At 56.5% G+C, this 50,568-nt stretch carries 47 protein-coding genes, 2 tRNA genes and 1 pseudogene (1 of these 50 running past the window's edge); 30 read left to right on the forward strand and 20 right to left on the reverse strand.

The annotated features are described in order from the left end of the window. The 10 genes from secD to J7412_RS08670 form a co-directional block, all read left to right on the forward strand. Positions 1-989: the 3' portion of a protein translocase subunit SecD gene (gene secD, locus J7412_RS08625; RefSeq protein WP_209078263.1), read on the forward strand. Its footprint begins 673 nt before the window's first position; 989 of the gene's 1,662 nt are visible here — the last part of the coding sequence; its start codon lies off the left edge, out of view; it ends in the stop codon at positions 987-989. A 3-nt stretch (positions 990-992) separates the two neighbouring features. Continuing rightward, on the forward strand, positions 993-1,961 hold the full coding sequence (secF, locus tag J7412_RS08630; RefSeq protein WP_209078264.1) for a protein translocase subunit SecF: 969 nt from the start codon (positions 993-995) through the stop codon (positions 1,959-1,961). Then, a complete protein-coding gene (locus J7412_RS08635) occupies positions 1,954-2,721 on the forward strand; it encodes a TSUP family transporter (RefSeq protein ID WP_209078265.1) in 768 nt (255 codons plus the stop codon). Before secF ends, J7412_RS08635 begins: the two co-directional genes overlap by 8 nt. A 12-nt stretch (positions 2,722-2,733) precedes the next feature. Continuing rightward, positions 2,734-3,087: an Mth938-like domain-containing protein gene (locus tag J7412_RS08640; protein ID WP_209078266.1), complete on the forward strand. Its 354-nt coding sequence runs from the start codon at positions 2,734-2,736 to the stop codon at positions 3,085-3,087. Positions 3,088-3,261: 174 nt separating this feature from the next. Then, positions 3,262-3,882, forward strand: a complete 621-nt coding sequence (gene ccmA, locus J7412_RS08645) for a heme ABC exporter ATP-binding protein CcmA (protein ID WP_209078267.1) — start codon at positions 3,262-3,264, stop codon at positions 3,880-3,882. Next, the gene (gene ccmB, locus J7412_RS08650; RefSeq protein WP_209078268.1) at positions 3,879-4,535 is read left to right on the forward strand and encodes a heme exporter protein CcmB; all 657 of its coding nucleotides are present in this window, start codon (positions 3,879-3,881) and stop codon (positions 4,533-4,535) included. Before ccmA ends, ccmB begins: the two co-directional genes overlap by 4 nt. A gap of 90 nt (positions 4,536-4,625) precedes the next feature. Then, positions 4,626-5,378 (forward strand): heme ABC transporter permease, encoded by a 753-nt coding sequence (locus J7412_RS08655; RefSeq protein WP_209078269.1) that lies wholly within the window; start codon positions 4,626-4,628, stop codon positions 5,376-5,378. Further along, positions 5,375-5,533 (forward strand): heme exporter protein CcmD, encoded by a 159-nt coding sequence (ccmD, locus tag J7412_RS08660; RefSeq protein WP_209060353.1) that lies wholly within the window; start codon positions 5,375-5,377, stop codon positions 5,531-5,533. The genes J7412_RS08655 and ccmD overlap by 4 nt, the downstream gene beginning before the upstream one ends. Before the next feature lie 13 nt (positions 5,534-5,546). Next, positions 5,547-6,059: a DsbE family thiol:disulfide interchange protein gene (locus tag J7412_RS08665; protein ID WP_209078350.1), complete on the forward strand. Its 513-nt coding sequence runs from the start codon at positions 5,547-5,549 to the stop codon at positions 6,057-6,059. A 142-nt stretch (positions 6,060-6,201) separates the two neighbouring features. Continuing rightward, positions 6,202-7,236 carry a hypothetical protein gene (locus tag J7412_RS08670; RefSeq protein ID WP_209078270.1) on the forward strand — a complete coding sequence of 345 codons (1,035 nt, stop codon included), beginning with the start codon at positions 6,202-6,204 and terminating at the stop codon, positions 7,234-7,236. Between the two features lie 42 nt (positions 7,237-7,278). Here J7412_RS08670 and acnA read toward each other — a convergent pair whose 3' ends face one another. Continuing rightward, positions 7,279-9,966, reverse strand: a complete 2,688-nt coding sequence (gene acnA / locus J7412_RS08675) for an aconitate hydratase AcnA (RefSeq protein ID WP_209078271.1) — start codon at positions 9,964-9,966, stop codon at positions 7,279-7,281. 254 nt (positions 9,967-10,220) lie between these two features. Between acnA and J7412_RS08680 the strand changes: the two genes are divergently transcribed. Further along, a complete protein-coding gene (locus J7412_RS08680; protein ID WP_348540483.1) occupies positions 10,221-10,838 on the forward strand; it encodes a DUF1223 domain-containing protein in 618 nt (205 codons plus the stop codon). A gap of 31 nt (positions 10,839-10,869) precedes the next feature. On the opposite strand, the gene J7412_RS08685 is transcribed toward J7412_RS08680, so the two are convergent. The 3 genes from J7412_RS08685 to purB all read right to left on the reverse strand — a co-directional run bounded on the left by J7412_RS08685 (position 10,870) and on the right by purB (position 14,121). Beyond that, positions 10,870-11,949 (reverse strand): FliG C-terminal domain-containing protein, encoded by a 1,080-nt coding sequence (locus J7412_RS08685; RefSeq protein ID WP_247743811.1) that lies wholly within the window; start codon positions 11,947-11,949, stop codon positions 10,870-10,872. Between the two features lie 180 nt (positions 11,950-12,129). Then, positions 12,130-12,669 (reverse strand): tetratricopeptide repeat protein, encoded by a 540-nt coding sequence (locus tag J7412_RS08690; protein WP_247738633.1) that lies wholly within the window; start codon positions 12,667-12,669, stop codon positions 12,130-12,132. 147 nt (positions 12,670-12,816) lie between these two features. Then, positions 12,817-14,121, reverse strand: coding sequence for an adenylosuccinate lyase (purB, locus tag J7412_RS08695; protein ID WP_209078274.1), 1,305 nt, complete (start codon positions 14,119-14,121; stop codon positions 12,817-12,819). Between the two features lie 148 nt (positions 14,122-14,269). On the opposite strand from purB, the gene J7412_RS08700 reads away from it, so the two are divergent. Further along, positions 14,270-14,827, forward strand: coding sequence for a hypothetical protein (locus J7412_RS08700; protein ID WP_209078275.1), 558 nt, complete (start codon positions 14,270-14,272; stop codon positions 14,825-14,827). 12 nt (positions 14,828-14,839) lie between these two features. Beyond that, a complete protein-coding gene (locus tag J7412_RS08705) occupies positions 14,840-15,151 on the forward strand; it encodes a hypothetical protein (protein ID WP_209060336.1) in 312 nt (103 codons plus the stop codon). On the opposite strand, the gene J7412_RS08710 is transcribed toward J7412_RS08705, so the two are convergent. After that, on the reverse strand, positions 15,148-16,383 hold the full coding sequence (locus tag J7412_RS08710; RefSeq protein WP_209078276.1) for an alpha/beta fold hydrolase: 1,236 nt from the start codon (positions 16,381-16,383) through the stop codon (positions 15,148-15,150). The genes J7412_RS08705 and J7412_RS08710 overlap by 4 nt on opposite strands. Positions 16,384-16,559: 176 nt before the next feature. On the opposite strand from J7412_RS08710, the gene J7412_RS08715 reads away from it, so the two are divergent. After that, positions 16,560-17,300, forward strand: a complete 741-nt coding sequence (locus J7412_RS08715; protein WP_209078277.1) for a DUF3445 domain-containing protein — start codon at positions 16,560-16,562, stop codon at positions 17,298-17,300. A 35-nt stretch (positions 17,301-17,335) separates the two neighbouring features. Here J7412_RS08715 and J7412_RS08720 read toward each other — a convergent pair whose 3' ends face one another. Together J7412_RS08720 and rocF are read right to left on the reverse strand one after the other, a co-directional pair. Continuing rightward, positions 17,336-18,382, reverse strand: coding sequence for an ornithine cyclodeaminase (locus J7412_RS08720; protein WP_209078278.1), 1,047 nt, complete (start codon positions 18,380-18,382; stop codon positions 17,336-17,338). Between the two features lie 49 nt (positions 18,383-18,431). Next, positions 18,432-19,358 carry an arginase gene (rocF, locus tag J7412_RS08725; protein ID WP_209078279.1) on the reverse strand — a complete coding sequence of 309 codons (927 nt, stop codon included), beginning with the start codon at positions 19,356-19,358 and terminating at the stop codon, positions 18,432-18,434. Between the two features lie 117 nt (positions 19,359-19,475). On the opposite strand from rocF, the gene J7412_RS08730 reads away from it, so the two are divergent. Continuing rightward, positions 19,476-19,901: an Lrp/AsnC family transcriptional regulator gene (locus J7412_RS08730; protein WP_209060320.1), complete on the forward strand. Its 426-nt coding sequence runs from the start codon at positions 19,476-19,478 to the stop codon at positions 19,899-19,901. Between the two features lie 18 nt (positions 19,902-19,919). Here J7412_RS08730 and J7412_RS08735 read toward each other — a convergent pair whose 3' ends face one another. Next, positions 19,920-20,381: a disulfide bond formation protein B gene (locus tag J7412_RS08735; protein ID WP_209078280.1), complete on the reverse strand. Its 462-nt coding sequence runs from the start codon at positions 20,379-20,381 to the stop codon at positions 19,920-19,922. A gap of 2 nt (positions 20,382-20,383) precedes the next feature. Next, positions 20,384-20,962: a YqaA family protein gene (locus J7412_RS08740; protein ID WP_209060316.1), complete on the reverse strand. Its 579-nt coding sequence runs from the start codon at positions 20,960-20,962 to the stop codon at positions 20,384-20,386. 181 nt (positions 20,963-21,143) lie between these two features. On the opposite strand from J7412_RS08740, the gene J7412_RS08745 reads away from it, so the two are divergent. Beyond that, positions 21,144-21,229 (forward strand) — tRNA-Leu (locus tag J7412_RS08745). A 185-nt stretch (positions 21,230-21,414) separates the two neighbouring features. Continuing rightward, positions 21,415-21,858, forward strand: coding sequence for a hypothetical protein (locus tag J7412_RS08750; protein ID WP_209078281.1), 444 nt, complete (start codon positions 21,415-21,417; stop codon positions 21,856-21,858). Positions 21,859-21,942: 84 nt separating this feature from the next. Here J7412_RS08750 and J7412_RS08755 read toward each other — a convergent pair whose 3' ends face one another. Further along, the gene (locus J7412_RS08755) at positions 21,943-22,488 is read right to left on the reverse strand and encodes a DUF882 domain-containing protein (RefSeq protein WP_209061982.1); all 546 of its coding nucleotides are present in this window, start codon (positions 22,486-22,488) and stop codon (positions 21,943-21,945) included. Positions 22,489-22,846: 358 nt separating this feature from the next. Here J7412_RS08755 and J7412_RS08760 point away from each other — a divergent pair, with 358 nt between their 5' ends. The 4 genes from J7412_RS08760 to J7412_RS08775 are packed head-to-tail and all read left to right on the forward strand — an operon-like array spanning position 22,847 to position 27,115. Beyond that, on the forward strand, positions 22,847-24,466 hold the full coding sequence (locus J7412_RS08760) for a L,D-transpeptidase family protein (RefSeq protein ID WP_209078282.1): 1,620 nt from the start codon (positions 22,847-22,849) through the stop codon (positions 24,464-24,466). Between the two features lie 32 nt (positions 24,467-24,498). After that, the gene (gene lpxD, locus J7412_RS08765; RefSeq protein ID WP_209078283.1) at positions 24,499-25,590 is read left to right on the forward strand and encodes a UDP-3-O-(3-hydroxymyristoyl)glucosamine N-acyltransferase; all 1,092 of its coding nucleotides are present in this window, start codon (positions 24,499-24,501) and stop codon (positions 25,588-25,590) included. 29 nt (positions 25,591-25,619) lie between these two features. Continuing rightward, on the forward strand, positions 25,620-25,871 hold the full coding sequence (locus J7412_RS08770) for a phosphopantetheine-binding protein (protein ID WP_209060308.1): 252 nt from the start codon (positions 25,620-25,622) through the stop codon (positions 25,869-25,871). A 35-nt stretch (positions 25,872-25,906) separates the two neighbouring features. After that, positions 25,907-27,115 (forward strand): beta-ketoacyl-[acyl-carrier-protein] synthase family protein, encoded by a 1,209-nt coding sequence (locus J7412_RS08775; protein WP_209078284.1) that lies wholly within the window; start codon positions 25,907-25,909, stop codon positions 27,113-27,115. Between the two features lie 93 nt (positions 27,116-27,208). Here the strand turns inward: J7412_RS08775 and J7412_RS08780 are convergent, their stop codons facing one another. Next, positions 27,209-27,805: an invasion associated locus B family protein gene (locus J7412_RS08780; RefSeq protein ID WP_209060304.1), complete on the reverse strand. Its 597-nt coding sequence runs from the start codon at positions 27,803-27,805 to the stop codon at positions 27,209-27,211. Between the two features lie 530 nt (positions 27,806-28,335). Here J7412_RS08780 and J7412_RS08785 point away from each other — a divergent pair. Then, complete coding sequence (locus tag J7412_RS08785) at positions 28,336-29,883, forward strand: helicase HerA-like domain-containing protein (protein ID WP_209078285.1); 1,548 nt, start codon at positions 28,336-28,338, stop codon at positions 29,881-29,883. Positions 29,884-29,955: 72 nt separating this feature from the next. Here the strand turns inward: J7412_RS08785 and J7412_RS08790 are convergent, their stop codons facing one another. From J7412_RS08790 to J7412_RS08810, 5 genes are all read right to left on the reverse strand, one after another. Next, complete coding sequence (locus J7412_RS08790) at positions 29,956-31,260, reverse strand: branched-chain amino acid ABC transporter permease (RefSeq protein WP_209078286.1); 1,305 nt, start codon at positions 31,258-31,260, stop codon at positions 29,956-29,958. Then, positions 31,257-32,267 carry a branched-chain amino acid ABC transporter permease gene (locus tag J7412_RS08795; protein WP_209078287.1) on the reverse strand — a complete coding sequence of 337 codons (1,011 nt, stop codon included), beginning with the start codon at positions 32,265-32,267 and terminating at the stop codon, positions 31,257-31,259. The genes J7412_RS08790 and J7412_RS08795 overlap by 4 nt, the downstream gene beginning before the upstream one ends. 5 nt (positions 32,268-32,272) lie before the next feature. Next, the gene (locus J7412_RS08800) at positions 32,273-33,100 is read right to left on the reverse strand and encodes an ABC transporter ATP-binding protein (RefSeq protein WP_209060296.1); all 828 of its coding nucleotides are present in this window, start codon (positions 33,098-33,100) and stop codon (positions 32,273-32,275) included. 95 nt (positions 33,101-33,195) lie between these two features. Continuing rightward, positions 33,196-33,978, reverse strand: coding sequence for an ABC transporter ATP-binding protein (locus tag J7412_RS08805; protein ID WP_209078288.1), 783 nt, complete (start codon positions 33,976-33,978; stop codon positions 33,196-33,198). Positions 33,979-34,074: 96 nt separating this feature from the next. Further along, positions 34,075-35,262, reverse strand: a complete 1,188-nt coding sequence (locus tag J7412_RS08810; RefSeq protein WP_209060293.1) for an ABC transporter substrate-binding protein — start codon at positions 35,260-35,262, stop codon at positions 34,075-34,077. Between the two features lie 158 nt (positions 35,263-35,420). Here J7412_RS08810 and J7412_RS08815 point away from each other — a divergent pair, with 158 nt between their 5' ends. After that, positions 35,421-36,527, forward strand: coding sequence for a PQQ-dependent sugar dehydrogenase (locus tag J7412_RS08815; RefSeq protein WP_247743812.1), 1,107 nt, complete (start codon positions 35,421-35,423; stop codon positions 36,525-36,527). Positions 36,528-36,562: 35 nt separating this feature from the next. On the opposite strand, the gene J7412_RS08820 is transcribed toward J7412_RS08815, so the two are convergent. Further along, a complete protein-coding gene (locus J7412_RS08820; RefSeq protein WP_209078289.1) occupies positions 36,563-37,564 on the reverse strand; it encodes a GlxA family transcriptional regulator in 1,002 nt (333 codons plus the stop codon). A gap of 162 nt (positions 37,565-37,726) precedes the next feature. On the opposite strand from J7412_RS08820, the gene J7412_RS08825 reads away from it, so the two are divergent. Next, positions 37,727-39,094 (forward strand): 3-deoxy-7-phosphoheptulonate synthase class II, encoded by a 1,368-nt coding sequence (locus tag J7412_RS08825; protein ID WP_209078290.1) that lies wholly within the window; start codon positions 37,727-37,729, stop codon positions 39,092-39,094. A gap of 158 nt (positions 39,095-39,252) precedes the next feature. Beyond that, a tRNA-Ser gene (locus J7412_RS08830) sits at positions 39,253-39,342 on the forward strand. Between the two features lie 364 nt (positions 39,343-39,706). Here J7412_RS08830 and J7412_RS08835 read toward each other — a convergent pair. The 3 genes from J7412_RS08835 to J7412_RS08845 are packed head-to-tail and all read right to left on the reverse strand — an operon-like array spanning position 39,707 to position 42,008. Then, positions 39,707-41,377 (reverse strand): recombinase family protein, encoded by a 1,671-nt coding sequence (locus J7412_RS08835; protein ID WP_209078291.1) that lies wholly within the window; start codon positions 41,375-41,377, stop codon positions 39,707-39,709. Next, on the reverse strand, positions 41,374-41,781 hold the full coding sequence (locus tag J7412_RS08840) for a DUF2924 domain-containing protein (protein WP_209078352.1): 408 nt from the start codon (positions 41,779-41,781) through the stop codon (positions 41,374-41,376). Before J7412_RS08840 ends, J7412_RS08835 begins: the two co-directional genes overlap by 4 nt. Next, positions 41,781-42,008: a DUF3489 domain-containing protein gene (locus J7412_RS08845; protein ID WP_209078292.1), complete on the reverse strand. Its 228-nt coding sequence runs from the start codon at positions 42,006-42,008 to the stop codon at positions 41,781-41,783. The genes J7412_RS08840 and J7412_RS08845 overlap by 1 nt, the downstream gene beginning before the upstream one ends. A gap of 397 nt (positions 42,009-42,405) precedes the next feature. Here J7412_RS08845 and J7412_RS08850 point away from each other — a divergent pair, with 397 nt between their 5' ends. From J7412_RS08850 to J7412_RS08870, 5 genes and pseudogenes are all read left to right on the forward strand, one after another. Beyond that, positions 42,406-42,756 (forward strand): ParB/Srx family N-terminal domain-containing protein, encoded by a 351-nt coding sequence (locus J7412_RS08850; RefSeq protein WP_209078293.1) that lies wholly within the window; start codon positions 42,406-42,408, stop codon positions 42,754-42,756. 12 nt (positions 42,757-42,768) lie between these two features. Beyond that, positions 42,769-43,800 carry a site-specific DNA-methyltransferase gene (locus tag J7412_RS08855; RefSeq protein ID WP_209078294.1) on the forward strand — a complete coding sequence of 344 codons (1,032 nt, stop codon included), beginning with the start codon at positions 42,769-42,771 and terminating at the stop codon, positions 43,798-43,800. Then, the gene (locus tag J7412_RS08860) at positions 43,787-45,589 is read left to right on the forward strand and encodes a DUF5681 domain-containing protein (RefSeq protein ID WP_209078295.1); all 1,803 of its coding nucleotides are present in this window, start codon (positions 43,787-43,789) and stop codon (positions 45,587-45,589) included. Before J7412_RS08855 ends, J7412_RS08860 begins: the two co-directional genes overlap by 14 nt. A gap of 374 nt (positions 45,590-45,963) precedes the next feature. Then, positions 45,964-46,354: pseudogene (locus tag J7412_RS21830) on the forward strand (transposase); the annotation flags it as partial. 812 nt (positions 46,355-47,166) lie between these two features. After that, a partial coding sequence (locus J7412_RS08870) for a peptidoglycan DD-metalloendopeptidase family protein (protein WP_209078296.1) occupies positions 47,167-50,568 on the forward strand: 3,402 nt, incomplete at its 3' end.

The raw sequence follows: 50,568 nt of genomic DNA on the forward strand, positions 1-50,568 counted from the left end.
CTGAGCTGAAAGATATCATCGGCACCACCGCACAGCTGACATTTAACCCGGTTGTGGGCCGTGTCTCTGATCCGGACGCCCCTGCGGGCGTGGGCAACGAGGTGCTGCCGTCGCTGGATGAAGAGGGCGTTTACTACATCGTGGAAAGCGCGCCTGTTGTGACCGGTGAAGAGCTGGTGGATGCACAGCCAAGCTTTGACCAGAACAACCGCCCCGCCGTTTCTTTCCGCTTCAACCCGACCGGCGCGCGCAAATTTGGCAACTACACTGCTGACAACATCGGCAGCCCGTTTGCCATTGTGCTTGATAACGAAGTGATCTCCGCGCCAGTCATTCAGGCCCATATCGCGGGCGGCTCCGGCATCATCACCGGCCGTTTCACCGTCGAAGAAAGCACCAACCTTGCCGTGCTGCTGCGCGCAGGCGCTCTGCCGGCTGGTCTGGAGTTCCTCGAAGAACGCACCATCGGCCCGGAGCTTGGCCAGGACAGCATCGAGGCAGGCCGGATCGCCTGTATCGTCGCCTTTGTCGCCGTGCTGGTCTTCATGTTCCTGAGCTACGGCACCTTTGGTCTCTTTGCCAATATCGCGCTGATCATCAACGTGGGCCTGATCTTTGGCCTGCTGAGCCTGATCGGCGCCACGCTGACCCTGCCGGGCATTGCCGGGATCGTGCTGACCATCGGTATGGCGGTGGACGCCAACGTGCTGGTGTTTGAGCGTATCCGCGAAGAGCTGAAATCGGCCAAAGGCCCGGCCCGCGCCATCGAGCTTGGCTATGAAAAGGCGCTTTCGGCCATTCTGGACGCCAACATCACCACATTTATCACCGCTGTGATCCTCTTTGCCGTGGGCTCCGGCCCGGTACGCGGCTTTGCCATCACACTGGGGCTTGGCATTCTCACCTCCGTCTTCACCGCGATCTTTGTGACGCGTGTGATGATTGTGATGTGGTTTGAGCGCCGCCGTCCCAAGACAATCGAGGTATAAGCCATGCGTTTGAGACTGGTTCCCCAAGAAACCAAATGGGATTTCTTCTCGCGTCCAACCCTGTGGCTGGGCATTTCCAGCGCGCTGATGGTGGCGGCTCTGGTCAGCTTCTTTATTCAGGGGCTGAACTTCGGCATCGACTTCCGGGGCGGCACAACCATCCGCACCGAGAGTGCGCAGGAAGTGGTTGTTGGCGACTACCGCGAGGCGCTGGTGCCGTTGGAGCTGGGCGATATCTCGATCACCGAGGTGTTTGACCCGACCTTTGACGAAGATCAGCATGTCACTATGATCCGCATTCAGGCTCAGGAGGGCGAAGAAGCGGTAACCGCAGATGTGATCGAGCGCGTTGAGGCACAGCTGAAAACCGTGGTGTCTGATATCAAGTTTGTATCCGTTGAATCCGTTGGCCCGAAGGTCTCCGGTGAACTGATCAAAACAGCGGCGATTGCAGTGCTGTTGGCGATTGGCGCGGTTCTGATCTACATCTGGCTGCGCTTTGAGTGGCAGTTTGCCTTGGGCGCTGTGGCCGCGCTTGTGCACGATGTGGTGCTGACCATCGGGGTGTTTTCCGAGTTGCAGATCAAGTTTGACCTCGCCATCATCGCGGCGTTGCTGACCATTGTGGGCTATTCGCTGAACGACACCGTGGTTGTGTTTGACCGCGTTCGTGAAAACCTGCGCAAGTACAAAAAGATGGAGCTGAAAGAGGTTCTCAACATCTCCATCAATGAGACCCTCAGCCGCACGATGATGACTTCTGTCACCACGCTGCTGGCGCTGATCTCTCTGTTTGTGCTGGGTGGCGACGTGATCCGGGGCTTCGTCTTCGCAATGATCTGGGGTGTGATTGTCGGTACATACAGCTCGATCTTTATCGCCTCTGCCGTGCTTCTGAAGCTCGGTGTGAAGCGCGACTGGTCCAAGCCGGATAATACCGCTGGCAACCAATTCGCCAATATTGATGCATGACATCCTGACCCAGGCCCTCGCTCTTGACGGGTTGGCCTGGGTCGCCGCTGCCGCCTTTGTGGCGGGCATTGTGCGCGGGTTTGCCGGATTTGGTACCGCTCTGATTTACCTCCCTATCGCTGCGCAAGTCATGCCGCCCCTCTGGGCGATCATCACGCTGGCGGGCATGGATATCCTAGCACCTGCTGTTCACATCCCTGCCGCGCTGCGCAATGGGCACCGCCGGGATCTTCTGCGTCTGATGATCGGCGTGGTGCTGCTTATGCCCGCCGGGCTCTGGCTATTGGAGCGCACAGAGCCTGATGTGTACCGCTATCTGGTCTCGCTCTTGGCGCTCGCCATGCTGGTCGTCTTGCTGACCGGGTTTCGCTATCGCGGCGCTGTTACAGCCCCCATGGTCTATGGCATTGGCGGGGCCGGTGGATTGCTGGGTGGTGCCGCGGGGCTACCGGGACCGCCGGTGATCATGTTTTATATGGCCAGCCCGCATGGCCCTACAGTGATCCGCGCGAATACCAACGCCTATCTGTTTTTCTACGATATCCTGCTTGTTGTGGTGCTCATTTGCCTGAGCCGGTTTGAAGCCGCGCCCTTTGTGCTTGGCATCTTGCTGTCGCTTCCGGCGATGGCTGGCAATCTCTTGGGAGGCTGGCTCTTTGATCCGCGCCATGAGAAACTTTACCGGGCTGTGGCCTATCTGATTATCGCTGCCGCTGCATTGTCCGGTTTGCCATTTTTGAACGCGGGCGGGGGGCATTAGGAGGAGAAGATCATGCAAATGACAGAAGTGACCTATGCGGACGCCATCCCGATAGACAGCTATGGCCCCGGGTTCTTCCGCATCGGCGGAGAGGTGATCGAAGGCGGGGCTGTGATCCATGCCAAAGGCGCGCGCAGCTGGGCAGGCTATGAGGATGCGCAGGCGGTGTTGGCGCTGGCGGAAGAGATCGATTTCATCCTGATGGGCACGGGTCCTGACATGGCACCGGTTCCAGCCGCCTTTCGCGAGACGCTGGAAGCGGCGGGCATCGGCGTGGAACCGATGGCGTCACCGTCTGCCTGCCGGACCTACAATGTTCTGGTGAGCGAGGGACGCCGTGTTGCGGCCGTCCTGCTGCCGGTCTGAGGGCCGTGGCGGGGCGTGCAACGTACGGTGCGTTTACATCTGCGCTGAGCGCGGGAACCGAAAACAACACCACCGCGATACAGACGCAATACCGACGCGATACAGACAGGCGATTTTGACTGCGTCAAAAGGTTACTCTTTTGCCATCGCAGAAAAGCGGTTAGATGCAGCGTCATGACTTTGCGCGTAAAAGATGTCAGCGTGGCGCGTGGTGGCGTGGCCGTTCTGGAAGGGCTGTCCTTTGAGGTGACACCCGGCAAAGGGCTGATTCTGAAAGGTCCCAATGGCGTCGGCAAGACCACGCTCTTGCGCACGGTTGCCGGATTGCAGCCACCTTTCAAAGGCACCGTTGAAGCGCCGGAAGAAAGCATTGCCTATGCGGCCCACAGCGATGGTTTGAAGGCCATGCTAACGGTTGAGGAAAATCTCAGGTTCTGGGCGGAAGTCTTTGGTAAGTCTGATATTTCTGCTGCTATCGAAGGATTTGATCTGGTCGAGTTGCAAGGCCGTCTTGCAGGCAGCCTGTCAGCCGGACAAAAGCGCCGCCTCGGGCTTGCACGCCTGTTGGTGACAGGGCGTCCGATCTGGATTTTGGATGAACCCACCGTATCGCTAGACACCGCCTCTGTGGCGCTCTTTGCCAAGGCGGTGGAACGGCATCTGGCCAGCGGCGGCAGCGCGCTTTTGGCGACGCACATCGATCTTGGCCTGTCCGTGGACGTGCTGGATGTCGGCCCCTTCCGCGCAACTGCGCGTGAGGGCGCTATCGCAGGTTATGATGAGGCCTTCTTATGAGAGCACTTCTCCTGCGGGATCTGAAACTGGCCTTCCGCGCCGGTGGCGGCTTTGGCCTTGGTATCGCTTTTTTCCTTATTGTTGTGATACTTGTGCCGTTCTCTGTTGGCCCGGAAAGCGGCCTTTTGACCAAGATTGCACCCGGTATTCTGTGGCTCGGTGCGCTGCTGGCGTGCCTTCTGTCCCTTGACCGTATTCTGGCGCTTGACTGGGAAGACGGCACTCTGGATCTGGTGGCCACATCACCTCTGCCGCTTGAGGCTGTGGTCTCCGTCAAGGCGCTGGCCCACTGGCTCACCACAGGGGTTCCGCTTGTGGTCGCTGCGCCGCTCTTTGGGGTACTGCTGAATCTGCCATCTCAAGGATACATCTGGCTCGTCACATCGCTGGCTCTGGGCACGCCAGCCTTGAGTGTGATTGGCACCTTTGGGGCCGCGCTGACGGTGGGGATCAAACGCGGTGGGCTGCTGCTTTCTCTTTTGATTTTACCACTTTACGTGCCAACCCTGATCTTTGGTGCAGAGCTGGCGCGCCGGGGCGCTGAGGGGCAGGCTGTGACCACACCGCTGTTGATGCTGGCGGGGATCACCTTCGGTGTCATCGCACTTTTGCCTTTTGCCAGTGCGGCAGTATTGCGTGTTAATCTGCGATAGCGCTTAGGGTATTTAATCCATATCAAAGCACCTGTGATGCTCTCATGGAAGTGAGGTGCAAAACACGGCACAGAAAGTTAGGACGACCTCATGGGATCGATCTGGGAATATGCCAATCCGGTGAAATTCAGCCAAACCGTTTCGCGGTTTCTGGCACCTGTTGCCATCGTGGCTGGCGCCTGTCTGGTGGTTGGCCTGATCTGGGGCTTTTTCTTTACGCCGGATGACTTTCGTCAAGGCTCCACTGTGAAGATCATCTATCTGCATGTGCCCTCAGCGCTAATGGCGATTAATGCGTGGTTCATGATGCTGGTCACCTCGCTAATCTGGCTGGTGCGCCGCCACCATGTAAGCGCCCTCGCGGCCAAGGCGGCAGCGCCCATTGGCATGGTGATGACGGTGATTGCATTGCTGACAGGCGCGATCTGGGGGCAGCCGATGTGGGGCACATGGTGGGCCTGGGATCCGCGTCTGACCTCTTTCCTCATCCTGTTTCTGTTTTATCTTGGCTATATCGCCCTTTGGGAAGCAATTGATGATCCTGACACCGCCGCAGATCTGACGTCTGTCTTGTGCATCGTGGGATCGGTTTTTGCCGTGCTCAGCCGGTATGCTGTGAACTTCTGGAACCAGGGTTTGCATCAGGGGGCGTCGTTTGCACGGGTTGAGGCTGTCACGGGCGCGGACACCACGGAGAAAGTCTCTAACATCTTCTTTTACCCGTTGCTGATGTGCATTGCCGGGTTTGTTTTGCTGTTTGTTGCGCTCGTGCTGCTGCGCACGCGCACGGAAATTCACAAGCGCCGCACACGCGCGCTTTTGGCACGGGAGCGCTTGGCATGATGCCGGATCTTGGAAAATACGCTGACACGGTGCTGTCGTCTTATGCGGTGTCGCTGCTGTTGATCGCCGGTCTTGTGTGGCTCAGCATCCGTGCGGCTCGCAAAGCCCGAGCGGATCTGGATCAGGTGGAGGCGCGTCGCAATGAGCGCTCGTAAAGTCTCCCCGTTGATGTTTTTGCCGCCCTTGCTGTTTGCGGGGCTTGCGGCGCTGTTCCTGATCGGGATGCAACGCCAGAACCCTGATGAGCTGCCAAGTGCATTGGTGGGCCAGCAGGCGCCCTCTGCGGAAATGACGCCGCTGGGCGACAAGCCCATGTGGGATGACGCAGCGCTGCGCAGTGGCAAGCCAACTCTGGTGAACTTCTGGGCCAGCTGGTGCGGCCCTTGCCGTGTGGAACATCCCAATCTGGAACAACTTCAATCTGAAGGGCTCACCATCCTTGGTGCGAACTATAAGGATGTGCAGGGCAACGCTTTGTCTTTCCTGGATGAACTGGGTGATCCCTATGAGGCGGTTGGTGCGGACACGGCGGGACGTATGGCGCTGAACTGGGGTGTGTATGGCGTGCCGGAGACCTATCTGATTGATGGACAGGGCAATGTTGTTCTGCGTATTGCAGGGCCGGTCACGCAGCGCGAGTTGGACGAGCGGCTGCGGCCCGCGCTGGACAGTTTGAAGTAATCACTCAGCTTGAAAACTCTTTAAGAAGCCCATGCCAGCCGGTGTGGGCTTTGCTCGTTTTGGGGGCGTCATTTGGAGATCACATCAATCTGGTCTACCAAAGAAGAGATTGTTTTGAGTGATTTCTTGTGGAGTAAGCGTGATGCGTTTTGCCGCCTATAATATCGAACATTTTGACCGCGCCTTTACCAATCAGAACGTGCCTGAGCCGGATCATAAGCGTCAGAAAAAGGATCCTCTGCCGCAGATAGAGGCGGTGGGGACGGTGCTTTCAGAGATTGACGCGGATTTGATCGGGATCACAGAGGCCCCCAACACGGCAAGCAGCGCAAATGCCGTAAAATCCACCGTGGCCTGTCTTGAGGCTTTCGCAGCGCAGGCAGGCCTACGCGCGCGCAAATGTGTGTTCGGCTTTAACGCCGGCACTCAGGAAATTGCGGTGCTCTATGATCCGGACAGTCTCGATGTGACGCACAAACCTAGCGGCACCGCCGGCAGCAAAAAGAGCCCCAGGTTTGATGAGCCGTTTTTATATGATGCGGATGAGGATGGGCTGCAGGAGCTGCACAAGCATGATCGACCACCCTTGGAAGTACATGTAGAGCGCAAGGATGGCGGCGCACCGATGGATCTGTTTGTGGTGCATGCCAAATCCAAGGGCATCTTCAACAGTCTCGATTTGGTGCATCTGGAGCGCACGTCGCGCAGGAACCGCCTGCGTCTGTTCGCTCAGGCGGCCTCCATCCGGGAGCGTGTTGACCGGCTGATGGTCGATGATGCGCGGGTGATGGTGATGGGGGATATCAATGATGGTCCGGGCATGGATGAGCATGAGGCGAAATTTGGCCGCTCCGCCGTTGAGATCATCATGGGAGATCTGTTTGAGCCGGAGAAAATTCTGCGTTGTTACGCCGGGCGGCCAAAATGGAAGCGGTTTGGCTGGGAGCCGTCCACCACGCGGTTTTTTGACCAGATCACCGAAGACCCGATCAACGCGATGATTGATCTGATCATGACCAGCCAATCTATTAAACCGGCGGGTGACGACGCCTACAGGATTTGGAACCCTTATGAAATGTGGACGAAGAAACAGCGCGAGGCGACTGAAAACAAAGCTCTTTTTGAGGCGTTGACTTCGGCAAGTGATCACTTCCCGGTCAGTTTTGATTTTGACTGATGTGGACTAAGGCCCCTTTGGCGGGGCCTTGTTCGTTTTGTTTCAAGCCTTGGCGAGGTTGCGCAGCACATAGTGCAGCACACCACCGTGTTCGATGTATTCAATCTCCGGTGCGGTATCGATCCGGCATTTCAGCGTGATGGTTTTCTCTGTGCCGTCCGCATAAGTGATGTCGCACGGCACCTCTTGCAGCGGCTCAACGCTGTCCAATCCGGTGATTGTCACGCTCTCTTCGCCGGTCAGACCAAGTGTCTTGCGGGTGTCCCCCCCGGTGAATTCAAAGGGGATCACGCCCATTCCCACCAGATTTGAGCGGTGGATGCGCTCAAAGCTCTCGGCGATGACCGCCTTCACGCCCAGCAGGGCCGTGCCTTTCGCCGCCCAGTCGCGGGACGATCCGGCACCATACTGTGCGCCGCCAAATACCACCAAAGGTGTGCCATTGGCCTGATAGGCCATCGCGGCCGCATAGACCGAAGTTTGCGCACCGTCTGGGCCTTTGGTGTAGCCGCCTTCGACCCCATCGAGCATCTCGTTTTTGATACGGATGTTGGCGAAAGTGCCCCGCATCATGATCTCATGGTTGCCCCGGCGCGAGCCGTAGGAGTTGAAGTCCCGCGGCGCGACTTGGCGGTCGGTCAGATAGGTGCCTGCCGGGGTGGACTGCGCAAAGGATCCTGCGGGGGAGATATGGTCCGTTGTGACCATGTCACCGAGCATCAACAGAACTTTCGCGCCTTCAATATTGCTGATGGTGCCGGGCTCCGGCCCCATGCCTTGGAAGTAAGGTGGGTTTTGGATGTAGGTGGACGTTGCAGGCCAGTCATAGGTTTCCTGTTGTGGCACCTCGACGCCCTGCCATTTTTCATCCCCTTTGAAGACATCGGCATATTTGGATTGAAATGCCTCGCGGGTCACCGTTTGTTGCACGAGGTCGGCAATCTCCTGTGTGGAGGGCCAGATGTCTTTGAGGAAGACGTCGTTTCCGTTCTGGTCCTGCCCAAGAGGATCGGAGGTCAGGTTGATGTCGAGCGTCCCGGCGATGGCGTAGGCCACCACAAGGGGCGGGGAGGCAAGATAGTTGGCGCGCACATCGGGGCTGATGCGGCCCTCAAAGTTTCGGTTGCCGGACAGCACTGAGGTTGCCACCAGATCCCCTTCGGCAATGGCGTCGCTGATCTCTTTTTGGATTGGACCGGAGTTGCCAATACAGGTGGTGCAGCCATAGCCCACAAGGTTAAAGCCAAGCGCGTCGAGATCCTTTTGCAGATCGGCGGCTTCCAGATAGGCCGATACGACCTGAGATCCGGGCGCAAGCGAGGTCTTCACCCAAGGCTTGCGGTTCAGGCCCAGAGCGGCGGCCTTGCGCGCCACAAGCCCTGCGCCGATCATCACGTAAGGGTTGGAGGTGTTGGTACAGGAGGTGATGGAGGCAATCACAACCTTGCCGCTTTCCATCATGTAGCCTTCGCCTGCAACGGCCACCTCTTTGCCCATTGGGCGCTTGAAGGTCTCCTCCATTTTGCGGCGGAAGGCGGTCTTGCCATCGCTAAGCGCGATATAGTCCTGTGGCCGTTTCGGGCCGGAGATTGCTGGCACAATCGTGCCCATATCCAGATGCAAAGTGTCGGTGTAGATCGGCGCATAGTTTTCATCACGCCAGAAGCCGTTTTCTTTGGCATAGGCCTCCACCAGCGCGATGCGGTCTTCGTCGCGGCCGGTGTTGGTGAGGTAGCGCAGGGTTTCGCCGTCAATCGGGAAGAAGCCGCAGGTTGCGCCATATTCCGGCGCCATATTGGCAATCGTAGCACGGTCCGCCAGGGGCAGGCGGTCCAGCCCGTCGCCGTAGAACTCCACAAATTTGCCGACCACGCCTTTCTCGCGAAGCATTTCCACGACCTTCAGCACAAGATCAGTGCCGGTGGTGCCTTCCATCATTTCGCCGGTCAGCTCAAAGCCGATGACCTCCGGGATCAGCATGGAAATCGGTTGACCGAGCATCGCGGCCTCAGCCTCGATGCCGCCAACGCCCCAGCCCAGAACCGCTGCGCCATTGACCATGGTGGTGTGGCTGTCTGTGCCAACCAATGTGTCCGGATAGGCGACTTCATCGCCGTTCTGGTCCATATCGGTCCAGACCGTCTGAGCGAGATATTCGAGGTTCACCTGATGACAAATCCCGGTGCCCGGTGGCACGACGCGGAAATTGTCAAAGGCGGTTTGCCCCCATTTCAGGAAGGTGTAGCGCTCCATGTTGCGCTCATATTCCCGGTCGACATTCATCTGAAACGCGCGGGGATTGCCAAATTCGTCAATCATCACGGAGTGGTCGATCACCAGATCAACAGGCACCAGCGGGTTGATTTTGGAGGCGGAGCCTTTGAGGCCGACAATGCCGTCGCGCATCGCAGCAAGGTCAACAACCGCAGGCACGCCGGTGAAGTCCTGCATGAGCACGCGGGCAGGGCGGTACGCAATCTCACGTGGGTTTTGCCCGCCATTTTCAGCCCATTTACCAAAGGCTTTGATGTCGTCGGTTGAAACAGAAAAGCCGCCGTCCTCAAATCGCAGCAGGTTTTCCAGCACCACTTTGAGGGCTGCGGGCAATCTGGAGAAATTGCCAAATCCGGCGTCCTGAGCGGCGGGGATTGAGTAAAATGAAATCGATTTTCCGTTAACCGAAAGTGTCTTACGTGCCTTGGCGTTGTCTTGTCCGACAGTGATGGGCATGTTGGCCTCCCTTTCAACATTATACAGGGGTTCGCTACACAAATTTGTGGCCCATGTGCGACAGGCGTTCAAGCTTGCCGCGAGGTTCACCGGCTTCTCGCGAAACCTTGATTGGCAAGTCAGTCCGTCGCGGCGTAGTAATGTTGCTGGGAAACGCGAAGGGGATAACTGAGACGATGATCCGGACAACAGGCATAATAGCGACACTTTGGCTTTCACTTGCATCCGTTGTTGCTGCAGGAGAGCAACCTGTTGTGGTTGAACTATACACCTCGCAGGGATGTTCCTCTTGTCCGCCTGCTGATGCCTATTTGCGCGACCAGTTGGCCGCGCGGGAGGATGTGATCGCGCTCGCGCTGCATGTGGACTATTGGGATTACATCGGCTGGAAAGACGAGTTCGCCAATCCGGCGTTCACCCAGCGCCAGCACAGCTATGCGCGTGCTGCTGGCCATCGCTCGGTCTATACGCCGCAGATGATCATCAACGGGCAGGACCATGTTGTCGGCGCACACCCCAATAAGGTGGAAAAGCTGATTGAGGCGCATAAAGCGGTCTCTTCTCAGGTGGATCTGGATGTGACACGTGATGGGGATGCGATCAGCATCACTGCCTCAACAGACCTCAGCACACCTATGAATGTGCATGTGGTCCAGTATCGCTCGGCTGAGAAAGTCTCCATCAAACGGGGCGAAAATGCCGGTCGCGTCCTGACCTACGCCAATATCGTGGACAATTGGGAACAAGTGCGCCGCTGGACGGGACAAAGTGATCTGGCGATGCGCGTCACTGTTGAGGGCGACGCTCCCGTTGTGGTGCTCATTCAACGTGAAAACGGCGGCCCCATCGAAGCCGCCGCGCGCGTAAAATAACAGACACTCAGGATGACGTTGGGGAGGATGATTAATCCTCGTCGTCATCCTCGTCGCTGATCAGCTCAATTTCGCCAAGTTCCACCAGCTCGCGCACGCCTGTCGTGATCTCCGACATGGCGGCCTCTGCCTCTTTGGTTTTCACTTCGCCGCGGTCGTTGACACCTTCGCGCAGCTGATCCGCCATACGTGCGGACATGTTATTGAGGATAAACTCCGTGGAGACGCCAAATTCGCCCTCGGTGGCATAAGCCATTGCAGTGATTAGGCTGCCCTCGTCGAGATCGCGCACCAGACGGGGGATATCCAGCGGCTTCACGCGGGTTGCGATATGCGCATATGTGAAGATGCGTCTGCGCACGGCCACGGCAAATTCCGCATCCTGTTCGTCCAGCGATTCCAGCACGTTATCGCGTGTCGCAGTGGTTGCATTGTTGAGGATCGCGCCTAGGCGGTCTTCGGGGCCTTGTTTGAAGGCTTTGGGCGGGCGGTCTTCGATTTGGCAAGCCAGGGTCAGGCCGATGCGGTCCACCGCCTCAGGCGTGATGCTTTCGGTCATCGACATGGCGAATGTGATGCGGCGGGCCTTGTCGCCAGCCAGTTTGGCCAGAACGGTCGCGGCCTTGTCGACCGGGAGCTTTGACATCAGGACAGCGGAGACCTCGATGCTCTCGCTGTCGACCATATTGATCAGCTCCGGCACGGAGAGTTCCTTGATGCGTGACCATGGGTTGCCGATCATGCGCACGCCAGCCTCTTTGCGCAGGCGCGCTTCGGTCAGCGGGCTGATCTGGCCCTGAAGCACGCTGAGCGCGCCGGAAATACCATTCGGGAAAGAGAGACCGATGGATTCGAGTTCCTGCGCAAATTCCATCAGGACCTCGGCAAGGGTGTCACGGTCGATGTAGCCCATGTCGCCCATCATGTAGGTCAGATCTGCCTGATGATTGTCTGACAGTTCAGCCAGTGACAGCTCGGCACCCTCATTGAGCAGAAAACGCACGATGATGGCTGCCTTTTGCGGGCGGGTGAGATTGGTTTTGCGCATGCTGCCAAAGCTGGGCATGTCAGCGGCACCACCAAACGGCGCCAGAGGAATCGCACTGCTCATCAATGTCTCCATAGGTCTTAGGCTGCAATGTCCCATTCAACCCTAAAGAAACTCTGAACAACTTACTTAAAGCACCTCGGTTTTTTCCCAAGATTTGAGAACGCCGAGGTGCACCAAGACCAATGGAGGTCGCAACGGATTTTTGAGGCAAACGTGGAGACACGTTTGCCTCATATCGTATCAGTAGTTGAACGTGTCGCCGCTCTGGATGGCTTTGGCCAATGCGATCTCTGGCCAGCTGCCTTCGCCGCCACGGTCACGGATCTCTTTCAACTGCACACGCGCCAGATCAAGGCGACCGGCTTCGACGTGAGCCTGACCCATGTAGGAGCGTGCCAGGATGTTGTCTGGGTTCTTTGCCAGCGCTTTGTTGTAGTAGCGCATGCCTTCATCCACATTGCCCAGACGGCGATGGGTGAAACCCCAGTAGGTCAGAACGCGGTCGGCGTTTTGATCTGACATCATCGCCAGCAGTTCCTGTGCCGCCGCGTTTTCACCGGCGTAGGCGAGGCTGCGCAGGTTTTCAAAATAGTCCTCGTCGGTCAGCGAGCTGTCTTGCTGCACAACGCATTTGCCAGCGCTTTCGCTGTATACCTTGCCGCTGCTGCAATGCACGGTTTTGGGTTTGGGTGTAGAAGAACCGCTCCCTGCGGCCCAAACAGGTCCAGCCACGGCAAAAACGGCGAGTGACGCGACTGCGAAGGATTTGACCAACATCATTCTTTCTCCAAAAAATCTCTGTGCTTAGCAATACGCTAGCACGTGGTATTAAGATGTCGTAATCACAGGGCTGTCAGTTCAAATAAAATTCAAAAAAGGCGCAGCCATGGGCCACGCCTTTGTGATTTTTAGGTGATTTCTGTTGTCTTAGTCTTTGAAAACACGCGCGAAAATTGTGTCGACGTGTTTGGTATGATAACCCATATCAAATTTCTCTTTGATACCGTCCTCACCCAGTGCCGCCACAACATCAGCGTCCGCCAGAAGCTGTTCCTGAAAGTCCACGCGCTCTTCCCAGACCTTCAGAGCGTTGCGCTGTACCATGGCATAGGCGTCTTCACGGCTGACACCCGCTTGGGTCAGAGCCAGAAGCACACGCTGAGACATCACCAGGCCCGGGAACTTGTTCATGTTCGCCAGCATGTTTTCCGGGAAGATCAGCATTTTGTCGACCACACCGGCCAGACGGTTCAGCGCGAAGTCGAGAGTGACGGTCGCATCAGGGCCAATGCCGCGCTCGACCGAGGAGTGGGAGATGTCACGCTCATGCCAGAGCGCCACGTTTTCCATAGCCGGGATGACAGTCATGCGCACCAGACGGGCCAGACCAGTCAGGTTTTCGGTCAGAACCGGGTTCTTCTTGTGCGGCATTGCGGAGGAGCCTTTTTGGCCCATGGAGAAGAACTCCGCGCCTTCCAGCACCTCGGTACGCTGCATGTGGCGGATTTCCACGGCGATGTTTTCAATGGAGCTGGCGATCACGCCGAGTGTGGCAAAGAACATGGCGTGGCGGTCGCGTGGGATCACCTGTGTGGAGATCGGCTCTGGTGAGAGGCCGAGCTGTTCACATACGTGCTCTTCCACGGCCGGGTCGATGTTGGCAAAGGTGCCAACCGCGCCGGAGATCGCGCCGGTGGCGATTTCTTCACGCGCCTGCTGCAGACGGGCCTTGTTGCGGTCCATTTCGGCATAGAAGCGGGCAAAGGTCAGACCCATGGTGGTGGGCTCTGCGTGGATACCGTGGGAGCGGCCCACGCGCAGGGTGTCTTTGTGCTCAAACGCGCGCTTTTTCAATGCGGCCAGCACTTTGTCCATGTCGGCGAGCAGGATGTCTGCGGCACGTAACAGCTGTACGTTCAGGCAGGTGTCCAGAACATCCGAGGAGGTCATGCCCTGATGCACAAAGCGGGCTTCTTCGGAGCCAACATGCTCTGCCAGGTGGGTCAGGAAGGCGATCACATCGTGTTTGGTGACGGCTTCGATTTCGTCGATGCGGGCGACATCAAATTCGACGTCTTTGGCTTTCCAGACGGCATCCGCGTTTTCCTGCGGGATCACGCCCAATTTGGCTTGCGCGTCACAGGCGTGCGCCTCGATTTCGTACCAGATGCGGAACTTGGTTTCAGGCGACCAAACGGCGACCATCTCGGGGCGGGCATAACGCGGGATCATATCTCAGCCTTGTTTGTTAGCGTGGGGTCGAGCGTCGTTTAGACGTCAGAGCGCAAAACAGCAAGGGACGTGGTTTTGCGATGCGCATTTAGCTTGTAATTGCAGCGCACTAAGTGTCCTATTACGCGAAATTTTGATGGAGGCATTTATGAAAGCTTGGTCCAGCCTTGTTGCCTGTGCTGCGGCGGGCGCGTTGTCCTTGCTGCCGCAGGTTGCACTTTCCGACACAGAGGTTGTCTATGCAGACGCCGGGCGCAACGTGTTTGAAGTCACTGTGCCTGATTTTTGGACATTGCGCGTGGGCGGGGCACGGGAAATCACACCGTCAGACGATGACGCACTGCGCCCGATTGCGCGTGTCTTTGGATTGTCGCCTGAGCTGGAGAATGGCGTTTGGATTGGTTTGATGTCGCCGCCGCAGCTGCGCGGGCTTGAAGACGCCAAGGACTATGCGCAGAGCCTCAGCGGACAGCTTGCCAAAACCACCGAGATCACCGGCACAGAAAGCCGCGAGATCGCGGGCTATCCAGCCTTTGTCGTTGAGGGCACGGGCCGCCGCGATGGGCGCCCTGTGCATTTCACTGCGGCTGTTCTGGAGTTGCCGCGCGATCGCGTGGTTGTTGGGTTGACCGTGCTTGAGAAAGGGTATGACACCAGCGCTCTGAGCGATGTGAATGCCATTTTGCAATCCATTCGCGCGCGCTGAGAGAGGTTTGACATGACAAAGAAACGCTCTTTGAAAATGATTGCCGGCCTCGGTTTGGCGGGGATGCTTCTGGCGGCTTGTGAAGGTGGCGGTGGCTATGTCAGCACCGGAGTCTATTACGACAGCATGTTGTGGAACGACTACTACTACCACGACCATCCAGATCGCCCTGACAGGCCGGACCGGCCAGAGCGCCCTGATCGTCCAGAACGCCCGGTTCATCCGATTGCACCTGCGCCGCCTGTGGCCCGGCCACCAGTGGCGCGCCCACCGGTGGCTCGACCTCCGGTTGCGCGCCCGCCTGTGGGACGGCCGCGACGCTAAGTTGCTGCAGCCAAAGCCGGTTCTGCCAACGTTGTGCGCACGAGTGAGGATTGTTCCAGCGTGCGGTGCACCGGGCAGCGGTCAGCGATTTCCAGGAGCCGCTGGCGCTGTTCGGCGCTGAGGTCGCCCTGAAGGTGGATGGTTCGGGAGAACGTATCCACCTTTTGACCGGCCGGAGCCTCGGCGTCTCGCGCATGGACCTTGTCGTGGCTGACGTCGACCCAAACATGGGTGAGGGGCCAGTCTTTGCGCCGCGCATACATGCGGATGGTCATCGAGGTGCAGGCACCCAATCCGGCGGAGAGGAACCCATAAGGCGTCATGCCTTGGTTGGTGCCGCCGTAGGCCAGTGGCTCATCCGCAAGTGCGTGATGTGCAGGCCCTGCATTCACGTCCTGCAAAAAGCCGTTTGGATCAGCTTCTGCAACGCGCACGATGCCTTCAGGCGCACCGGGCGGCGGGGCAGGCGGGCGCAGCTGCAGATAGCGCCCTGCCCAGGAGGAGATCACTTCGGCCGCATATTCCGCGTCTTTGGGATCGGAGATCAGGTGATCTGCGTCGTCCAGTGTCACAAAGCTCTTGGGGTGTTTGGCCGCCTCAAAAATACGCGCAGCATTTTCGATGCCCACTGTGCTGTCACGTGGCGCATGCAGCACCAGAAGCGCCTGATTGAGTTCGCGAATACAGGGGGCGATGTTCTGCGCGGAGATGTCCTCCAGAAACGCTTTGGTGATCTGGAAAGGACGCCCCGCAAGGCTGACCTCGGCTTGGCCTTGCTGGTCAATCTCGGTGACCGCATCGCCAAATTGGTGGCTGACATGTTCGGGTTCAAACGGGGCGCCCAAGGTGACGACAGCTTTGGAGCTGGCAATCCGCGTGGCAGCCTTGAGAACGGCCGCACCGCCCAGGCTGTGACCGATCAGCAGGCTTGGCGCCATTCCGCGGCTTTCCAGATAGGCCGCTGCCGCTTCAAGATCTGCGACGTTGGAGGAGAAATGCGTGTTGGCAAACTCCCCTTCTGAATGTCCGAGGCCGGTAAAATCAAACCGCAAGACCGCAATGCCCATCGCAGCAAGACGCGAGGCGATGCGGCGGGCGGCTGGGATGTCTTTGGAACAGGTGAAACAATGGGCAAACAGGGCTGTGGCCAGATGTGGGCCGTCAGGCAAATCAAGGCGGGCGGCAAGCTGATCGCCACCGTGGCCGGGGAAGGTGATGCGTTCGATTGGCATGTGGTATCTCCAGAGAGCAGTTGCCTTTCAATGTGTGGGCGCAAAGCCGCCTGTAAAAGGAAGATTTCGTTTGGTCACAGGAAGGTGACTTTGTGCGAGCGAACAATTTCGGTGCCCAGCCGACGGAGGGTGATTTTGAGCGTGCTTCCGAGCTTGTGATTGGATAGCAAGACGCCATGCAACCTATTCTACAGAAACAGATTCCTTATGACGCGCTGGCGCAGAAGCCCCTGCCTGGTATTGCGCCGCTTGAGCCTGCGGACTGGCTGATTTTTGATGACGCTTATGCGGCGCAGATGGCTTTGCGCTGCGCTCTTTTGAAACAACGCCCGGATGATGTGGCTTGCCTTGCGCCTGAGGCTTTGCCCGCCGCGCAGGAGGCCTTGCGCGTTGTGCGGGATAGCCTATCGCAGCGCGAGGGTTTTGGTGTTTCTGAAACAGTGGTTGTTTGTCCGGATGGGCGCGAGGTGACGTTGGACTGGAGCCAGCCTCTGATGAGCCTTGGCCAGATCATTCAGGAGGACATCTGTCTGCTGCAAAAACAGGGAGAGGAGCATGTGCTCACCGGCGCGGTGCTTTGTTTTCCTGCGAGCTGGACTTTGGCGGAGAAGTTTCAGAAACCGCTGATCGATATCCATATTCCAGTGGGGGAATATGACGCCAACATTGCGAAACGCGTGCAGCGTTTGTTTGATGGCGTGCGCGCCGGGCGTCCGCTGTGGCGTAAGAATGCGCTGTGGTATGACGATCCCACGTTGTTTACGCCGCGCTCAGAAAACGCGCCACGCGATCCGGTGCCGGTAAAAACAGGGGCGTATCTGCGCTCAGAACGTCAGAGCATCCTGCGCCTGCCTCAGAGCGATGCGGTGATATTCTCAATCCACACCTTTGTGGTGCGGCGCGAAGATATCCTTTAGCGCGCCGCAGCCGGATTTCGCTGGCAGAACCGAGTTCAGACCTTGGCGCGTTGCAGCATGCCAAACAGATCACGCGGATCATCCGGATCTGCAAGCATATCCAGATCTTCGTGAAATGAGGTTTCCGCCACCTTGTCGCGGATATAGCGCAGCGCCGAGAAATCCTCGATTGCAAAGCCCACACTGTCAAACAGAGTGGTCTGGCGCGTATCGCGGCGGCCCTGTTCTGCGCCTGTGATCACCTGCCAGAGCTCGGTGACGGCAAAATCCTCAGGCATCTGCTGGATTTCGCCCTCGATGCGGGTCTGTGGCGGGAATTCCACAAACACGTCGGAACGCTCCAGAATGCCTTTGGACAGTTCGGTCTTGCCGGGGCAGTCTCCGCCAATCGCGTTGATATGCACACCTGCGCCAACCATGTTGTCGCTCAGGATTGTGGCGTATTGTTTGTCTGCCGTGCAGGTGGTCAGGATCTGCGCGCCTTCGATCGCCTCCTCAGGCGAAGAACAGCTGACAACGGTCAACCCGCTGCCTGCAAGATTGGCGGCGCATTTTGCAGTAGCAGCCGGGTCTTTGTCATACAGGCGCACGGTTTTTACGCCCATGATAGCCTTCATGGCGAGCGACTGGAATTCGGACTGCGCGCCGTTTCCGATCATTGCCATGGTGTCTGTGTCTTTTGGTGCCAGATACTTAGCGGCCATTGCTGAGGTGGCTGCTGTGCGCAGGGCTGTCAGAATGGTCATTTCCGTCAGCAGAACCGGATAGCCGGTGTAGACATCAGCGAGCAGACCAAAAGCGGTCACGGTCTGCAGCCCTTCGGCGGTGTTCTTGGGGTGGCCGTTGACATATTTGAAGCCGTAGGCTTCGCCGTCAGAAGTCGGCATGAGTTCGATCACACCGACGTCGGAATGGCTTGCCACGCGGGGTGTTTTATCAAACTGCTCCCAGCGGCGAAAATCTTCTTCGACATAGCGTGTGAGGTCGATCAGCACCTGCTCGACGCCGGTGTGATGCACAAGCCGCATCATATTGTCGACGGAGACAAAGGGAACGAGGGCTTTTTCAGAAGGTTGGGACATATGAGTGTGGCTCCGTCAGAGAGAAGTGGGGCGGACCTGCCCGCGAAAGTTAGGAGAAGCTTCGGGTTGGGCGATCAAAGACCCGCCGACCGAGTGCCGAGGCCGCAAGATCGACCATCAGCTTGGCGGTGCGCCCGCGTTCGTCGAGGAAGGGGTTCAATTCGACCAGATCCAGCGAGCTCAGCAGCCCGCTGTCATGCAGCATTTCCATGACCAGATGGGCCTCGCGCACAGTGGCTCCGCCCGGTACGGTCGTGCCTACGGCTGGGGCTACGGATGGGTCCAGAAAGTCCACGTCGAGCGACACATGCAGCAAGCCATTGTTTTTCGACACATGCTCAAGGAAGGTCGCGAGCGGTCGGGCAATGCCGTTTTCGTCGATATCGCGCATATCGTGGCGGCGGATTTCTGTTGCTTGCAGCGTCTCGCGCTCTGCTGCATCCACCGAGCGCAAGCCGATCATGCAGATGTTTGCTTCGGGCACGGGGTTCTGCACAGCCGGAAAGCCGTCAAACCCATCACGCCCAGCGAAGTAGGCCACGGGCGTGCCGTGAAGATTGCCGCTGTCACTGCTTTGAGGTGTGTGAAAATCGGTATGTGCATCCAGCCACAGCACAAACAGCGGACGGCCCTCTTTGGCGGCGTGATTGGCAACACCGGCAACCGTGCCAGCGGACAGGCTATGATCTCCACCCAAGAAAATAGGGAAGCCACGCGCGCAGGCCTCCTTTGCCGCAGTGGTGAGACGCTCGGTCCAGGCAATGGTTTCATTGAGCGCATAGGGTGCGCCTTCTGTCATTTCATCTGAAAAGGCGCGAGGCGCGAGATTGCCGAGGTCTTCGACCGCATGCCCGAGATCCTCAAGGCTTTCACGCAGGCCAGCCGTTCGAAAGGCATCCGGCCCCATCAGACATCCACGACGGCGTTTGCCGCTATCCACCGGCGCGCCGACCAACAAACAGGTCTTTTGTGTCATTTGCTCATCCATTTGACGCTATTTCTCGGAAGATGTTTCCGAAATGAATTGATTTACACCCAGCAATTTGCACATAACGCGAAGAGATTGTTCAGATTGGAATGTGGAGCTGTCGAAATGGATGATGTGGATCGCAAGCTGATTTCGGCATTGCGCAACGATGCGCGCGCCTCGTTGTCTGATCTGGCGATCACGCTTGGCGTCTCGCGCACCACGGTGCGAGGGCGGATCGAGCGCCTGCGTCAGCGCGGGGACATCGTCGGCTTTACTGTGGTCTTGCAAGACGACATGAAAAGCGATCCAGTGCGCGGGCTTATGTCTATCGGTATTGAGGGCAGGGGGACAGACCGAATTGTGCGCCACCTCACCGGATTTACGCCGGTACGCGCCATTCACAGCACCAATGGCCGTTGGGATCTGATTGTGGAATTGGGAACCGAGACTTTGGCGGAACTTGATGACGTGCTGGCCCAGATACGGCGCCTTGATGGGGTGGCCACCAGCGAGACCAGCCTGCTGCTCTCCACCCGGAAGGCCGGGTGAAGATTGGATACTGTCAGGTCAGGCTGTACGCTTGATCGCCCAAAGCCAGATCAGGGCGGCGCCAAGGGACAGGAGGGCGTTGTAGTTGGCCATGGACAGACCAAACATCTGCCATGGGATCTCGTCACAACGCACCAAAGGCGCGGACATGATCTGATTGAAAAGATCGTCGGCGCTCATACCTGTGATGTCACCGCTGGTGCAGGTTGAGGGGCCTTCCCACCAACCGCGTTCCACACCGGAGTGAAACAGGCCGATCAGGCCGGACGCCGCCGCACCCAGAGCGGCCACATAGGCCAGGAGTGTCATGCCTGAGAGGGCAGCCAAAGCTCCGGCACCTGCTGCCACCCAATGCGGGTAGCGCTGGTAGTAGCAGAGCTTGCAGGGCGCTAGCCCGCCAATGAATTCAAAAGCCCAAGCCCCAAGGACCATGCTGACCGAAAATCCGGTCAGCAGCAGAAAGACATGTTTTTGCGTCATTATTATAGGTATCTCACCACCAAGAAGCCGCCAAAGAGCAGCACAAGAAAGACGGTGGTTACGAGGCCAAGGCGGTTCTCGATGAAGTCGCGGATCGGCTCACCAAATCTGCGCAACAGACCTGCAACCAGGAAGAAGCGGATGCCACGCGCCAAGATCGACGTTGCGATAAAGGTGCCCATAGGCATGCCGGTGAACCCCGACATAATGGTGATGACCTTGTAAGGGAAGGGCGTGATGCCCGCGCCAAGTACCGCCCAGAACCCGAAATCGTTAAATCGCGTTGAGAACTCTGCCACAGCGTCCGCTTTGCCAAGAGACATCAAGATCGGCTCGCCAATCTGCTCATATGCAAAGTAGCCAATGGCATAGCCGAAGATACCGCCCAACACAGAAGAAACCAGCGCAACCAGTGCGATCAGCCATGCCCGGGACGGGGCTGCAAGAATCATCGGGATCATCAGCACGTCGGGTGGAATTGGGAAGATCGAGCTTTCGATGAAGCTGACAATGGCGAGCGCCCAGAGCGCGCGGGGATGATCTGCCAGACTCATGGTCCAGCTGTAGAGGCGTTGAAGCATATTTCGGTCTCTTGAGCCCTAGTTTGCACCTTACACTTGCGTAGGGCATCGGGATTGAAGTGCAAGCAAATAATCAACGAATGAGTGCGGTGAGGCCGAATCTGTCGCTGTCATATCTCTGTCAGAAAGTTGCGTTTTGTGGCTGGACCTTCCTGAGAAGCTTGTCTAAATGAGGAGCGTGGCCCAAGTGGCGGAATGGTAGACGCAGGGGATTCAAAATCCCCCGCCTTCACGGGCGTGAGAGTTCGAGTCTCTCCTTGGGCACCACAAAATCAATAGGTTATATCGTATAGTTAATGTGGGCGAGCTTGCCCGCTCCAAACGATTTTGCGCAAAATCCGCTTTGCGTTGAACCCTGATACGACCAAAGGCCTATGAGGGCTTTGGTACATATCATTAGGTGCATGAGCCCCTCGGCCCTATAGTTTCTCTCACTCTTGGGGAGGAGAGATATGTCACAGTCAACCAGCAATCGAAAATCCACAGCAGCCCTTGTTGTTGCGGCGCTTGTGTTCCTTGTCAGTCTTGCGGGGCTGGGTTGGGGATTTGTCGTCTCGGCCATTCTCGCGGGCGCGGCATTTTTCGGCATGACAATGGTGGGTAAATCAGCGAGCGCTGCTGAAGCGCCTGAAATGCCAGCAGCACCGGAGCCTGTTGCGGCGACCGCGCCGGAGCCGGCGGCGCCCGTGGCTGAGCCGGAGGTTGCCCCAGTACAAGAGGCTCAGGAAGCCGAGCCCGAGACTGCACCTGCAATGGCGGAAACTACGGCAGAGGCTGACACTGAAACGCAGGTCGCTGATCCCGCAGTCACGGCAGGAATGGTGAAATTGGGAACGCTGCTTCCGGGTGAGGCGGAGCTGTCAGAGCGTAGAGGGGCTTGGCGATACGAGGGCTAAAAGCGCAGGCCGAGGTCTTGGTAAAAAAAATAGGCGCCTGAGCGGCGCCTTTTTCTTTTTGAGGGATTGGGACGTGTTTGGGGTTTAGCGGCCCCAAGTGCGGACGGGTCCACAATCCATATGCACAAAGTTGGAGCCGGAATAACGGCCAACACCACCGGCGCGGCAAGCCGCTGCTGCGCGGGCCATTTGCGTCACTGAGCGGGAAGAGAGGCGCAAATCTGCTGCTTGGCCCTTCATGTGCAATGAATTCTTCGCCACGCCGCGGGAGCGGGAGCGCAGCATCGCGTTGGTCTTGGGGCTGCGGTAGCCGGACAGCAGCATGTAAGGCTCGCCAGCGTCCATTAGATTATGGGCTGCGGCCATGATGTCGATGGTGCGGATGTCCATGTTGATAACGTCATTGGTGCGCCAGTCACGCATGAAGGCGTTGACTTCGCTGACCGCGTCTTTGATGTACTCGCCTTCAACCCAGTAAATGGTGTCGATGCGCTCACCGGTGCGGCCTGAATACATGCGAATGCGGCGGATATCACCGCCACCGCGCAAAAAGCCCGCTGCTTTGGAATATGTCGGAGCCGCAGTCAATGCTGTCGCTGCAAACGCGCCCAGCAAGCCGCGCCGCGTCATGCTCAAAGAGCCGTCGTTCGGTTCGTTCATAGTTTCAGCGCCTGTCCCGTCGCTTACCTGCCACCGCGATGTTACGCGGCCGTTGTTGTCATCCATCCCCTCAGATGTGCGGTTTTTATGGCACACAAGGATTTCTACACCAAGGTTTCTTTTTGGCGTTGACGCGCGGAGTATGGGTTTTAGGCAGAATTTTGCTTAATTCCTGAACAAAAGGTTTCCGCCGCCGGACTTGTGGCGTCGCTGCACCGGTGCAACAAATTGAACCGCATTCCCCCCTTTGGCGAACTTGTGATTGGACAGCGTTGCCGATACGGAGAAAATCGAAGTCTGAATTGATCCCGACTATTGGAAGTTTCTTATGTTGCAACCCTCGCGCGCGTCCCGCTTTAAGCGCTGTGTTTTCAGCTCTGTCACCGCGGCTGTCCTCGTTGTTTCACTGCTGACCACTGAGACGCAGGCCTTTCCAGCCTTCAAGCAGGCGGTTGCAGAAACAGCGGCGCGGGATGACGCGATTGCAGCCTATTACCGCGGCGCGGATTTCGATCCGATCTGGACCGGGCAGGGGGAGATCTTTGTTCAGCGGCGCAAGGCACTGATTAACGCACTGTCCCGAGTTGAGGATCATGCATTACCGGCGGCACGTTATGATGTGGATCGTTTGGTTGCCCAAATGGCCAGTGCGCGCAGCGCGCGCGATCTGGGGCTTGTGGAAGTGGCGCTAAGCAAGGCTTACCTGAGATATGCGCGTGATCTGACGTCCGGCATGCTGGTGCCGTCCCGTATTGACGATGAAATCGTGCGCGAGATTACGCGACGTGATCGCACCGAGCTTTTGCAGAGCTTTATTGTGGCTGAAGATGCAAAGGGCTTCCTGCGCGGGCTTGCGCCGCAAACGCCGGAATACACCCGCTTGATGAAAGAGAAGCTGCTCCTTCAGCGTTTGGTTTCCGAGGGCGGATGGGGCGAGAGCGTACCTGTTGCCAAACTCGAGCCTGGCGACAAAGGCCGTTCGGTCATTGCGCTGCGCGACCGCCTGATGCGGATGGGCTTTATGGAACGTTCTGCCACTGCGTCTTATGACAGCGACGTTGAGAACGCCGTGCGCGCATTCCAGACAGCCCATGGTTTGGAAATTGATGGCGTCGCGGGCAAAGGCACGATCAGCGAGATCAACGTATCTGCTGAGACTCGCCTGAAATCCATCATGGTCGCCATGGAGCGGGAGCGCTGGCTGGATCGCGAGACCGAAGGGCGCGAAATTCTCGTCAACCTGACCGATTTTTCCGCAAAGATCATCGATGACGGCAAGCTGACCTTCCGCACGCGCTCAGTGGTTGGCAAAAACCAGAGTGATCGCCGCAGCCCGGAATTCTCCGACACAATGGAGCATATGGTCATCAATCCAACCTGGAATGTGCCACGTTCTATTGCGACGAAGGAATACCTGCCTCTGCTGAAGCAGAACCCGAACGCTGTGAGCTATCTGCGTTTGGTGAATGGCAGAGGGCAAACCGTTGATCGCAGCGCGGTTGACTTCTCCCAGTTCACAACCCGGAACTTCCCGTTTGACATGAAGCAGGCGCCAGGCAACCGCAATGCGCTGGGTTTGGTCAAATTCATGTTCCCGAACCGGCACAATATCTATCTGCATGACACACCTCAAAAGGCGCTCTTCAAACGCGAAGTGCGTGCTTACAGCCATGGCTGTATCCGACTGCAGCAGCCGTTTGAATTTGCCTATGAGCTTCTGTCCAAACAGGAAGACAACCCCAAAGGCTTCTTCCAGTCGCGTTTGAAAACCGGGCGGGAAACGCATGTGAATCTGGAGCAGAACATTCCGGTGCACATCATTTACCGCACGGCTTACACTGAGGCCAAAGGTCCGGTGCAGTATCGCCGCGACGTCTATGGTCGTGACGCAAAGATCTGGGAAGCCATGGCAAATGAAGGGGTGGCCTTAACCTCTTATCAAGGCTAAACACGCCTCCGACATCATCCGGAGGGTTGCACATGGCGTTTACGGTTCAGCAAATTGCTGCGGCAATTGATGCGCAGGCACATGGCAACGTTGATTTGGTCGTGGAGCGGGTCGCCGAACCTGCCATGGCTGGCCCGGATGATCTGGCGCTTCTAACCAATCCGAAATTTGCCGATGGGCTTGCCAAAGGGCAGGCCAAAGTGGCGCTTCTTTGGGATGGTGCAGACTGGGAAGGCATGGGGCTTGAGGCCGCGATCACCGCCAAGCGCGGACGGTTTGCCATGTCGGGGCTGTCGCGCATGATGGACCCAGGGCAGGGCTATCCGGAGGGCATTCACCCGACCGCTCTGATTGACGAAACCGCCTCGCTGGGCGAGGGCGTCTCTGTCGGACCTTATGCGGTTATTGGGGCAAATGTACAGATTGGTGCGCGCAGCGTAATTGGCCCGTTCTGCCACATCGGTGCAGATACCCGCCTGGGTGAGGAGACCATGCTGCGCGATCATGTTTCCATCGGCGCTCGCGTCACCATCGGAGATCGGTTTTGGGCCCAACCCGGCGCGCGGATTGGCGCGGATGGACTGTCGTTTGTGACCCCTGAGGCGAGTGGTGTAGAGAAAGCGCGCGCCTCACTAGGGGATCAGGGTGACGTCAATGAACAAGCCTGGGCGCGTATACATTCGCTTGGTGCTGTAACCATCGGAAATGACGTGGAAATTGGGGCCAACTCCTGTGTAGATTACGGCACGGTGCGCGACACCAAGATTGGCAATGGTTGCAAGATCGACAACCTCGTTCATGTGGCGCACAATGTTGTCGTGGGCAATGATTGCCTGTTTGCCGGATTGGTCGGCATCGCCGGCTCCACGCGCATTGGCAGCAACGTAGTCCTTGGCGGGCAGGTTGGCGTCACTGACAACACCACCATTGGCGACAACGTCATCGCCGGTGGCGGCAGCAAGCTGATGAGCAAGGTGGCACCGGGGCAGGTTGTGCTTGGTTACCCTGCGGTCAAGATGGAAACCAATCTGGAAATGTACAAAGCTCTCAGACGGTTGCCCCGATTGGCAAAGCAATTTGCTGATCTTCAAAAAACTGTTTCGAAGTTGGGCTTTAAGTCCTAAAACCCGATGACCGCGGGAAAGGAAGAGAAATGAGTGTCAAAGACAAAGTCATTGAAATCATTGCCGAACAGGCGGTTTTGGAGCCTTCTGACATCTCTATGGACAGCACTTTGGAGAGCCTTGGCATCGACAGCCTTGGTCTGGTTGAAAGCATCTTCGCCATTGAAGAGGCCTTTGATATTTCGATCCCTTTCAATGCCAATGAGCCTGAGAAGAGTGACTTTGACATTTCCTCGGTAGCCACCATCATTTCCGGCATTGAAAAGCTGGTTGAAGGCTGAGCTGCACTCGCAGAACGAATAAGGCGAAAGAGGACATGAAGCGCGTCGTCATTACCGGAGCCGGCACAATCAACGCCCTTGGGCATGATGTGCCACAAACGCTTGCAGCCATGCGCGAAGGGCATTGTGGCATTGGCGAGTTGGACATGCGCGATGTGGACCGTCTGGGCGTCCAGATCGGCGCGCAGGTTCAGGGCTTTGAGCCTGAGGTTATCTTCAACCGGCAGCAGCTTTCGCTCTATGACCGCTTTACGCAGTTCGCGCTGGTTGCGGCACGTGAGGCGCTGGGGCAGGCCGGTCTTGAGTTTTCCGGTGAGCTTTCCGCAAAATCCGGCGTTGTCCTTGGCAACTCCGGCGGTGGTATGCAGACGCTGGATGAAAACTACCGGACCGTCTATGAGGACGGCAAAAACCGCGTACACCCCTTTGTCGTGCCCAAGCTGATGAACAACGCCGCGGCGAGCCACATCAGCATGGAGTTTAACCTCAAAGGTCCGAGCTTTACGGTGGCCTCTGCCTGTGCGAGCTCCAACCATGCGATGGCCCAAGCTTTCCAGATGGTCCGTTCCGGCATGTCTCCGGTGATGATCACCGGCGGAGCTGAATCCATGCTCTGCTTTGGCGGCGTCAAAGCCTGGGAAGGGCTGCGGGTTATGTCCAAGGATGCGTGCCGGCCGTTTTCGGCCACCCGCAACGGCATGGTGCAGGGCGAGGGCGCAGGTGTCTTTGTCTTTGAAGAGATGGACCACGCCAAGGCGCGCGGTGCGGAAATTCTGGCTGAGGTGGTCGGCTTTGCCATGACCTCAGACGCGGCCGATATTGTGATGCCCTCCCGTCAGGGTGCATCCCGCGCGATCTCCGGCGCTTTGGCCGATGCCAAGCTGAACCGCGAAGACGTGGGCTATATCAACGCGCATGGCACCGGTACGGCGGCAAACGACAAAACCGAATGCAGCGCGGTGGCCGATGTCTTTGGCCCCCATGCCGATAAGCTGATGATTTCCTCCACAAAATCTATGCATGGTCATTTGATTGGCGGCACCGGTGCGGTGGAGCTTCTGGCCTGCATTATGGCGCTGCGCGATGGCGTCATTGCGCCCACGATCGGCTATGAGGAAGCCGATCCTGAATGTGCAATGGATGTTGTGCCCAATGAGGCGCGAGAGGCCAATGTGGATGTGGCGCTCTCAAATGCATTTGCCTTTGGCGGGCTGAATGCGGTGATGGCTTTAAAGAAGGTCTGATACCACAAGACCGCCAACACACAGACTTCAGAAAATCAAAAGCCGCCCACCATCAGGTGCGCGGCTTTGTTGTTTTTGACGCTTTGGGAGCTTTTACTGATCGACGCCACCTGCGGTGTCAAAGGCTTTGGTAAACCCAGCCAAGGACATTTCCACGGTGACCACCTGATCCGGGGCCAAGGCGGGCACAATGGTGATCTGTGCGACATTGCCAGCTTTGAAGTTGTTGATATCGGCTTCGCTAAATCCGATCCGCGCGACACAGCCAGCTTGGTTGCAGAAGGCAAACGGGTAGCGGCGGGCGTTGTTGCTGTCCACGGCCATGGTCAACTGCGAGGTCAGTAGGGTTTCAAGCGGGACAATCAATGTTGCACCGGCCACAGCCTGACCTTCAGGTTGGGCCAGTTTGAACAGTGTAACTTCAGAGATCGGCGTGCCGGTCTGATCGCGCAAAAGCTGGTACAAACGGCATGGGCGCGGCTCCGGCCCGCTGGCCGCACATTGCAGCTCCCAGTCGCCGATCACTTCGGTGGTCACGTCATTGTTCGGGGCCTGCGGGATCTGGGCTTCACCTTGACCGGCCACGGCTTCCCCCATTGCCAGCGATCCGTCAGACAGGGATGGCACACTCTGCGCAGAGAGCTGGCTCGCCACGAGCAACGCGGCAATAAAAGTTGGAAGTTTGAGCATGTGATTTCCTGATTGTTCTCATGTCGTCTGCCGTCGCTTAACACGGCAGAATTTGATTGTCAGGTCACGCTTGATGAAAACCTGATCAATGCTGACAGGCTTCGCTTTTGTGAGCGGACACATCTGGCAAAGCACGCCTTGCAACTGGGCCGACAGGGTAAACTAAGTTTGCACGAGGGATGGCGTGTAAGGGATTGAAGGAACAATCACTTTCCAAAGAAAAAGGGCCCAAAACTGGGCCCTCTCCCTATATTTCACTCCCCGTCGGACTGGCCGACTTATTCATTGCCAAAACGCTACGGCCAAAATCGTTTGCGGTCAACAGGAAAAAGAAATTCTTCTGCCTTGGAATTGTTCAAAAAAAAGGGCCGCACAGTGCGTGCGGCCAGTACTCAACAGGGAGGAGTTCGTTCCCAAAACCGTTAAGCTCTGGTCTGGAACACCTTTGAAAATGGGGCAAAAAGGTTAACAATGTATTCTGCATTCGGTTAACCAACTCATTTTCAGGGCAACGGCGAGGTAAGTCACTGATGGACGGCAAGATTTTTTTGGGCGGTGGCGGCCCCGATTATGGCGAAAAACAGGGGCTTTCTCTGAAATATGCCAACCGGCATGGCCTGATTGCTGGGGCAACCGGCACTGGAAAGACTGTAACCTTGCAGATTCTGGCGGAAGGATTCTCCGCAGCCGGGGTGCCGGTGTTCCTGTCTGACGTGAAGGGCGACCTCTCAGGTCTTGCAGCTTCCGGCAGCGCGGAGGCCAAATTGCACGGTGCTTTCACCTCCCGCGCTGAAAAAATAGGCCTTGAGAGTTACAGCTACAAAGCCTTCCCAGTGACCTTCTGGGATCTCTTTGGGGCACAAGGGCATCCGGTGCGCACCACGGTCGCGGAGATGGGGCCGTTGCTGCTTGCGCGACTGATGGAGCTTAGCGAGGCGCAAGAGGGAATTCTCAACATCGCCTTCCGGCTAGCGGATGAGCAGGGTTTGCCTTTGCTGGATCTCAAGGATCTGCAGGCGCTGCTTGTTTGGGTTGGAGAGAACCGCGCAGAGCTGGCCCTGCGCTATGGCAATATCTCGGTCAACTCGATTGGTGCCATTCAGCGCCGCCTGCTGGTTCTGGAAAACCAAGGGGCCAACAAACTCTTTGGTGAACCGGCACTGGATCTGTCTGATCTGATGCGGGTTGACGCCGAAGGCCGCGGTCGCATCAACATCCTTGCCTCAGACAAGCTTATGGGGGCGCCGCGCCTCTATGCCACCTTCCTGCTATGGCTTCTGTCTGAGCTGTTTGAAACCCTGCCTGAGGTGGGCGATCCGGAGAAACCCAAGCTGGTATTCTTCTTTGATGAGGCGCATCTTCTGTTTGACGGCGCGCCCAAGGCGCTGATTGACAAGGTGGAGCAGGTGGCGCGCCTGATCCGCTCCAAAGGGGTGGGGGTCTACTTCGTCACCCAGAACCCTGACGACATCCCCGAGGATATTCTCGGGCAATTGGGCAACCGCGTCCAACACGCTCTGCGGGCCTTTACAGCCCGCGATAAGAAAGCGCTGCGCCTTGCGGCAGAAACCTACCGCCCAAACCCCCGCTTTGAGACTGAAGAGGCGATACGCGAGGTGGGCGTCGGGGAGGCTGTCACCTCGATGCTGATGAAGAAAGGCGTGCCCGGCATCGTCGAGCGCACGCTGATCCGTCCGCCATCGTCGCAACTGGGGCCCCTGGATCAGGCGCTGCGGGCAAATGTGATGGCCAATTCACCGGTTGCCGGAAAATACGACACCCCCAAGGATCGCCATTCCGCCTATGAAATGCTGCGCGATCGCGCGGCAAGCGCGGCCAAGGAAGCGGAGGTCGTGGAAGCTCAGGAAGAAGAAGAACCCACGGCTCAGCGCGAGTTCAGCGCGGCCCGGCGCTACAGTGGAGGTCGCGTGAGCCGGTCGTCCTCTCGCTCTATGCGTATCCGTTCAGATGACAGCTTTGGCACCGCCATGGGCAAGATGGTGATGAAAGAGCTGACAGGAACCACGGGGCGCAAAATCGTGCGCGGCATTCTTGGCGGTCTCTTCAAAGGGCGCTGAGCCAGCCCCTTCTCATTCTCAAAATATCCTCGCCGAAGGCAAAAGGCGCTCCCGAGGGAGCGCCTTTTTCTCTTACTTTTCAGGGATCAAGCCGCGCGGGCTGAACCTCAGCACCAGAAGCAACACAACCCCCATGGTCAGCAGGCGCATATGGGCCGCGCTGTCGATGAGGTGCTTTTTCAGGCCGCTGTCTTCCGCCATTCCGATGGTGACCAGCTCCATCAGCCAGAGCCCCATCGGCTCAACCTGCACCCACAGGAACCAGATCAGAAAGCCGCCCAAAACCGCGCCAAGGTTGTTGCCGGAGCCACCAACAATCACCATCACCCAGATCAGGAAGGTGTAGCGCAGCGGCTGGTAGGTGCCGGGTGTCAGCTGACCATCAAGCGTTGTCATCATCGCCCCCGCAATGCCGCAGACCGCCGAGCCCAGCACAAAGATCTGCAGATGGCGATTGGTGACGTCTTTGCCCATGGCTTCGGCAGCCACTTCATTGTCACGGATCGCGCGCATCATCCGGCCCCACGGGCTTTTCAGCGCAAGCTGCGCCATCACGAAGATCAGGATCAGCACAATGGCAAACAGGACCGAATAGTTTAGCTTCACAAAGATCGACGAGGCTGTCGCCACATCCATGCCCAGGCCTTCAGCGCGGTTGATGAAGGTCGAGGAGTTCTGCAGGTCGATCTCATAAGGCACCGGACGGTCGAGCCCGACCACGTTTTTCACGCCGCGCGCCAGCCAGTCTTCGTTTTTCATCACTGCGATGATGATCTCCGCAATCCCCAGCGTTGCAATCGCCAGGTAGTCAGAGCGCAAACCCAGAGCGGTTTTGCCGATCAGCCAGGCCACACCTGCAGCCAGCAGGCCACCCACAGGCCAGGCCAGTAGCACAGGCAGGTTCAGACCACCCAAGTTGCCTTGCAGGGCCGGATTAATCGCTTCGACTGCGGCCACACCGGGATCAAAGATGCCGCGGTAGAGGAAAAAGCCCGCCACCAGGACGGCGAGCGTTGCGAGATTGCGCGCACGCCCAGCAGGCATTTTCTGACGCAGCATAACCGCGCCCACAATTGTGCCGGCACCTGCAAGCAAAGCGATCATGATCCGCCAGCCACCTGCGCTCCAGGCACCGTCTACAGGTGCCGCGGAGGTCAACACAACGGCCAGACCACCAAGCGCGACAAAGCCCATAACACCAACGTTAAACAGCCCGGCAAAGCCCCACTGCAGGTTCACGCCAAGCGCCATGATTGCCGAAATCAGCCCCATGTTGAGAATCAGCAGCGCCACGTTCCAGCTCTGCATAAAGCCGGTCAGTACAATCAGGCCAAAGACCAGGGCAAAGAGGGCGGTGTTTTTTAGCTGTTCACTCATACCGATTTCCCCTTGAACAGGCCGGTCGGCTTGAACAGCAGAACCACGATCAGGATCACAAAGCTGACGGCAAATTTATAGTCGGTGCTCAGAAGCTGCACGAGGCCGGAGGGCTCAAGGCTTTCAGGCAACATATATTTCAGCACTTTTTTCCACGCATAGGTGATGGTCACCTCTGAAAAGGCAATCACAAAGCCCCCGGCAATGGCACCCAGCGGGCTGCCCAGCCCGCCGACGATGGCTGCGGCGAAGATCGGCAGCAGCAGTTGGAAATACACAAACGGTTTGAAGGATTTGTCGAGCCCGTAGAGCACACCAGCCGTGGTCGCGAGTGCCGCCACAATCAACCAAGTGTACATCACAACGCGTTCAGGGTTGATGCCCGACAGCAGCGCCAGATCCTCGTTGTCTGAATAGGCTCGCATGGATTTGCCGGTGCGGGTGCGGTTCAGGAACCAGAACAGCAGCGCCACAGCAACGATGGCGACCACCACAGTGATGCCCTGCGTGGTTTTGATCGCAAGACCTTCGCGCAGGCCAGTCATCTGTTTGAACTCGCGCACCGAGATAATGAACCGTTCGCCATCAGAGAATTTCTGATCCGCTGGGCCGATGATGAAGCGCACGAGACCATTCATGATGAACATCACGCCCATGGACACGATCACAAGGATCACCGGCTTGGCTTTTTGCTCGCGGTAAAAGCGGTAGATCATGCGGTCGGTGATTAGCATCAACGCCATGGTGCCCAAAATCGCAAAGGGCAGGGCCAGCAGGGCGGTTGGCAGCGGCCCCAAGTTCAGGCCCATGGATTGGAACCACCATGTGATCAGCACAGCCAGCATCGCGCCAAAGGCCATGGTGTCGCCATGGGCAAAGTTGGAAAACCGCAAAATGCCGTAGATCAACGTCACCCCGAGCGCTCCAAGCGCAAGCTGGCTGCCATAGGCGATTGCGGGGATCAGAACAAAGTTAGAAAGCGCCACAAGGGCGTTGAGAAAGTCCATGGTCCTCAGCCCCCCAGGAATGACTTGCGGACTTCGTCGTCCGCGAGAAGGTCTTTGCCGGTGCCGGTGTAGGCATTGCGGCCCTGAACCAGCACGTAGCCTTTGTCGGCGATTTCCAGCGCCTGGCGGGCGTTTTGCTCGACCATCAGGATTGGAATGCCGGTGCGGCTGACCTCGATGATGCGGTCAAACAGCTCGTCCATCACGATGGGCGACACGCCCGCGGTGGGTTCATCGAGCATCAGAACCTTGGGTTGGGTCATCAGCGCGCGGCCTACGGCCACCTGCTGACGCTGGCCACCGGACAACTCTCCGGCCGGTTGGTTGCGCTTCTCCTTAAGGATCGGGAACAGGTGATAGACCTGCTCGATGGTGCCGGAGAAATCATCGGTGCGGATGAAGGCCCCCATCTCGAGGTTCTCTTCCACGGTCATGGAGGTGAAAATGTTGTTGGTCTGCGGCACAAAGCCCATGCCTTTGGCGACGCGCGCCTGCGGGGTCAGATCGGTGATGTCCTCCCCATCCAGTCGCACCGAGCCTTGGCGCAGGTTCAGCATGCCAAAGACAGCTTTCATACCGGTGGATTTGCCCGCGCCGTTTGGCCCCACGATCACGGCAATTTCGCCCGGGTTCACGGCAATGGTGCAGTCGTGCAAAATGTCCGGACCGTCCTTGCCATAACCGCCGGTCATGCTGTCGCCGACCAAAAAGGCATTGGTCGTGTTCATCTCTTTCCCGGTGCCGACCGAGCTCACAAGCTCTCCGCCGCCTTTCGGGTTGGTGATCGAGGCGTCTTTGTTGCCACGATCGTCCTGATACGGGTTCCCCGTCATCCCATCACTCCTCACTGAGCAAGCAGATAACACCGTCAATGCACCGTCGCTTTACCGCTGCAATACAGCCGCGATACCGATGCGATACCGACGTGTTATGCGCTCAGCTGTTCCTTGTTCTTGAGCCCGGTGCCGAGGTAGGCCTCGATCACCTGTTCATTGGCTTTGATCTCATCCAAAGTGCCTTCTGCGAGCACTTTGCCTTCTGCCATGCAGATCACGGGGTCACAGAGGCGGCCGATGAAATCCATGTCATGTTCGATGACGACAAATGTGTAATTCCGCTCTTTGTTCAGGCGGATAATCGCATCGCCGATGGTATTGAGCAGGGTGCGGTTCACCCCGGCGCCCACCTCATCCAGAAAGACAATCTTGGCGTCCACCATCATGGTGCGCCCCAGCTCCAGCAGCTTTTTCTGACCACCGGAAACCTGACCTGCCTTATGGTCGGCAAGGTGTTCAATAGTCAGGAATTCAAGCACTTCGTCGGCTTTGGCGCGCAAGGCGCGTTCCTCATCCGCAATGCGTTTGCGACCAAACCAAGTGTTCCACAGCGTTTCGCCAGATTGCCCGCCGGGCACCATCATCAGGTTCTCGCGACAGGACATGGAGCTGAATTCATGGGCGATCTGAAACGTGCGCAGCAGCCCTTTGTGAAACAGCTCATGTGGCGGCAGGCCGGTGATGTCTTCGCCCGCCATGGTCACACGACCGGACGTGGGTTGAAGGACACCCGCGATAACGTTGAAAAGAGTGGTTTTTCCGGCGCCGTTGGGGCCGATCAACCCGGTAATCGAGCCAGGCTCGATCCGAAGGGTCGCACCGTCAACGGCATGAAACCCTCCAAAGTGTTTGTGAACGTCTTCTACGACGATCATGGCTTTTCCCCCGAATGCACAGTTCTGGCTGCGCCTTATATATGGAGAAACAGCCCGGGCAAGGCCGGGCTGTTTCTGTTTCAAGTCACGCTTTGTTTAGCGATACTTAGCTGTGGTGATCTCGCCGCCGTCAATAACGATTTGGCGGTAGTTGCCAGCCGATTCACCCGGGCCGATCAGCTCAACAGCGGATGCGCCCACATAGTCGACATCCCCGCCACCTGCGATAATGTCGAGAGCTTTGGCCAGCTCACCTGGGTAGATTTTCTCGCCAGGTGCGTTTGCAACTTCCATGACTTTCTCTTTGAAATCAGCAGATTCTGCAGAGCCAGCTGCTTGCATGGCGAGCATGATCAGTGCCGCAGCATCATAGCTTTCCGGAGAGAATGCACCGGAGGAATCAAACGCATCGCCTACGATCTTGCCGTAGTTGGCTGCGCCCGGGCTGTCGGTGCCTGGGAACTGACCGGTCGAGCCTTCGATTTCGTCACCGAAGTTGGCTTGAAGCTGGTCGCCGACCATGCCGTCAGGGAAGTGGAAGGTGTCAAATGCGCCCGTATCGATTGCGGCGCGCACGATGCCGGATCCACCGCCGTCAACGTAGCCTGCGACCACCAGACGTTCGCCACCGGCCGCCGCCAGTGCGCCAACCTCTGCGGAGTAGTCCGCTTTCTGATCTTCATGCGCCGCGCTGATGGTGATTGAGCCACCTGCTGCTTCATAAGCGGAGGCAAACGCATCTGCCAGGCCTTTGCCGTAGTCGTTGTTTACATAGGAAACAGCAACTTCCTTAATGCCTTCTTCCATCAGGATTTCGGTCATCACAACGCCTTGGCGGGCGTCAGAAGGTGCGGTGCGGAAGAACAGGCCGTTGTCTTCGTTGTTGGCGTGGCTTAGGCCCGGGGAGGTTGCCGATGGGGAAATCATCACAACACCGTTTGGCACTGCAACGTTCTGCAGGATCGCGCCGGTGACGCCGGAGCAGTCCGCGCCCATGATCGCTTTGACGCCATCAGAGGTGATCAGACGCTCTGCTGCTGCGGTTGCCGCTGCTGCATCAATACAAGTGGAGTCTGCACGCACAGCAGTTACGCTCGCGCCGTTCAGCAGCTTGCCGCTGTCATTCACTTCTTTGATTGCCAGTTCAGCGCCGTCACCCATTGCTGGGGTGATGGATTCCAGAGGTCCGGTGAAGCCCAGGATGACACCAATTTTGATGTCTTCTGCAGATGCAGCTCCGGCCAGCAATGCGCCTGCGGCGGAGGCCATAAGCAGCTTTTTCATGTTCTTACTCCCTAGTGATTTATTGTTATTCCGAATTGGAGCCTAAGCGCGCTAAAATCAAAAGGAAAGAGGCTGTTGACCAATTTTTCATCATTGGCGGGAGCTTTCCCATAGCAAGCGGCTAGATGCCGAATATTTGCATAATATCAGGGTGTTGCATGCGACTTTTGAGAATGATGATTTGTGTTTCGCTGTTGGGTTTCAGCAGTCCTTTGACCGCGCAGAGCATTCAAAGCTCTCAAGGTCGCATTGCCGTTGAAGCGGTTGTTGAGGATCTCAAGAACCCTTGGGGCTTTGCGTTTCTGCCCGAGGACGGCCTGTTGATCACTGAGCGTGGAGGTCGTTTGTGGCATGTTGCTGCAGATGGCAAACGCACTGCTGTTCGTGGTGTGCCTGAGGCGCATGTTCAGGGGCAGGGCGGGCTTTTGGATGTGGTTGTGGCGCGCAATTTTTCTCAGTCAAGAGAAGTGTTTCTCAGCCTGGCCGTTCGGCAGAAAGGCGGGTCCGGTACCGCTGTATATCGCGGGATTTTGTCCGAAGACGGCACAAAGCTGACAGAGGCCAAAAGGATCTTTGAAATGGCGCCGGGCAGCAGCGGGGGGCGCCATTTTGGTAGCCGCATTGTGGAGGCGCTCGACGGGACTTTGTTCGTCACGATTGGCGAGCGCGGAGACCGGCCTGCGGCACAAGATATCACCCGTCACGAAGGAACGGTTGTGCGTATCGCGCGTACCGGCGGGGCGGTCGGGGACAATCCTTTCCAAAGCCAGGCTGGTGCTCAGCCTGAAATCTGGTCATTTGGTCATCGCAACCCCCAAGGTGCAACGCTCGACGCAGAGGGCCGTCTTTGGGTGGTTGAGCATGGCGCGAAGGGGGGCGATGAGGTGAACTTCATCAAGAAGGGCGCGAATTTTGGCTGGCCTGTTATCTCTTACGGCGCGCATTACTCAGGGGCGAAGATCGGTGTTGGGATAGAAAAGGCAGGTATGGAGCAACCTGCGTTTTACTGGGATCCCTCAATGGCGCCGTCTGGCTTGATGATTTATTCTGGAAAGCTGTGGCCGCAGTGGCGCGGGGACTTCTTCGTCGGAAGTCTGAAGTTTGACTACGTGAGCCGCCTCAGCGGGGCTCCACTGCGGGAAGTCGAGAAAATAAAAGGATCGGCGACCAAGCGTGTGCGCGATGTACGAGAAGGACCAAATGGGGCCATCTGGTTCCTCTCTGATGATAAGGGCACGCTCTACCGGATGACGCCTGCCAACTAGTCGAAAAAGCAGGGGGCGGCTGTCTGGACTATTCGCTACACAGACAGCCGGGCGCTCTGGGAGCCGCGTTCGCGATAGGGCGTTGTCTCGTAGTGCGCCCGATAGCACTTTGAGAAATGGCTGGGTGAGGCGAAGCCACAGGCCAAAGCCACGTTGATCACGCTCATATCCGTCTGCATCAACAGATTGCGGGCTTTCTGCAGGCGCAGTTCCATGTAGTAGCGCTTTGGCGAGCGGTTGAGGTAGCGGCGGAACAAGCGCTCCAGCTGCCGCGTGGACATGCCAACTTCTTTTGCCAGCAAAGAGGGGCTGATCGGCTCCTCAATATTGGCTTCCATCATCTGGATAACCATGGAGAGCTTGGGGTGACGCACGCCAATCCGTGTCGGCACCGACAGGCGCTGCGTGTCCTGATCTGTCCGAATCGAGTTGTAGATCTGTTGATCCGCGACCCAATTGGCCACTTCTTCACCCAGATCCTGCGCGATGATTTTCAGGAACAGGTCGATTGAGGCCGTGCCGCCAGCTGTGGTCATGCGATTGCCATCAGCCGTGAAGACCGCCTTGGAAAGTTCAATCTCCTCAAACTCTTCCGCGAAACTGTCCTGATTTTCCCAGTGAATGGTCGCACGCTTTCCGTCGAGCAACCCGGCCTTGGCCATAGTGTAGGAGGCTGTGCAAAGACCCACAATGGCGGGGCCACGGCGGGCTTCGCGCCGGAGCCAGTTCAGCAAGCGCTTGGTTGTGGCCTGTTGAACATCAGCGCCGCCACACAACACAATCGTGTCATCGCGGTGCAACTCGTCCAAATCTGCGTCAAGTTTCAGTGACGTTCCGGTTGAGCAATTGGTGGTGTCACCACCTTCACCACATAGATTCCATGTGTAGTGCTCACGGCCCAGGCGGCGGTTGGCAAGCCGCAGGCAATCAATCGCAGATGCGAAAGAAAGCAGTGTGAAATTCTCAAGGAGCACAAAAACAAAGCGCCGTCCTTTGACGTCGCCAAGCTCAGAACCGATGGTCGAAGTCTTTGACATCGTTTCCTTTTCCCCGTGGTGAGGGCGCTTTCAAAGCGCCTTGTTTGTTTGGATTTGACGGGGTCTTGGACGCGCCCGTCAAAGTCGGATATTTCATCTATGGCTCTATCACAAGAGCTTTTGTATAAGGTGCCTTTAACCTGTCTAATCGGAGTAAAGACAATGGCAGAATGGCAAAAATCTGACTGGCGCGCAAAGCCCAGAGTTCAGATGCCTGAATATACGGATGAAGCAGAGCTTAAGGCAGTTGAAGCCAAGCTGGCAAGCTATCCGCCGTTGGTCTTTGCCGGCGAAGCGCGCCGCCTGAAAGCACAGCTTGGGGCCGCTTCACGCGGCGAGGCCTTTTTGTTGCAAGGTGGCGACTGCGCTGAGAGCTTTGAGCAGTTCAGCGCAGATGGCATTCGTGACACGTTCAAGGTGATGCTGCAGATGGCGATGGTGCTGACCTATGGCGCCAAGGTGCCGGTGGTCAAAGTGGGCCGTATGGCTGGCCAGTTCGCGAAGCCGCGCTCTGCGCCAACCGAGACTGTGGATGGTGTTGAGCTGCCAAGCTACCGTGGCGACATCATCAACGATCTGGCCTTCACACCAGAATCGCGCATCCCTGCGCCCAGCAAGATGTTGCAGGCCTACACTCAGGCGGCAGCAACGCTGAACCTGCTGCGTGCCTTCTCTACCGGCGGTTACGCGGATGTGCATCAGGTGCATGCCTGGACCCTCGGCTTCACCGAAGGGGAGAAAGCTGAGAAATACCGGGATATGGCAAACCGCATCAGCGATACACTGGACTTCATGAAGGCGGCAGGGGTGACTTCTGATCGCCTGCATACGCTGCAGACTGTGGATTTCTACACCAGCCATGAATCGCTGCTGCTGGAGTATGAAGAGGCGCTGACCCGTCTGGATTCGACTTCTGGCAAATGGCTTGCTGGTTCCGGTCATATGATCTGGATTGGCGACCGCACCCGCCAGCCCGACGGTGCCCACGTCGAGTTCGCTCGCGGCGTTCAGAACCCGATTGGCCTGAAGTGTGGTCCGACCACCACGGCGGAAGACCTGAAGGTTCTGATGGAGAAGCTGAACCCGGAGAACGAAGCGGGCCGTCTCACACTGATCGCGCGCTTTGGTGCGGGCAGCGTTGGGGATCATCTGCCACGTCTGGTCAAAGCAGTTCAGGAAGAGGGCGCCAATGTGCTGTGGACCTGTGACCCGATGCACGGCAACACCATCAAGTCGGCGACCGGCTATAAGACGCGTCCGTTTGACAGCGTGCTGCGCGAAGTGCGTGAGTTCTTCGGTGTGCATAAGGCCGAAGGCACCATCCCGGGTGGTGTGCACTTCGAGATGACCGGCCAGGACGTAACTGAATGCACCGGTGGTGTGCGGGCCGTGACAGAGGAAGACCTCTCTGCACGCTATCACACCGCCTGTGACCCGCGCCTGAACGCCAGTCAGTCGCTTGAGCTTGCGTTCCTGGTGGCCGAAGAGCTGTCAAACAGAGATCGCCCACAGGCCGCAGAAGCTGTCTGATAAGGGTTTATTAGAACCTCAAAAGAGCCGCGCAACTGCGCGGCTCTTTTTTGTTCAGAAATCCAAAAAATACATCATTTTGCCTCTTGCATCCTCCCGACAGTTAGAGGTAAACCCCGCTCCACAGAGAGACGATGACAACATCAACTCTTTGATGCGGAGAGGTGGCCGAGTGGTCGAAGGCGCACGCCTGGAAAGTGTGTAGGCGGGAAACCGTCTCCAGGGTTCGAATCCCTGTCTCTCCGCCACGCACCTTTTTCTCAAATTGGCACGTCCATTTCCCGGAGAATTACTTCAGGATTACCGCGACTTACGAGGCGTCCACTTCCACTGAGACGGACCTGACTAACTCTACTGCGGTCAAATTCGCACAAGGTCTCTGTGGTTGAATTTCGCGGGTCCGTTTTTTGGGGGAGATTTCCCTGTTTTCGGCCAATTTACAAGGAAATCGGGCAAACGGGGTGCCAGCAAATGCTGGTCACTTAAATTTACCGATTATAATTCAATGTCTTATGAGATATTTCCCTAGGGCGCAAAACAGGGAAAATCTTCGGCCAAACAGGGAAATCAAACACCGAAACAGGGAGCTCGCCTGGCCAAACAGGGAGTGGATCACTGAAGAGTATTGAAACGATGCTCTTGGGCCGTCCAATCAAGTGGAAGTGGGCGGCTCAGCAGTGATTTTAGTGTCATCTCCACCGGCTGTGTGCCGGCGATAATCGCGTCTTGTAGCTTGGGAGACAGTCCCGAGAGGTGAATGATCCGCGCCATGTATCTCTCGGACACACCTTCCGATTTTGAGAGCAATTTGAGAGATGTGCCGGTTTTGATTTGATTGGCCCACCGGTGCGCCTTGCGCAGCGCATCAATGAGGGTTGGATCCGGCGCGGGTACGTGTTGACCTGCAATAATCTTCACTTCGACACCCCGACGACGACAGCGGAATGGTTGATGGATTTGTGTAAGATCAGGTGCGAGATCACCCGGCGGAAGGTCAGCTGCCTGTCGCAGAACTTCAGAATCCAGCGTTAGGCTAAGCTGGCTTTGCGAGACAACCCCGGCTGCGACGAGTTCAGCAGCCATAGCAATTCCGCCAGATTTCATTTTGCGGAGATAGGCTTGCAGATTTGCAGCCGCACTCGCGCTGGCATTCGCCTCGGGTTGCGCCAGAATTACGTGCCGATCTGCGCAATTCGAAAGGTGATCGACAATGGCCTCTACGACAGCTGCTTCCAAGGCAGATGCGGGCAGTCGCCAAGCCGATGGATCGGGCCCATTTGAGATCAGCCTATTGGATGCATAATAATGGTGACGTTTGCCATCTTTCTGACTGTGCGTTGGAGTGAGCAGATCGCCGGTCTCGTCACGGAGCTTGCCTTTAAGGGGTCCGTCTTTGCCCACCGGCTCACCCGGTTGAGGACCTCGACGTTTTACGCTTGCGGCCTGCAGCTTGTCCCGAACTCTATTCCATAGATCTTCGTCAATAATGGCTGGGTGGATCCCGGTATAGGTCGCATCTTTATGCCGGATCATTCCGCGATAGACCGGATTGGTCAGGATCTTATGGATATGGCCCACGCTCATTTTGGTGCCGCCTTGAACACGACCTGTCGAAAAGATCCTACGTTTAGATCGCAACCCGAGCTCATCCGCCTTTTGAGCCACATCGCGAAGACGACCGAAGCGAGCATAAAAATTGAAGAGCGTCTTCACGACGTGAGCTTCATCGTCGTTTATCACGAGTTCGCGACGCGTCGCATCTGGATGCGGGTCATACCCAAGTGGACTGAGGCCACCCATCCACATACCTTTCTTCTTCGAGGCTGAGATTTTGTCTCGAATGCGCTCGGCTGTGACCTCACGTTCAAATTGGGCAAAAGACAAAAGCACATTCAGGGTCAATCGACCCATGGAGGAAGAGGTATTGAAGGCTTGCGTGACAGACACAAAAGAACATGCTGCGGCATCAAGGCGATCAACCAATTTGGCAAAATCGGCCAATGAGCGCGTCAGACGATCGATTTTGTAGACAACGACCATATCGACACGCTCTGCATCGATCTCGGCCAGCAAATTGTGCAACGCGGCGCGGTCGAGGGTGCCACCCGAGACACCACCATTGTCGTAGCGCGCGGGCAGCATTTTCCAGCCCTCATGGCGCTGACTGGCAATATAGGCAGCGCAAGCCTCACGTTGGGCATTCAAAGAGTTGAAGTCCTGGTCCAGACCTTCCACCGTAGATTTGCGAGTATAGATCGCGCAGCGGATGGTCGGCTTGCTCATTTACCCTTTGCCCCCGTCAATCCAAAGAAGCGCGGGCCGGACCAATGCGCGCCCGTAATCTCACGCGCAATTGCGGAAAGTGATCGCCAGCTCTGATCCCTCCAGACTAAGCCAGCCTCGATCACATCGACAACGTGGGTGACTCCGTTCCATTCGCGTAAGAGGCGGCCGCCGGGCTTTAGGGACGGGGATGAAGGACGCGACGCCTTATCGACTTTGCCGCGCGCCAGCTTGTTGGTGAGCGCTCGCGACAGTCCGCCATGTCTACGGGTTTGCAACTCGACCGCCAAAAATCGACGCAGAAAGCTTTGGCTAATCCCTTTTGGCGCAGGGTAGCTGAACAAATCCGACCAGGCCGCAATGAGTGCGGCCCGATCCATGGTGTCCAGATCAATCAATTGCATCACACCCGAACCTCTGGCGCGGCCGTAATGCGATAGACTGAGGGACCGCCGTTCCCGAATGGGGGTCGTTCAATTCGATAGTCAGTCAAGCCAAAGCCGCTAAGAACCGCACGGGTCGTATGGGGATGCCAGTCCGTAGCTTTGCAGATCGCCGGGCTTGTCTTGCCAAGCTTGCGGTTGAGTATTGCACGAGCTTTGTCTCTTTTGATTTGCTTGGGTTTGGTCATCATAGCTCTCCTTCAGAAAAGGCGAATGGGAGATCCGCGCGTCGGTACTGAGGAGCGCCCGAATGTTGTTCGGGCGTAAGGGCAGTAACGCTCTATTCAATGCCTTAGTCCAGCTTATTCTCCTTAGAAACGACTGATTATTCGTCAACAGTTACAATTGGTTACATATTTTTCTCTTGCGCATGCCGAAGGGGGCGAATATGCTGCCTATGCCTCATACGGGATTTTCATATCCTGAAAGAAGCACTCAACGGGCCCAAGTGCCCTTAGGGAGCATCACCAGAGGCAATGAACCGGATCGCTGGATCCGGGGCGTTGCTCTATGTGCTCCTGCCTTCTGACCAGCGATCCATGTTTGAGACCCGACGCAAGTCGTCGAATATTCATGGAGGCGAGCATGCCTGCAAAAACGTGTAAACGCACTGCCAATGGCCGCAATCGGCCAATCTGGTGCAGCACAACCATAAACCAGACACCGCTCCCAACGCTTCAGCTCTATGCCAACGCAGTTCGGTTGCACACGGAGGCTGGCCTATTACGGCTGGCGGAGTCGATTGCCGAGTTCGGCTTTGTTGTCCCGGTCCTGATTGATGGAGACAACATCGTTATCGCCGGTCACGGCCGTGTGGAGGCTGCTAAGCGCCTGAAGATGAGGGCGATCCCAACGATCCGGGCCGATCATTTGAGCGCCGCGCAGATCAAGGCCTATCGGATCGCGGACAACAAACTGGCAGACCTCTCAGCCTAGAACGAGGAGGCCTTGCGGATTGAGTTTGGCGATCTGATGGATTTGAGCTCTGCAGGTGAGTTGGAGTTTGATCTGGACATCACCGGTTTTGAGATACCGGAGATCGATATCTTGCTTGGGGGCGCAAGCGAAGCCTCTGAGAATGAATCCGAGACTTTTGAAGAGCCGAGCCAAACAGGACCCACTGTTGCACGTCCTAGAGACCGTTGGCTTCTTGGAAATCATCAGATCTATTGCGGCGATGCGCTCCACACGGACAGCTATCAGGCGTTGCTTGAGGGACAGACCTGTCAAATGATCTTCACTGACCCGCCTTACAATGTGCCAGTCAATGGTCATGTCCGCAGCAGCACTGCCGGCGCTCATCGCGAGTTTGCTATGGCTTCGGGCGAGATGACGGACGCAGAGTTCCGAGCCTTTCTAACGCTTGTGTTCGACCGTTTGATTGCTTGTTTGGATGATGGTGGCATCGCCATGGTTTGCATGGACTGGCGCCATATCGAAGAGCTGATCGCCGCGGGTAAGGTTGCCGGGTTTGAACTCATCAATATCTGCGTTTGGAATAAGTCCAATGGAGGCATGGGCAGCCTTTATCGCTCCAAGCATGAGATGGTGGCCATCTTCAAGAAACCGGGCGCTGCTCACATCAACAATGTTGAACTGGGCAAGCATGGGCGTAACCGGACCAATGTTTGGGACTACGCCGGTGTGAACAGTTTTGGCGCAGGTCGCGATGCTGACCTTGTGGATCATCCCACGGTCAAGCCCACGGCTCTGGTCGGTGACGCGTTGATGGATGTCGGCCATCGTGGCGATCTGGTTCTGGATGTCTTTGGTGGCTCCGGTGCAACGCTGTTGGCGGCGGAAAAGACAGGGCGGCGGGCGCGGCTGATTGAGCTCGAGCCCGAGTATGTCGATGTCGCCATCCGGCGCTGGCAGGAGATGACCGGCCAGAAGGCGGTGCATGCGGTCTCTGGCGAGACCTGGGACCAGCGCGCGACAGGTGTCGTTGAGAATAAGGAGCCGGCCGATGTCAAAGGATAATGAGAAGCCTGATTACGAGGTCGGCTATGGAAAGCCCCCCAAACGCACGCAGTTCAAGAAAGGGCAATCGGGCAACCCAAAAGGCCGCCCAAAAGCGGCAAAGGGTTTTGCCGCCAACTTGAAGCAAGAATTGGAAGACCTGGTCACGGTGCGAGAAGGCAACCGTGAGGTGAAGATGCCCAAGGCCCAGGCGGTTGCCAAACGCCTGGTCGCCAACGCGCTCAAGGGGGACATGAGGGCGCTTGCCATGTTGTCCAAACTTGAAACTGAGTTTGACGCTGAGCTTGAGGCGGGTGTCGGGAAGAGTGGCGCCTTAACGGCACTGGATCTTCGTGACTACGACATCTTGCGCCATCACTTCATGTCGCGCCACATCCGGCCGACACTGCGGAAGACCCCAAGGATAGTGAAGATGACAGCGATTGACCCAAACTTGATGGCGGGAGCGCTCCGGGAGATCGCCCGGACCAACTTCTTCACTTTCGTCTGGAAGACATTCAACACCTTGCATCATGGCCCTGATGCCGGGTTCGAACCCACATGGCATGTTGAGGCGATGTGTCATGAATTGGATCTGGTTCGGCTCGGCGACAGCAAACGCCTGGTCATCAACATTCCGCCACGGTGCCTCAAATCCGTGACCGTGGCAGTTGCATATAACGCCTATCTTCTCGGACATGATCCCAGCGCCAAGATTATCGTGGCAAGTTACGGCCTTGATCTGGCGCGCAAGCATTCTGAAGATTGCCGCAAGGTTATGGAAACGGCTTGGTACAAAGAGATGTTCCCTGACACGCGTCTGGCCCGGAAGGGCAACACCGTAGAGGAAATCCGGACGACCAAAGGTGGCAGTCGCAAGGCCGTGTCGATCGGCAGCGCGGTGACCGGTCATGGTGCGGATTACATCATCATTGATGATCTGTTGAAAGCCGGTGATGCCAGCTCTGAAGCAGAATTGGTCAAAGCGCAGGACTTTATCGAGGGCACTTTGCTGTCGCGGTTAGATAATCCGGCGGAGGGCCGTGTGGTCATGGTGGCACAACGACTGCACGAAATGGATCCGCCAGGCTATTTGCTAGACAAGGGCACATATCGCCACCTCAATCTGCCGGCGATCGCTGAAGATCACGAAGACGTCGCTATTGGACATGGTCGTGTCCACTGCAGACGACCAGGGGATTTGCTGTTTCCCGCCCGGTTGTGCCGCGAAACGCTCGATCGCATACGACGTGAAATGGGCGCTGCAACGTTCAATTGCCAGTATCAGCAAAACCCGATTGCCCCTGAAGGGTCGCCTCTGCGGTGGGAATGGTTCATTACCTACGACCGGATGCAGGACCGGAATTGGTACCAATTGGTTGTGCAAAGCTGGGATACGGCTATGTCTGCCGACCCACGGGCCGACTTTTCGGCCTGTACCACCTGGGGATTCCGGAACCAGACATGGCACTTGCTGGATGTCTGGCGAGGGCAGGTCGATTATCCTGACCTCAAAGCAAAGGCACTTCGACTGGCCGATGACTGGGAGGCTGACAAAGTGCTGATTGAGGATGCGGCAACAGGACGGCCCCTGTTGGACGAGCTCTTTGAGCAGGATCGCCGTCGCTATCGACGTATCAGACCCGAAAGGGACAAAGAGGTTCGATTCCAAAGTGCCTGCGCGCCTGTTGAAGAGGGCAGGTCGCCTTGCCAAAAGAGGCACTCTGGCTGCCTGCCTTTAAGCGTGAAATGCAGTCCTTTCCACGCGGTCGCAATGACGATCAGGTCGACAGCTTCAGCCAGTTTCTGAACTGGTCGAAGGGTGACGGTTTTTATAGGGCACTTGGTCGTGACCATGAAATCAATGTGGCGCGGCGGGATCGGAACGAACGGCAAAGACGGCGGCGATGAAGATGGCATCGTCTAAAACAAGGCGGGTTACACGGTGGCTAACTGATTAAGAAGAGCGTGAATTGCTAGCTGTTGTAAGACTGATTGCATAGATAGTTGATGTTTGGCCGCGCAGGTTTGAGGTCAGAGCAGCTGAGCAGGTCTGCGATACACATTTTTGCTGCATCTCCAACGTGTCCACGGAAAGAACAAACGTATTTCGTGAAAAAAAACTTATAGTTGATCGAAGGCTTCGTTGCTGCGCCAATTCCTGCCGCTGGAAGGGATTGGCTGATGATGGGACCGACGCAAGAAGCACAGGTGAGTTGTTTTATGAATTCTTACTTACGGATTATGTTCCTCAAAACCATCTGCTGCGCTAGATTGATCGGTTCCTTGATCTGGCGAGCATCCGGTGCATCTCGCCGACTTTTAAAGTTAAACGAGCCGCTCTTTGATTGAGCTATAGCTGCTGACCCGAATGCTGTTGGTTGGATATCGCTTCAGCAACCGCTACCAGCAGCGCCTTTGGTGAGAGCTGCATCTGAATCTTGCTTATCGCTGGTTATGCCACCTTGATCTGAATGACCGGGCACCGGACCACTCCATTTTCTAGAAAAACAGGTATGGCCATTCCCTAAAGAGCGAACTGTTGCGTCACCTGGTCGAGACGATGAGTGCGCAGCTTTGCGACATGGCACGCCTGCGGACACTTAGATGGCTAAGATGATGGAGCGCAAGCCGAGAATGCTGACCGCAATTTCCTTAACCAACAAGTTGGCTAGAAAGCTTTGGGCCACGGTCGCGAAAGAATACTACCTGAACCAGGCATTAGCGGTATGCGCAAATGTACACACGTCTGCCTGAGACGATGCTGCCAACATTTGCGGAGATCGGAGAATATTCAGGGTAATGGAGTGAGGCGCCCATTGTCTCGTAGCCCCCTACCTTTTTCAGTTTGAGCTGTCTTTCTTCGACGTCGTCGATTTTCAGCATGCCACACTTCACAAGTATCTCGATAGGCCTCGACTACCCGACAATGCCGGTCTAGGCTCTACCTCTTCTACAATGCGTTTGTGCAAACCTCTTGATTTTTTAAATCTGTCAAAGATAGGTTAATCAAGATTATGTGATTTTGGTCAAATGGTTTGTGCTTCTGAAGCTTATTAACGCGCGATTTTAGCGCACTTCTTGCATTAAATTATCTTTCATTTGGGAACTACTTTGCCGACGGGTTAGCCCATTGGGGTAACTATTGTAAGAGGTTTTACAATGCCAATTAAGGGCGCAGTAAGATTACTTGAACCGTTTCGTCGAAATTTCGAACTTTTGATTACTAAAGCTCCGAGAGGCACTTTGAGCAATACTGGTGCCCCCTACCATGGATGGAACTTCGCTTCAGTATACAGTGTCTCATTCGCTAAGGAGGTTCCACCAACATTTCTAATGTTGGTTGAGTTAGAGACAAAATAGCGTTGCATTAGGGAGACGAGTTTCATGCCTAATCCGATTTACGCAAATCGACCTCGTCATCCACTGGCGAATGGCTTGACGAGCCCACTCAATAACGGGGACGGCTACTATGTTGCGCTTGGTTTCGACGAACCAAATCCGGATTTAGGAGGTCCTTTTCATCTGGGGGTTGACTGGAATCGAGAGGCCGTTGGAGGCACAGATCTAGGGGAGCCAGTTTACGCAATCGGCAACGCGATTGTGGTGTCAGTCGTGTCAGATCAAGACTTCTCGACGAGCGGCTTCGGAAACTATGTGGTTCTGCGTCACGACTTTGCTGAACCAACGTTGTATAATGGGCAAATTATCACCCACGTTCATTCCCTATATGCGCACCTTGATAGTGTTGAAGCGATGTCTGTCGGCCAGCAGATCAGCATTGGACAGCAGATTGGTACGCTTGGCTCTTCTGGTAGTTCCGAAGTCGCGCATTTGCATTTCGAGATTACACTTGGCGACACTTTGCCGACGGTGGATGACGGGTATAATCCTGCTGGAGCTCCGTCGGATTGGGTAGACCCTGTGGCGTTCGTTGATACTTGGGAAGCCGCGACGCAGGAGCCAACATTGGATTGGCAAGTTATCCGCGCAGGTATGCTAGGCGCTTTGGAAGCCTATAAAACCGGGTTAGAAGATTCCGACGGAGAGGACGATCCACTAGGCGGTGTCGAAACCGTTTTTGGGTCTGAAATAAGAGTGCTTTCGGCAGATGATCTGGAAATTGTTTTGGATCCTGATCTTCATAGGTTTAACGAAGCCGGGTTGTATATCGCTAGACCGAATAATCTGGGCTTATTTGAATTTGATCAAGAAACTGCCCAAGGCATTCTGGCAACGACTTCATTTGAGGGTGTTGAGACTCTGTTGTTGTCGTTTCGGGGAACAGATTCTCATGACGCCAATTTAGGCGCAGGTCTCCCCGCCTTTACGGACGGTCAAACGTTTGATGATGAAGGTTCTGTTGCCTTCTATGAGGCGTTTCGTCCGCTGATTGAGGCCGCTAGACAGTACGTACTTGATAATGGAATTGAAAGGTTCATCGTTAGTGGTCACAGCTTGGGTGGAACGATGGCGGATATTTTTACCGTTTCAGACTCCACACGGTTCGAGTACATTCCAGGCTTGGACTTGTCGGTTGTTTCAGTTGCATCAGCAGGTTTTGATGCAGAAATAGCGGAGCATCTATCCATCATAAATTATGATGTGGCGGAAGTTGATATCAAGCCATACCCATTTGAAGAAGATGAGATTATAGGACTGACGACGCCTGACTGGTATGTTGGGATTTCCCACTCACTTGACCGAGTTTCCTTTCCAGAGCGCGATGGCACTAATAACACGCAAGAAGCATTCAATGGTCAAACTCCAAACTCCGCGCTTGAAAGCAATATTGGTTTTTTTGACTTCGGGGGAACCCTCGAAATCGAGTTGCCAAACCACAACAACGCTGATGTCGATTACCAAAGATTTCCTTTTTCTAAAGGTTTCGGACTTCAGCACAACTCGAGCCTGTACTTCAACAACGTTCAGGCACTCCAGGATTCAAATTTATCGGATCTATGGGTGGCAGGGATGCCAATCATCATGGGGCATGGGAGATCGTTTTTTGGGGCGTCTTGGTCTGATGAAACGGCGCACGATGACGGAGTAGTGTTTCCCGCTTTGAATGGAACGAGCCGGGGGGATTATGTCCTTGGCCTTGAAGGCAACGACTCCATCCGCGGTCACGATGGTCACGACCTTATCCTTGGTGGAGATGGAAACGACACTTTGCGGGGTGACACGGGTCTGGACCATATCGATGGCGGCGCCGGACGTGACGTCATATATGGTGGTTTCGACAATGATATTATCTGGGGTGGCAGGGACACAGATGAGCTTTATGGCGAGCAAGGTGCGGACACATTCGTAGTCAACCAAGCGGATTTTCCGTTTATGGGTCAAGATCTCATAAAAGACTACAATCAAGGCGATACTCATACCTATTCAGCTTCTGAAGGTGATGTCATTGATGTATCGAGCATTGTTGGGACTCTTTTCGCGCAGGGCGTGCCAACGTCGAGTTTGATTAAGGTCGAAACATCTCGAAGTGGCGCTGTAAGTCTATATGTCGACCGCGATGGAAACGGGCCTGCCGACTTCTTCCGCGGGGCCATCTTAGAAGGTCTGCCACCTGGCGCCTCAATCGCAGTGAAGCTAGACCCGACGCCTGACTCTATTCCGCAGTTTCTAACTGCACCAAGCGCGCCCGGAAGTTATACCATATCGCCGGCTTCCCGGTCGCTCATAGAAAGCAATGGGTTCATCGATTTTACGGTGACGCGCTCTGAGACTACCTTTTCGGAAGCAGTTTATGTCAGTACGACCGTAGATCGCGGCAGCGCAAACAATGATGACTACGAGCACCTTCTAAACGAACCGCTTGTATTTGCTGCAGGTATCGACACTGCTACCGTAACCATAAACATTCTTGAAGATGGTTCAGATGAAAGTCTGGAGACGTTCGGTCTGATCGTTCAATCATCACCTGATCAGCCCGCGAGCCAATATCTCGCCTCGGCCTCATTTACAATAATTGATGATGACGCGACCGGGTCGTCTGTGACCTTCACCGAGAATAATGACGATGAGTGGATTGTACCCACCGCCGGTGCCGAAATCTTTGATGGTCTCGACGGGACAGATACAGCGACGCTTGATCTCAGAAGTTGGACTGGTGGAATTTCAACTTCGACCAGCTCTGAAACAAGAACATTCTACAGTGGTGATGATAGTTTAGCGTTCACTCGAGTCGAAAACTATTTTGTTATTGGTGGATCGGGAGACGACCGAATTTACACTGGAACCGGGAACGATGGCATTCTTGGCCTTGACGGAGATGACGTCATCGACGGCGGCGCCGGTGTCGATGTCATGGATGGTGGCAGCGGCAATGACACTTTTTTGAATGTTGGTTTCGGGGAAATAGTCGCAGGTGGTGCCGGGATCGATCGAGTGTACTTCGATGTAACCCAAGAGACCTCAGATATTCGGATCAATCTGGCGACTGGTGAAGGTGTGGGCGGGTCCTGGACGGGCATTGAAGCTATAAGTGGCAGTTTAGGTTCTGGCGATGACGAGGTTACGATTGTTGCACGTTCGCAGCAGACAACGCATGAAGTTGATGGCAACGCAGGCGAAGATCACGGGATCGCAGATTTTCGTGGTCTGACTGCCCGGGTGACGACCTCCACTTCAGGGCTCAACACGCGTAGGTATCTCACGAACTCTGATAACGACGACAATATCAGTTTCACCGATTTTGAGCATTTCACGGTGTATGGGGGCGCGGGCGACGATCGCCTAGCCACGTTTGGTGGTGATGACCTGATTGAAGGTGGGGTTGGC

The organism is Shimia sp. R9_3 (assembly GCF_017743755.1).
Taxonomy (GTDB): Bacteria; Pseudomonadota; Alphaproteobacteria; order Rhodobacterales; family Rhodobacteraceae; genus Shimia.

Excerpts from the sequence above, each read along its gene's own strand:
- secF (WP_209078264.1), top strand. The coding sequence starts at position 993 with ATGCGTTTGAGACTGGTTCCCCAAGAAACCAAATGGGATTTCTTCTCG.
- J7412_RS08635 (WP_209078265.1), top strand. The coding sequence starts at position 1,954 with ATGCATGACATCCTGACCCAGGCCCTCGCTCTTGACGGGTTGGCCTGG.
- J7412_RS08640 (WP_209078266.1), top strand. The coding sequence starts at position 2,734 with ATGCAAATGACAGAAGTGACCTATGCGGACGCCATCCCGATAGACAGC.
- ccmA (WP_209078267.1), top strand. The coding sequence starts at position 3,262 with ATGACTTTGCGCGTAAAAGATGTCAGCGTGGCGCGTGGTGGCGTGGCC.
- ccmB (WP_209078268.1), top strand. The coding sequence starts at position 3,879 with ATGAGAGCACTTCTCCTGCGGGATCTGAAACTGGCCTTCCGCGCCGGT.
- J7412_RS08655 (WP_209078269.1), top strand. The coding sequence starts at position 4,626 with ATGGGATCGATCTGGGAATATGCCAATCCGGTGAAATTCAGCCAAACC.
- ccmD (WP_209060353.1), top strand. The coding sequence starts at position 5,375 with ATGATGCCGGATCTTGGAAAATACGCTGACACGGTGCTGTCGTCTTAT.
- J7412_RS08665 (WP_209078350.1), top strand. The coding sequence starts at position 5,547 with ATGTTTTTGCCGCCCTTGCTGTTTGCGGGGCTTGCGGCGCTGTTCCTG.
- J7412_RS08670 (WP_209078270.1), top strand. The coding sequence starts at position 6,202 with ATGCGTTTTGCCGCCTATAATATCGAACATTTTGACCGCGCCTTTACC.
- acnA (WP_209078271.1), bottom strand. The coding sequence starts at position 9,966 with ATGCCCATCACTGTCGGACAAGACAACGCCAAGGCACGTAAGACACTT.
- J7412_RS08685 (WP_247743811.1), bottom strand. The coding sequence starts at position 11,949 with ATGAGCAGTGCGATTCCTCTGGCGCCGTTTGGTGGTGCCGCTGACATG.
- J7412_RS08690 (WP_247738633.1), bottom strand. The coding sequence starts at position 12,669 with ATGATGTTGGTCAAATCCTTCGCAGTCGCGTCACTCGCCGTTTTTGCC.
- purB (WP_209078274.1), bottom strand. The coding sequence starts at position 14,121 with ATGATCCCGCGTTATGCCCGCCCCGAGATGGTCGCCGTTTGGTCGCCT.
- J7412_RS08700 (WP_209078275.1), top strand. The coding sequence starts at position 14,270 with ATGAAAGCTTGGTCCAGCCTTGTTGCCTGTGCTGCGGCGGGCGCGTTG.
- J7412_RS08705 (WP_209060336.1), top strand. The coding sequence starts at position 14,840 with ATGACAAAGAAACGCTCTTTGAAAATGATTGCCGGCCTCGGTTTGGCG.
- J7412_RS08710 (WP_209078276.1), bottom strand. The coding sequence starts at position 16,383 with ATGCCAATCGAACGCATCACCTTCCCCGGCCACGGTGGCGATCAGCTT.
- J7412_RS08715 (WP_209078277.1), top strand. The coding sequence starts at position 16,560 with ATGCAACCTATTCTACAGAAACAGATTCCTTATGACGCGCTGGCGCAG.
- J7412_RS08720 (WP_209078278.1), bottom strand. The coding sequence starts at position 18,382 with ATGTCCCAACCTTCTGAAAAAGCCCTCGTTCCCTTTGTCTCCGTCGAC.
- rocF (WP_209078279.1), bottom strand. The coding sequence starts at position 19,358 with ATGACACAAAAGACCTGTTTGTTGGTCGGCGCGCCGGTGGATAGCGGC.
- J7412_RS08730 (WP_209060320.1), top strand. The coding sequence starts at position 19,476 with ATGGATGATGTGGATCGCAAGCTGATTTCGGCATTGCGCAACGATGCG.
- J7412_RS08735 (WP_209078280.1), bottom strand. The coding sequence starts at position 20,381 with ATGACGCAAAAACATGTCTTTCTGCTGCTGACCGGATTTTCGGTCAGC.
- J7412_RS08740 (WP_209060316.1), bottom strand. The coding sequence starts at position 20,962 with ATGCTTCAACGCCTCTACAGCTGGACCATGAGTCTGGCAGATCATCCC.
- J7412_RS08750 (WP_209078281.1), top strand. The coding sequence starts at position 21,415 with ATGTCACAGTCAACCAGCAATCGAAAATCCACAGCAGCCCTTGTTGTT.
- J7412_RS08755 (WP_209061982.1), bottom strand. The coding sequence starts at position 22,488 with ATGACGCGGCGCGGCTTGCTGGGCGCGTTTGCAGCGACAGCATTGACT.
- J7412_RS08760 (WP_209078282.1), top strand. The coding sequence starts at position 22,847 with ATGTTGCAACCCTCGCGCGCGTCCCGCTTTAAGCGCTGTGTTTTCAGC.
- lpxD (WP_209078283.1), top strand. The coding sequence starts at position 24,499 with ATGGCGTTTACGGTTCAGCAAATTGCTGCGGCAATTGATGCGCAGGCA.
- J7412_RS08770 (WP_209060308.1), top strand. The coding sequence starts at position 25,620 with ATGAGTGTCAAAGACAAAGTCATTGAAATCATTGCCGAACAGGCGGTT.
- J7412_RS08775 (WP_209078284.1), top strand. The coding sequence starts at position 25,907 with ATGAAGCGCGTCGTCATTACCGGAGCCGGCACAATCAACGCCCTTGGG.
- J7412_RS08780 (WP_209060304.1), bottom strand. The coding sequence starts at position 27,805 with ATGCTCAAACTTCCAACTTTTATTGCCGCGTTGCTCGTGGCGAGCCAG.
- J7412_RS08785 (WP_209078285.1), top strand. The coding sequence starts at position 28,336 with ATGGACGGCAAGATTTTTTTGGGCGGTGGCGGCCCCGATTATGGCGAA.
- J7412_RS08790 (WP_209078286.1), bottom strand. The coding sequence starts at position 31,260 with ATGAGTGAACAGCTAAAAAACACCGCCCTCTTTGCCCTGGTCTTTGGC.
- J7412_RS08795 (WP_209078287.1), bottom strand. The coding sequence starts at position 32,267 with ATGGACTTTCTCAACGCCCTTGTGGCGCTTTCTAACTTTGTTCTGATC.
- J7412_RS08800 (WP_209060296.1), bottom strand. The coding sequence starts at position 33,100 with ATGACGGGGAACCCGTATCAGGACGATCGTGGCAACAAAGACGCCTCG.
- J7412_RS08805 (WP_209078288.1), bottom strand. The coding sequence starts at position 33,978 with ATGATCGTCGTAGAAGACGTTCACAAACACTTTGGAGGGTTTCATGCC.
- J7412_RS08810 (WP_209060293.1), bottom strand. The coding sequence starts at position 35,262 with ATGAAAAAGCTGCTTATGGCCTCCGCCGCAGGCGCATTGCTGGCCGGA.
- J7412_RS08815 (WP_247743812.1), top strand. The coding sequence starts at position 35,421 with ATGCGACTTTTGAGAATGATGATTTGTGTTTCGCTGTTGGGTTTCAGC.
- J7412_RS08820 (WP_209078289.1), bottom strand. The coding sequence starts at position 37,564 with ATGTCAAAGACTTCGACCATCGGTTCTGAGCTTGGCGACGTCAAAGGA.
- J7412_RS08825 (WP_209078290.1), top strand. The coding sequence starts at position 37,727 with ATGGCAGAATGGCAAAAATCTGACTGGCGCGCAAAGCCCAGAGTTCAG.
- J7412_RS08835 (WP_209078291.1), bottom strand. The coding sequence starts at position 41,377 with ATGAGCAAGCCGACCATCCGCTGCGCGATCTATACTCGCAAATCTACG.
- J7412_RS08840 (WP_209078352.1), bottom strand. The coding sequence starts at position 41,781 with ATGCAATTGATTGATCTGGACACCATGGATCGGGCCGCACTCATTGCG.
- J7412_RS08845 (WP_209078292.1), bottom strand. The coding sequence starts at position 42,008 with ATGACCAAACCCAAGCAAATCAAAAGAGACAAAGCTCGTGCAATACTC.
- J7412_RS08850 (WP_209078293.1), top strand. The coding sequence starts at position 42,406 with ATGCCTGCAAAAACGTGTAAACGCACTGCCAATGGCCGCAATCGGCCA.
- J7412_RS08860 (WP_209078295.1), top strand. The coding sequence starts at position 43,787 with ATGTCAAAGGATAATGAGAAGCCTGATTACGAGGTCGGCTATGGAAAG.